General features: G+C 56.1%; 55 protein-coding genes, 1 tRNA gene, 3 pseudogenes and 1 riboswitch (1 of these 60 running past the window's edge). Of the genes and pseudogenes, 34 read left to right on the forward strand and 25 right to left on the reverse strand.

Translation table 11 applies throughout. The annotated features are described in order from the left end of the window. Positions 1-18: 18 nt before the first annotated feature. Positions 19-420 carry a YgiW/YdeI family stress tolerance OB fold protein gene (locus A4308_RS03540; RefSeq protein WP_014885244.1) on the reverse strand — a complete coding sequence of 134 codons (402 nt, stop codon included), beginning with the start codon at positions 418-420 and terminating at the stop codon, positions 19-21. A 139-nt stretch (positions 421-559) separates the two neighbouring features. Here A4308_RS03540 and qseB point away from each other — a divergent pair, with 139 nt between their 5' ends. The 5 genes from qseB (at position 560) to lysM (ending at position 4178) form a co-directional block, all read left to right on the forward strand. Then, complete coding sequence (qseB, locus tag A4308_RS03545) at positions 560-1219, forward strand: quorum sensing response regulator transcription factor QseB (protein WP_014885245.1); 660 nt, start codon at positions 560-562, stop codon at positions 1217-1219. Next, positions 1216-2553: a quorum sensing histidine kinase QseC gene (gene qseC, locus A4308_RS03550; RefSeq protein WP_045281440.1), complete on the forward strand. Its 1338-nt coding sequence runs from the start codon at positions 1216-1218 to the stop codon at positions 2551-2553. The genes qseB and qseC overlap by 4 nt, the downstream gene beginning before the upstream one ends. Before the next feature lie 105 nt (positions 2554-2658). Next, positions 2659-3240 (forward strand): NAD(P)H-dependent oxidoreductase, encoded by a 582-nt coding sequence (locus A4308_RS03555; protein ID WP_014885247.1) that lies wholly within the window; start codon positions 2659-2661, stop codon positions 3238-3240. A 31-nt stretch (positions 3241-3271) separates the two neighbouring features. After that, positions 3272-3586: a putative quinol monooxygenase gene (locus tag A4308_RS03560; RefSeq protein ID WP_008502984.1), complete on the forward strand. Its 315-nt coding sequence runs from the start codon at positions 3272-3274 to the stop codon at positions 3584-3586. A 151-nt stretch (positions 3587-3737) separates the two neighbouring features. Continuing rightward, positions 3738-4178: a peptidoglycan-binding protein LysM gene (gene lysM, locus A4308_RS03565; RefSeq protein ID WP_014885249.1), complete on the forward strand. Its 441-nt coding sequence runs from the start codon at positions 3738-3740 to the stop codon at positions 4176-4178. A 30-nt stretch (positions 4179-4208) separates the two neighbouring features. On the opposite strand, the gene A4308_RS03570 is transcribed toward lysM, so the two are convergent. From A4308_RS03570 to A4308_RS03590, 5 genes are read right to left on the reverse strand one after another with little or no spacing between them, the layout of a single operon-like run. Then, positions 4209-5084, reverse strand: a complete 876-nt coding sequence (locus A4308_RS03570; protein WP_014885250.1) for a MurR/RpiR family transcriptional regulator — start codon at positions 5082-5084, stop codon at positions 4209-4211. Further along, complete coding sequence (locus A4308_RS03575) at positions 5081-6031, reverse strand: iron-siderophore ABC transporter substrate-binding protein (RefSeq protein ID WP_014885251.1); 951 nt, start codon at positions 6029-6031, stop codon at positions 5081-5083. The genes A4308_RS03570 and A4308_RS03575 overlap by 4 nt, the downstream gene beginning before the upstream one ends. Before the next feature lie 9 nt (positions 6032-6040). Next, positions 6041-7081 (reverse strand): FecCD family ABC transporter permease, encoded by a 1041-nt coding sequence (locus A4308_RS03580; RefSeq protein WP_045281439.1) that lies wholly within the window; start codon positions 7079-7081, stop codon positions 6041-6043. Further along, positions 7078-8061, reverse strand: a complete 984-nt coding sequence (locus tag A4308_RS03585) for a FecCD family ABC transporter permease (RefSeq protein ID WP_045281438.1) — start codon at positions 8059-8061, stop codon at positions 7078-7080. Before A4308_RS03585 ends, A4308_RS03580 begins: the two co-directional genes overlap by 4 nt. Next, positions 8058-8870, reverse strand: coding sequence for an ABC transporter ATP-binding protein (locus tag A4308_RS03590; protein ID WP_045281437.1), 813 nt, complete (start codon positions 8868-8870; stop codon positions 8058-8060). Before A4308_RS03590 ends, A4308_RS03585 begins: the two co-directional genes overlap by 4 nt. Positions 8871-9254: 384 nt before the next feature. Here A4308_RS03590 and A4308_RS03595 point away from each other — a divergent pair, with 384 nt between their 5' ends. Further along, on the forward strand, positions 9255-11396 hold the full coding sequence (locus tag A4308_RS03595) for a TonB-dependent siderophore receptor (protein ID WP_014885255.1): 2142 nt from the start codon (positions 9255-9257) through the stop codon (positions 11394-11396). 83 nt (positions 11397-11479) lie between these two features. Here A4308_RS03595 and parE read toward each other — a convergent pair whose 3' ends face one another. From parE to nudF, 5 genes are read right to left on the reverse strand one after another with little or no spacing between them, the layout of a single operon-like run. Beyond that, a complete protein-coding gene (gene parE, locus A4308_RS03600; RefSeq protein WP_014885256.1) occupies positions 11480-13372 on the reverse strand; it encodes a DNA topoisomerase IV subunit B in 1893 nt (630 codons plus the stop codon). Positions 13373-13400: 28 nt separating this feature from the next. Continuing rightward, on the reverse strand, positions 13401-13982 hold the full coding sequence (yqiA, locus tag A4308_RS03605) for an esterase YqiA (RefSeq protein WP_023331317.1): 582 nt from the start codon (positions 13980-13982) through the stop codon (positions 13401-13403). After that, a complete protein-coding gene (gene cpdA / locus A4308_RS03610) occupies positions 13982-14809 on the reverse strand; it encodes a 3',5'-cyclic-AMP phosphodiesterase (RefSeq protein ID WP_045134834.1) in 828 nt (275 codons plus the stop codon). Before cpdA ends, yqiA begins: the two co-directional genes overlap by 1 nt. 27 nt (positions 14810-14836) lie before the next feature. Then, entirely contained in the window at positions 14837-15259 is a 423-nt protein-coding gene (locus A4308_RS03615) for a DUF1249 family protein (protein ID WP_003862516.1), read from the reverse strand. Further along, positions 15256-15888, reverse strand: a complete 633-nt coding sequence (nudF, locus tag A4308_RS03620; RefSeq protein WP_008502974.1) for an ADP-ribose diphosphatase — start codon at positions 15886-15888, stop codon at positions 15256-15258. Before nudF ends, A4308_RS03615 begins: the two co-directional genes overlap by 4 nt. Before the next feature lie 198 nt (positions 15889-16086). Here nudF and tolC point away from each other — a divergent pair, with 198 nt between their 5' ends. The 3 genes from tolC to A4308_RS03635 all read left to right on the forward strand — a co-directional run bounded on the left by tolC (position 16087) and on the right by A4308_RS03635 (position 19594). Next, positions 16087-17571 carry an outer membrane channel protein TolC gene (gene tolC / locus A4308_RS03625; protein ID WP_086527700.1) on the forward strand — a complete coding sequence of 495 codons (1485 nt, stop codon included), beginning with the start codon at positions 16087-16089 and terminating at the stop codon, positions 17569-17571. A gap of 194 nt (positions 17572-17765) precedes the next feature. Then, complete coding sequence (locus A4308_RS03630; protein ID WP_014885260.1) at positions 17766-18431, forward strand: DUF1190 family protein; 666 nt, start codon at positions 17766-17768, stop codon at positions 18429-18431. Positions 18432-18433: 2 nt separating this feature from the next. Then, complete coding sequence (locus tag A4308_RS03635; protein WP_023337808.1) at positions 18434-19594, forward strand: glutathionylspermidine synthase family protein; 1161 nt, start codon at positions 18434-18436, stop codon at positions 19592-19594. Between the two features lie 79 nt (positions 19595-19673). Here the strand turns inward: A4308_RS03635 and ygiD are convergent, their stop codons facing one another. After that, entirely contained in the window at positions 19674-20462 is a 789-nt protein-coding gene (gene ygiD / locus A4308_RS03640) for a 4,5-DOPA dioxygenase extradiol (protein ID WP_014885262.1), read from the reverse strand. 523 nt (positions 20463-20985) lie between these two features. On the opposite strand from ygiD, the gene A4308_RS03645 reads away from it, so the two are divergent. The 4 genes from A4308_RS03645 to A4308_RS03660 all read left to right on the forward strand — a co-directional run bounded on the left by A4308_RS03645 (position 20986) and on the right by A4308_RS03660 (position 25873). Beyond that, positions 20986-21546 carry a fimbrial protein gene (locus tag A4308_RS03645; protein WP_014885263.1) on the forward strand — a complete coding sequence of 187 codons (561 nt, stop codon included), beginning with the start codon at positions 20986-20988 and terminating at the stop codon, positions 21544-21546. A gap of 75 nt (positions 21547-21621) precedes the next feature. Next, positions 21622-24060, forward strand: a complete 2439-nt coding sequence (locus A4308_RS03650; RefSeq protein ID WP_045281435.1) for a fimbria/pilus outer membrane usher protein — start codon at positions 21622-21624, stop codon at positions 24058-24060. A 6-nt stretch (positions 24061-24066) separates the two neighbouring features. Then, complete coding sequence (locus tag A4308_RS03655; protein WP_045281434.1) at positions 24067-24828, forward strand: fimbrial biogenesis chaperone; 762 nt, start codon at positions 24067-24069, stop codon at positions 24826-24828. Next, a complete protein-coding gene (locus A4308_RS03660) occupies positions 24812-25873 on the forward strand; it encodes a type 1 fimbrial protein (protein WP_014885266.1) in 1062 nt (353 codons plus the stop codon). The genes A4308_RS03655 and A4308_RS03660 overlap by 17 nt, the downstream gene beginning before the upstream one ends. A 44-nt stretch (positions 25874-25917) precedes the next feature. Here the strand turns inward: A4308_RS03660 and ribB are convergent, their stop codons facing one another. Further along, complete coding sequence (ribB, locus tag A4308_RS03665) at positions 25918-26571, reverse strand: 3,4-dihydroxy-2-butanone-4-phosphate synthase (RefSeq protein WP_014885267.1); 654 nt, start codon at positions 26569-26571, stop codon at positions 25918-25920. Positions 26572-26676: 105 nt separating this feature from the next. Continuing rightward, positions 26677-26827: riboswitch (FMN riboswitch) on the reverse strand. Positions 26828-26946: 119 nt separating this feature from the next. Between ribB and ubiK the strand changes: the two genes are divergently transcribed. Continuing rightward, positions 26947-27243 (forward strand): ubiquinone biosynthesis accessory factor UbiK, encoded by a 297-nt coding sequence (gene ubiK, locus A4308_RS03670; RefSeq protein ID WP_045281433.1) that lies wholly within the window; start codon positions 26947-26949, stop codon positions 27241-27243. Positions 27244-27345: 102 nt separating this feature from the next. Here ubiK and hldE read toward each other — a convergent pair whose 3' ends face one another. The 3 genes from hldE to A4308_RS03685 are packed head-to-tail and all read right to left on the reverse strand — an operon-like array spanning position 27346 to position 32995. Next, a complete protein-coding gene (gene hldE, locus A4308_RS03675) occupies positions 27346-28776 on the reverse strand; it encodes a bifunctional D-glycero-beta-D-manno-heptose-7-phosphate kinase/D-glycero-beta-D-manno-heptose 1-phosphate adenylyltransferase HldE (protein ID WP_014885269.1) in 1431 nt (476 codons plus the stop codon). 40 nt (positions 28777-28816) lie between these two features. Continuing rightward, positions 28817-31672, reverse strand: coding sequence for a bifunctional [glutamate--ammonia ligase]-adenylyl-L-tyrosine phosphorylase/[glutamate--ammonia-ligase] adenylyltransferase (gene glnE, locus A4308_RS03680; protein ID WP_045281432.1), 2856 nt, complete (start codon positions 31670-31672; stop codon positions 28817-28819). A 21-nt stretch (positions 31673-31693) separates the two neighbouring features. Next, positions 31694-32995 (reverse strand): CYTH domain-containing protein, encoded by a 1302-nt coding sequence (locus tag A4308_RS03685; RefSeq protein WP_014885271.1) that lies wholly within the window; start codon positions 32993-32995, stop codon positions 31694-31696. A gap of 229 nt (positions 32996-33224) precedes the next feature. Here A4308_RS03685 and A4308_RS03690 point away from each other — a divergent pair, with 229 nt between their 5' ends. After that, positions 33225-33845: a TIGR04211 family SH3 domain-containing protein gene (locus A4308_RS03690; RefSeq protein WP_014885272.1), complete on the forward strand. Its 621-nt coding sequence runs from the start codon at positions 33225-33227 to the stop codon at positions 33843-33845. Between the two features lie 60 nt (positions 33846-33905). Then, on the forward strand, positions 33906-35147 hold the full coding sequence (locus A4308_RS03695) for a multifunctional CCA addition/repair protein (RefSeq protein ID WP_045281452.1): 1242 nt from the start codon (positions 33906-33908) through the stop codon (positions 35145-35147). 13 nt (positions 35148-35160) lie between these two features. Here A4308_RS03695 and bacA read toward each other — a convergent pair whose 3' ends face one another. Then, entirely contained in the window at positions 35161-35982 is an 822-nt protein-coding gene (gene bacA / locus A4308_RS03700) for an undecaprenyl-diphosphate phosphatase (protein ID WP_014885274.1), read from the reverse strand. Between the two features lie 106 nt (positions 35983-36088). Further along, a complete protein-coding gene (gene folB, locus A4308_RS03705; RefSeq protein ID WP_014885275.1) occupies positions 36089-36457 on the reverse strand; it encodes a bifunctional dihydroneopterin aldolase/7,8-dihydroneopterin epimerase in 369 nt (122 codons plus the stop codon). Between the two features lie 107 nt (positions 36458-36564). On the opposite strand from folB, the gene plsY reads away from it, so the two are divergent. The 9 genes from plsY to ureG all read left to right on the forward strand — a co-directional run bounded on the left by plsY (position 36565) and on the right by ureG (position 42776). After that, on the forward strand, positions 36565-37179 hold the full coding sequence (gene plsY, locus A4308_RS03710; RefSeq protein WP_014833311.1) for a glycerol-3-phosphate 1-O-acyltransferase PlsY: 615 nt from the start codon (positions 36565-36567) through the stop codon (positions 37177-37179). 111 nt (positions 37180-37290) lie between these two features. Then, positions 37291-38118 carry an urease accessory protein UreD gene (locus A4308_RS03715; RefSeq protein ID WP_045281431.1) on the forward strand — a complete coding sequence of 276 codons (828 nt, stop codon included), beginning with the start codon at positions 37291-37293 and terminating at the stop codon, positions 38116-38118. A gap of 10 nt (positions 38119-38128) precedes the next feature. Further along, the gene (locus A4308_RS03720) at positions 38129-38431 is read left to right on the forward strand and encodes an urease subunit gamma (RefSeq protein WP_003862556.1); all 303 of its coding nucleotides are present in this window, start codon (positions 38129-38131) and stop codon (positions 38429-38431) included. Between the two features lie 10 nt (positions 38432-38441). Further along, complete coding sequence (locus A4308_RS03725) at positions 38442-38756, forward strand: urease subunit beta (RefSeq protein WP_014885277.1); 315 nt, start codon at positions 38442-38444, stop codon at positions 38754-38756. After that, positions 38749-40452: an urease subunit alpha gene (gene ureC / locus A4308_RS03730; RefSeq protein ID WP_045281430.1), complete on the forward strand. Its 1704-nt coding sequence runs from the start codon at positions 38749-38751 to the stop codon at positions 40450-40452. The genes A4308_RS03725 and ureC overlap by 8 nt, the downstream gene beginning before the upstream one ends. 9 nt (positions 40453-40461) lie before the next feature. Continuing rightward, entirely contained in the window at positions 40462-40926 is a 465-nt protein-coding gene (gene ureE, locus A4308_RS03735) for an urease accessory protein UreE (protein WP_045281429.1), read from the forward strand. 9 nt (positions 40927-40935) lie between these two features. Next, positions 40936-41475, forward strand: coding sequence for a HupE/UreJ family protein (locus A4308_RS03740; protein WP_023337819.1), 540 nt, complete (start codon positions 40936-40938; stop codon positions 41473-41475). Continuing rightward, complete coding sequence (locus tag A4308_RS03745; RefSeq protein ID WP_045281428.1) at positions 41475-42149, forward strand: urease accessory protein UreF; 675 nt, start codon at positions 41475-41477, stop codon at positions 42147-42149. The genes A4308_RS03740 and A4308_RS03745 overlap by 1 nt, the downstream gene beginning before the upstream one ends. Before the next feature lie 9 nt (positions 42150-42158). Then, positions 42159-42776 (forward strand): urease accessory protein UreG, encoded by a 618-nt coding sequence (ureG, locus tag A4308_RS03750; protein WP_045281427.1) that lies wholly within the window; start codon positions 42159-42161, stop codon positions 42774-42776. An 86-nt stretch (positions 42777-42862) separates the two neighbouring features. Here the strand turns inward: ureG and tsaD are convergent, their stop codons facing one another. Next, positions 42863-43876 (reverse strand): tRNA (adenosine(37)-N6)-threonylcarbamoyltransferase complex transferase subunit TsaD, encoded by a 1014-nt coding sequence (gene tsaD / locus A4308_RS03755; RefSeq protein WP_014885283.1) that lies wholly within the window; start codon positions 43874-43876, stop codon positions 42863-42865. Positions 43877-44112: 236 nt separating this feature from the next. On the opposite strand from tsaD, the gene rpsU reads away from it, so the two are divergent. The 3 genes from rpsU (at position 44113) to rpoD (ending at position 48199) form a co-directional block, all read left to right on the forward strand. Beyond that, positions 44113-44328, forward strand: coding sequence for a 30S ribosomal protein S21 (gene rpsU, locus A4308_RS03760; protein ID WP_001144069.1), 216 nt, complete (start codon positions 44113-44115; stop codon positions 44326-44328). A gap of 115 nt (positions 44329-44443) precedes the next feature. Beyond that, a complete protein-coding gene (gene dnaG, locus A4308_RS03765) occupies positions 44444-46189 on the forward strand; it encodes a DNA primase (protein ID WP_014885284.1) in 1746 nt (581 codons plus the stop codon). Between the two features lie 165 nt (positions 46190-46354). Next, entirely contained in the window at positions 46355-48199 is a 1845-nt protein-coding gene (gene rpoD, locus A4308_RS03770; RefSeq protein WP_014885285.1) for an RNA polymerase sigma factor RpoD, read from the forward strand. 101 nt (positions 48200-48300) lie between these two features. Here the strand turns inward: rpoD and mug are convergent, their stop codons facing one another. Continuing rightward, the gene (gene mug / locus A4308_RS03775; RefSeq protein ID WP_045281426.1) at positions 48301-48807 is read right to left on the reverse strand and encodes a G/U mismatch-specific DNA glycosylase; all 507 of its coding nucleotides are present in this window, start codon (positions 48805-48807) and stop codon (positions 48301-48303) included. A gap of 125 nt (positions 48808-48932) precedes the next feature. Between mug and A4308_RS03780 the strand changes: the two genes are divergently transcribed. Beyond that, positions 48933-49008, forward strand: a tRNA-Ile gene (locus A4308_RS03780). Between the two features lie 144 nt (positions 49009-49152). Here the strand turns inward: A4308_RS03780 and A4308_RS03785 are convergent. Beyond that, on the reverse strand, positions 49153-49761 hold the full coding sequence (locus tag A4308_RS03785; RefSeq protein ID WP_045134845.1) for a hypothetical protein: 609 nt from the start codon (positions 49759-49761) through the stop codon (positions 49153-49155). A 172-nt stretch (positions 49762-49933) separates the two neighbouring features. Between A4308_RS03785 and A4308_RS22880 the strand changes: the two genes are divergently transcribed. Then, a complete protein-coding gene (locus tag A4308_RS22880; RefSeq protein ID WP_256046264.1) occupies positions 49934-50068 on the forward strand; it encodes a hypothetical protein in 135 nt (44 codons plus the stop codon). A gap of 462 nt (positions 50069-50530) precedes the next feature. Here the strand turns inward: A4308_RS22880 and A4308_RS03790 are convergent. The 4 genes and pseudogenes from A4308_RS03790 to A4308_RS03805 form a co-directional block, all read right to left on the reverse strand. Continuing rightward, a pseudogene (locus A4308_RS03790) lies at positions 50531-51322 on the reverse strand (hypothetical protein); the annotation flags it as partial. Positions 51323-51406: 84 nt separating this feature from the next. Then, a complete protein-coding gene (locus A4308_RS03795) occupies positions 51407-51712 on the reverse strand; it encodes a M15 family metallopeptidase (protein WP_045134846.1) in 306 nt (101 codons plus the stop codon). Positions 51713-51723: 11 nt separating this feature from the next. Continuing rightward, a pseudogene (locus tag A4308_RS03800) lies at positions 51724-52227 on the reverse strand (phage regulatory CII family protein). Between the two features lie 30 nt (positions 52228-52257). Further along, positions 52258-52479: a hypothetical protein gene (locus tag A4308_RS03805; RefSeq protein ID WP_014885294.1), complete on the reverse strand. Its 222-nt coding sequence runs from the start codon at positions 52477-52479 to the stop codon at positions 52258-52260. A gap of 143 nt (positions 52480-52622) precedes the next feature. Here A4308_RS03805 and A4308_RS03810 point away from each other — a divergent pair, with 143 nt between their 5' ends. From A4308_RS03810 to A4308_RS03825, 4 genes and pseudogenes are all read left to right on the forward strand, one after another. Continuing rightward, positions 52623-53204 carry a phage repressor protein CI gene (locus A4308_RS03810; RefSeq protein ID WP_045281425.1) on the forward strand — a complete coding sequence of 194 codons (582 nt, stop codon included), beginning with the start codon at positions 52623-52625 and terminating at the stop codon, positions 53202-53204. A gap of 16 nt (positions 53205-53220) precedes the next feature. Then, positions 53221-53787, forward strand: coding sequence for a PH domain-containing protein (locus A4308_RS03815; protein ID WP_014885296.1), 567 nt, complete (start codon positions 53221-53223; stop codon positions 53785-53787). A gap of 3 nt (positions 53788-53790) precedes the next feature. After that, positions 53791-54423: pseudogene (locus A4308_RS03820) on the forward strand (phage integrase); the annotation flags it as partial. 265 nt (positions 54424-54688) lie between these two features. Continuing rightward, positions 54689-55259, forward strand: the start of a protein-coding gene (locus A4308_RS03825) for a molecular chaperone DnaJ (RefSeq protein ID WP_023331343.1). It continues 599 nt past the right edge of the window; only the first 571 of its 1170 coding nucleotides appear in the window; its start codon is at positions 54689-54691; its stop codon lies beyond the right edge, outside the window.

Here is a 55259-nt window from a genome sequence, read left to right on the forward strand (position 1 = left end):
TGAGCGGCCCTTTTCGGGTTATTTGTTCAGCTTGATAACCTGCTTCACATCGATTTCAAACTCGTTCCAGTCTTTATCGACTTTACCCTGCAGCTCCACTTTATCCTGCGGGGTCACGGTCACGCCGTTCCAGCGCTTGTGGTCAATTTCGACCACCACCGTACCGGACTCATCGCGGAAGGTGTAGCGGTCATCGGACAGGCGCTCGGTAATGTTCCCGCGCAGCTTCACCCAGGCATCGTCCTTCAGATCTTTCACTTTAGCCGCGGTGGTGAGGTTGGCGTTGTTATCGACAAAACCGCCCTGCTGAGTTTGCGTCTGGGCCGGCGTGGCGGATGGGCCACTAAAACCGCCCTGAGCAGCAAAGACCGGCGCGGTGGTCATCATCATGATGGCAGCAATTGCAGCGAATTTTTTCATCGTAATCTCTCCCTTTAATGTCGTTTCGCAGTCCATTAAACAGGGTAATCCTTAACAACTTCTTAAGGGGAAAATTTATTTATTTTTACTGTACACCAGCCGCTTAGAGAGGGTTTACTGGCGGCATCAAGGAGGGAACATGCGCATTTTACTGGTAGAAGATGACAAGCTCATCGGCGATGGCATCAAAGCGGGCTTAAGCAAACTGGGCTTTAGCGTGGACTGGTTTACCGAGGGGAAAACCGGGCAGGCCGCGCTCGCTTCCGCGCCCTATGATGCCGTGGTGCTGGACCTGACGCTGCCGGAAATTGACGGTCTGGACATTCTGCGCGCCTGGCGTGAAGGCGGACACAGCGAGCCGGTACTGATCCTGACGGCGCGGGATGCGCTGAACCAGCGTGTTGAAGGGCTGCGCCTCGGGGCGGACGATTATCTCTGTAAGCCTTTCGCCCTGATCGAAGTGGCTGCCCGCCTTGAAGCGCTGGTGCGCCGCAGCCACGGCCAGACGCGCAGCGAACTGCGCCACGGCAAGGTCACGCTCGATCCAGCGAGCCTTATCGCCACGCTGGATGGCGAAACGTTAACGCTTAAGCCTAAAGAGTTCGCGCTGCTGGAGCTGTTAATGCGTAACGCAGGCCGGGTACTGCCGCGCAAGCTGATCGAGGAAAAACTCTATACCTGGGACGATGACGTCTCCAGCAACGCCGTCGAAGTCCATGTTCATCATTTACGCCGCAAGCTTGGAAGCGACTTTATCCGCACCGTACACGGCATCGGTTATACCCTGGGTGACGCATGAAATTGAGCCTGAAGCTGCGCCTGACGCTGCTGTTTTTAGTCCTCTCTCTGACGGCATGGTTTGCCGCCAGCCTGGTGGCCTGGCAGCAGACCACCCACAAGCTGGATAAGCTGTTCGATACGCAGCAGATGCTGTTTGCCAAACGACTGCTGACGATGGAACTGGACGAGCTTCATGCGCCAGCGCGCATGCGAGAGGTGCCGAAAAAAGCCAAACACGGGCATCTTGACGACGACGCGCTGGCCTTTGCGATTTACGCTTCAGACGGCACGATGATCCTGAACGACGGCGAAAACGGCCGCGATATCCCGTATCACTATCGCCGTGACGGCTTTGACGACGGACGGCTTCAGGACGATAACGACGAATGGCGCTTTTTATGGCTGACCTCGCCAGACGGGAAATACCGCGTGGTGGTCGGCCAGGAGTGGGAGTACCGGCAGGATATGGCGCTCGACGTCGTCAGCTCACAGCTGACGCCTTGGCTGGTGGCGCTGCCGGTAATGCTGCTGTTGCTTATTGTCCTGCTGAGTCGGGAACTGAAACCGCTGAAAAAGCTGGCACAGACCCTGCGCGCGCGCTCGCCGGATGCCACCGATGCCCTGCCCATCCAGGGCGTACCGGCGGAAGTGCGCCCCCTGCTCGACTCGCTGAATCATCTCTTTGCGCGTACCCAGGAGATGATGACCCGCGAGCGCCGTTTTACCTCCGATGCCGCCCATGAATTACGCAGCCCGCTGGCGGCGCTGAAGGTGCAAACCGACGTGGCGCAGCTCTCTCAGGACGATCCGCAGGCGCAGGAAAAAGCGCTGACGCAACTGCACGCGGGCATCGATCGCGCGTCCCGCCTGGTGGATCAGCTCCTCACGCTGTCGCGTCTGGACTCGCTGGACAGCCTGGACGGTGTAGAACAGATAGCGATGGCCGATTTGCTGCAGTCCGCGGTAATGGATATCTACCCTCCGGCGCAGCAGGCGGGCATTGATATTCGTCTGAACATTAACGCGCCAGAGGTGACGCGCACGGGTCAGCAACTGCTCCTGAGCCTGCTGGTACGTAACCTGCTGGATAACGCCACCCGTTACAGTCCGCGCGGCAGCGTGGTGGATGTGACGCTGGATGCGCGTCGCTTTACCGTGCGCGACAACGGCCCGGGTATTTCCCTCGATGCGCTGACGCGTCTCGGCGAGCGGTTTTACCGTCCGCCAGGTCAGGATGCCACCGGAAGCGGGCTGGGGTTATCCATTGTGAAACGCATCGCCGCCCTGCACGGGATGCACGTCGCGCTGGGCAACGCCCCTGAAGGCGGCTTCGAAGTGAACGTCAGTTGGTAAAAGATTATTGCATTTAACGCAAAAGACTTTGCACATTTTGCTCATTTTTCCGCTCCGTCCTCGCGCGTAGAATACCCGGCATACTCTCAGTCACGAGGACAAATAATGAGCAACATTTTGATTATCAACGGCGCAAAAGAATTTGCGCACTCTAAAGGCCAACTGAATGACACCCTGACCGAGGTCGCGGATGGTTTCCTGCGCGACGCCGGGCATGATGTTAAGGTCGTGCGTGCGGACAGCGAGTATGACGTGAAGGCGGAAGTGCAGAACTTCCTGTGGGCCGACGTAGTGATTTGGCAGATGCCGGGCTGGTGGATGGGCGCACCGTGGACGGTGAAAAAGTACATGGACGACGTCTTCACCGAAGGTCACGGTTCACTTTATGCCAGCGACGGCCGCACCCGTTCAGACGCGTCGAAAAAATACGGTTCCGGCGGTCTGATTCAGGGCAAAAAATATATGCTTTCCCTGACCTGGAACGCTCCTCTGGAAGCCTTCACCGAAAAAGATCAGTTCTTTGAAGGCGTGGGCGTCGACGGTGCGTATCTGCCGTTCCACAAGGCGAACCAGTTCCTGGGGATGGATCCGCTGCCGACCTTTATCGTCAACGACGTGATTAAAATGCCGGACGTCCCGAGCTATATCGCAGAATATCGCAAGCATCTCGCGAAAATTTTTGCTTAACTGGTAGCCTGGAATTAAAGGAGTAGTAACCATGCTTACAGTAATCGCAGAAATCCGTACTCGTCCAGGTCAACATCACCGTCAGGCGGTGCTGGATCAGTTCGCGAAAATTATCCCAACCGTACTGAAAGAAGAAGGCTGCCACGGCTACGCGCCGATGGTTGACGCCGCTACTGACGCAAGCTTCCAGGCCACCGCGCCAGACTCCATTATCATGGTTGAGCAGTGGGAAACCGTCGCCCATCTTGAAGCGCATTTGCAGACCGCACATATGAAAGCGTGGAGCGATGCGGTGAAAGGTGACGTGCTGGAGACCCACATCCGTATTCTGGAGCAAGGGGTTTAAGTTCGTGGAATTTGCCGGGTGGCACTGCGTGTACCCGGCCTACAAAACCTGAACCGTAGGCCCGGTAAGCGTTAGCGCCACCGGGCTTTTTTAGCACCTTAAACCTCAACTGCTATGCTTATTCTGACTTCATGATTAACAGGAGGATGGAATGGGTCTTTTTAACTTCGTAAAAGAAGCAGGCGAAAAGCTGTGGGATAACCTGACCGATCATAAAGGCCAGGGCGACAAAATCACCGAGCACCTCAAGAAACTCAACATTCCCGGTTCAGACAAAGTCCAGGTTAACGTTACCGACGGCAAAGCCAGCGTAACGGGCGACGGGCTGACCCAGGAGCAGAAAGAGAAAATCCAGGTCGCCGTCGGGAACATCGCGGGCGTCAGCGAGGTGGAGAACAATATCACCGCGACCGATGCCAAAGATGAAGCTACCTACTACACGGTAAAATCCGGCGATACCCTGAGCGCTATCTCCAAAACCGTGTACGGCGATGCCAACCAGTACAACAAGATTTTCGAGGCCAATCGCCCTATGCTCTCCAGCCCGGATAAAATCTACCCGGGCCAGACGCTGCGTATTCCTAAAGCGTGATCAACGAGTCGGGGTTACCCCCGACTGTTTTTAACCGCTTTTCTTCCCCGGCTTTAACCCACGATGCAACTCATTGATACGCTTCATCGACTTAATAGTGCGCTGCGGCTCGGTGGAGGCAACGGATAAAACAATCATCTCCAGACACAGCAGCACCGTGCCATGAAGCGGGATTTTACCCTTCTCTCCGCCACGCGGGACGTGGATAACCACGCTGGCCTCTTTACTGAATTGTGAGTCGGTGGCATTGGTCAGCAAAACGGTGGGGATCCCCAGGCGTTTCGCCTCGCGCAGCGTGGTTTGTCCTTCCCGATGCGCAGATTTTTGCGCCATCATGATCAGCACATCGCCGCGCTGGAGCCCAATCAACTGTTCCGCAAGCCCTATCCCGGTACGGTTGAGCGGCATGGCGGGGAGTCCCATCCGGCTGAACAATCTGGCAGTGTATTCGGCCAGAATCCCGGACGCGCCAATACCAAATAGGGCAACCTGCCTCGCCTGAGCCAGCAGTGAGACCGCCTGCGCCATCGCGAGGCGGTTGTGGGGTTCAGACAAGACGTTACAGGTATGCTGGTGCCCCTCCAGCACGAAATCAATGCTCGCATTGACGTCGCTGGTAAGCGTATTCACCGTGGTGGAGATCTTTTCGCTGGAGGTCACCACCGGACCAAACCACTGCTCCAGCGTCTGCTTGAGATCGCGCAATCCACCAAAACCGAGTGCCTGGATGGCGCGGACGACGGTAGCATCCGACGTTTTAAGCAGCGTCGCAATCTCCATCGCCGTCTGTTCCATCACCGCTTCACGATTTTCATTGATATAGCGCGCCACCAGCAGCAGCCGCGGCGTAAGCTGGTGCGCCCGCGAGCGGAGGCGGTCGCCGAAAACATCGACTTTTCGGCTCATCGTGACGCCTCCGGCAAAGGACGTCCGGCAATCTGCGACTGCACCTGCGCGGCCATGAGCCCTAACGAGGCGAACGAGTTCGAGATGGCCTCTTCGCGCGAGATCAGTACGTAGTGGCCGGTTCGGCAGGCATTCAGGAACTGACACCAGCCGGGCATGACCGCATCCATCGCTGCCAGCTCATCCTGCGGTTTGCCGCCCGTATCCCCGCGCCAGGTAGCGAAAACGAAATCAGCATCCAGCTCCGGCAGCCGTTCAGCACTGACGTCAATCCGCCCGCCCTCCGGGATGGACTCAATCAGCGGCGGGAAGGTAAACCCGGCATCACGCAGGACGCGCCCCAGCGAATGGTAGCTGTGCATGGCGTTGATTTTCCCCTGATTAGCCTGAATCACCGACACGGTGATTTTGCGTGTGTCGATAGTCGCCTTCAGCGCCTTGATTTGTTCCTGATAGCGGCGTTCAAGAACCTTGAGCCGCGCCTGCGTGCCCGTCAGCTGCGCCAGTTTGCGGTAGATCTCCGGCGCGCCGCCGTCGAGATGATCGATACTCACCGTCGGGGCTATTTTTTCCAGCTGCTCCACCGGCGTGTTGCGGGTCGGCTCGGTAATGATCAGGTCCGGTTTTGCCGCGGCGATGGCCTCAATGTCGATATCGGCAGTGCCGATAAATTTGATGTCGGAATTATCGAAGTCGACGCCGGTCAACATGCCGCTGGACCGCAGAAAGTGGCTACCGTCCGGTCGCGTGCGGCCATGGCTCGCCACGGGCGGTACGCCAAGCTCAATCAGTGGAATGGTGATATCCAGATCGTGTAACGAGACGATCCGTTTCGGATGTACCGGTACCACCACTTTCCGGTTCAGATCGTCCGTAAACGTCTGGGTCGGCTCGGCCGCACCCACCGCAAAGCCCACCAGCAACAGCATCGCAAACAGTACGCGCATCATAGTCTCCTAAAATCTGTCCCGACGCTGCCAGAGCAGCAGCAGGAAAAAGGGTCCACCAATCAGTGAAATCACAATGCCCGCAGGCAGCTGCAGCGGGAGGAATGCCAGCCGACCGACGTTATCCGCCAGCAGCACCAGCAGCGCGCCCAGCACCGCGCTTCCCGTCAGGAGCGCGCTTTGCCCGCCGCGCAGCAGCAGGCGCGCCATATGTGGCGCAATAAGCCCGACAAAACCAATACTGCCCACGCAGGAGACGCAGGCCGCCGTCAGTACCACCGGGGCGAGAACGCGCAGCAGCGCCAGTCGGTTCGTGCGCACCCCCAGCCCCGCCGCCGAGTGGTTGCCGAGCAGCGCCACGTCGGCAGCGCGGGCGGTTAATAACAGCAGCGCAAATGCCGGAAGCGACCAGGCCGTCGCAATGCTGACCAGCGTCCAGTTTGCCGCGTGCAGGCTTCCCGCCAGCCATAGCATCGCCGTCTGCACGTCGCGCACGTCCGCCGTGGTCATAAAGACGCCCATTGCCGCGGCGAAGGCCCATGAAACGCCGATGCCGATCAGAATGAATCGTGGACGCGAAATATCACGCGCCAGGGCCACCACCAGCAGCGCAGTGAGTAGGCCTCCGGCTATGCCGACCAGCGGCCGCCAGCCTAGTCCCAGCGCCGGAAACTGAAAAATCAGCAGCAGTACCGCCGCGCTACAACCCTCTTTCACGCCGATAAGCCCCGGGTCCGCCAGGCCATTGCGGGTAATGGACTGCATTGCCGCGCCAGCCATGCCGAGCATCGCGCCGCACAGTACCGCCATCAGCAGGCGCGGCAGACGGATATCCATCACGATATAGTGCGTCTCTGGGGTCAGGCTTTCGGGATAAAACAGCGCCCGCCCAATGGCGGATGCGGGGACGGGAAGCGAGCCGTGCGTCAGGCCAAAAGCGGTTAGCAAGCAGGCCGCCAGCGTCAGGACGGCCAGGCACGCCAGCGCTTTTGGACGAACCAGCGCCGAGAAAGCCCCCACGCGTAACGCACGCAATCCAGCCCGGTTCATTTGAACATCCTTGCAGCCATGAAGATAAAGATGGGCGCGCCGACCAGGGCAGTCATGATGCCGGTTGCCAGCTCCCAGGGCGTAAACAGCGTGCGGGCAGCAATGTCCGCCAGCAGCAGAACCAGTGCCCCGCACAAGGCAGAGAGCGGCACCATCACGCGCAGATCGACCGACACCACACGGCGAATGAGCTGCGGCACCACAAGGCCGATAAAGCCAATCGGCCCGGCGAGGGAGACCGCCGCCCCGCAGAGCAGCGCGATAGAAAGCAGAGCGAGCAGGCGGGTTTTCAGCAGCGACACGCCCAGCCCCTGCGCCATCCTGTCGCCCATCGCCAGCATATTGAGCGAGGGCGATAACCCGAGCGCCAGCACAAACCCCATGGCCGCCACCCACAGGGCAGCGGCGATCGTTTCACCGCTAAGCCCTGCTAAATCTCCCGCCAGCCAGGTCCGCATGGCGAGCAGCGTCTGTTCATCCAGTATGAGCACCGTGGCGGTAATCGACGCGGCAAACGCCGACATCGCCACGCCGCACAGGGTCACCTTCATCGGCGTGAGTCCGGCGCGGCCGGACGAGGAGAACATCAGCACCAGCAGAAACAGCGCAGCGGCGCCAGCGGCGGCAATCAGCGGGCGTCCAAACGGCAGCGTTAGCCCAAGCGCGCTCGTCAGTACCACCGCCAGTGCCGCCCCGGCATTGAGCCCCAGAATATGCGGTTCGCCAAGCGGGTTGCGGATCACGGATTGCAGCAGCACGCCCGCGACGCCGAGGGCAGCACCTGTCACCATCGCGCCGCAGAGACGCAGCAGCCGCAGTTTGATAATGATGTTATGGTCGAAATTGCGCGGGTCGAAATGGAAGAAGGCCTCCACCACCGTCTTCGGGGCGATAAAGCGCGCACCGATACCCAGATGCGCAATCGCGCCCATCGCCAGCAGCAAGGTGAAAAGCAGGAAAGCCAGAGAGGTGCGCATCATGGCTGTTCCGTGACCTGGCGGAACGGCATAAAGAACGGTTTGCCGGTCAGCGGATTGATGGACATATGCACGTCGACATCAAATACCGCTTTAATCAACGCCGGCGTGCAGACGTCGCCCTCATGTAACACGCCCTCCACTTTTCCCTGGCGTAAAAAGACCAGTGAATCACCATAATTCACGGCGAAGTTAAGGTCGTGCAGCACCACAACCACGGTACGTCCATGCGCGCGCGTCAGCGTATGCAGCAGCTCCAGGATCTCCACCTGGTAACGGAGATCGAGGAAGGTTGTCGGTTCATCCAGCAGGATATACGGCGTCTGCTGCGCCAGCGCCATGGCGATCCAGCAGCGCTGGCGCTGGCCGCCGGACAGGCTTTCGACGGGCATATGGGCAAACTCCGCCGTGCCGGTCAGGCGCAGCGCCTCTTCCACCGCCCGCTCGTCTTCGTCGCTCCACTGGCGCATAAAATTCTGCCACGGGAAACGCCCGCGCGAGACCAGCTCGAAAACGGTTAACCCTTCCGGCAGCAGCGGCGACTGCGGCAGGATGCCAAGCTGGCGGGCGACCGCTTTCGTCGGCTGCGCGTGGATTGCCTTGCCGTCGAGAACGGCCGCGCCGCCCAGCGGCTGGAGTAAGCGCGCAATCGTACTCAGCAGCGTCGATTTTCCGCAGCCGTTCGCGCCCACCAGAACGGTTATTTTCTGCTGCGGGATCGTAAGGGAGATATCATCAACGATGATTTTTTTCTGGTAACCGGCAGAAAGATTCTCCAGAACCAGTCCCGGTTTTTGGGTGTTGTGAGCCACGTGAATGCCAACGTAATGAAAAACAGCAATAAATATAAATAAAAATCATTCTCTTTTGAGAGTTTGCCGCCGCGTCATGTAGTAGTCAAGTGAAGAAATACCCTTAAAAAACCAGGGGTAACGGGGCATTTACACGCGACACAAAACACAAATAAGTATCTATTTTTCAATCAATTAAATGGTTAACCTTTTGTATTTCCGTCACGTTTCGCCTGTGTAGCCAATTTTTACCTTTTTTCATTTACTACTACATGCCTGCATGATTGAATGATTCTCAATTACATGTTCGATGCCGGTTCTGGCTAACGAGCAGACCATTAAGGGCAATGACTCACACATTCTTCCGTGAAGGTGATTCACGGATATTTCGGGATAACAGATGTAATGGCTACGTTCACACCTTCACTCTCTGGGGTAAAAGGGCGCGCGCTCTTTTCTCTGCTGTTTATCGCACCGCTGGTACAGGCCGCAGACGCTAATACGGCTAAAGATGGCGAAACGCTTACCGTTATCGCCGATCCCACTGCCGTGGCGGAGGCCACCAACGGCTACCAGCCGCTGAACACCTCCACCGCGACGCTGACCACCATGCCCATGCTGGATATCCCGCAGGTGGTGAATACCGTCAGCGATAAAGTGCTTGCGGATCAGCACGCTACCACGCTCGATGAAGCGCTGTATAACGTCAGCAACGTGGTTCAGACCAACACCCTGGGCGGTACGCAGGATGCCTTTGTGCGCCGTGGATTTGGCGCGAACCGTGACGGCTCGATCATGACCAACGGTCTGCGTACCGTCCTGCCACGTAGCTTCAACGCCGCTACCGAACGCGTGGAGGTGCTGAAAGGCCCGGCCTCAACGCTTTATGGCATTCTCGATCCGGGCGGCCTGATTAATGTCGTCACTAAACGCCCGGAGAAAACCTTCGGCGGCGCAATTTCTGCCACCTCCTCCAGCTTTGGCGGCGGCACCGGACAGGTTGACGTGACCGGCCCGATTGACGGGACCCGTCTGGCGTACCGCCTGACGGGGGAGTACCAGGACGAGGACTACTGGCGCAATTTCGGTAACGAACGCAGCACCTTTATCGCCCCCTCCCTGACCTGGTTTGGCGATGATGCCACGGTGACCGTGCTCTATTCCCACCGCGACTATAAAACGCCGTTCGATCGCGGCACGATCTTCGACCTCAACACCAAACAGCCGGTGAACGTCGATCGCAATACCCGTTTTGACGAGCCGTTTAACATCACTGACGGGCAGTCCGATCTCGCTCAGCTTAACGCGGAATACCGCCTTAATAGCCAGTGGACCGCGAAGTTCGACTACAGCTACAGCCAGGATAAATACAGCGATAACCAGGCCCGCGTAATGGCCTACGATGCCAAAACCGGTAACCTGACCCGTCGCGTGGATGCGACCCAGGGCTCAACCCAGCGCATGCACAGCACCCGCGCGGATTTGCAGGGCAACGTGGATATCGCGGGCTTTTACAATGAGATCCTGACCGGCGTGTCGTATGAAAATTACGATCTGCTGCGTACGGACATGATGCGCTGTAAGAACGTCAAAGGTTTCAATATTTACCATCCGGTTTACGGCAAACTCGACAAGTGTACAACCGTCTCCGCCGCTGACAGCGACCAGACGCTGAAGCAGGAGAGTTACTCTGCCTACGCGCAGGATGCCCTGTACCTGACCGATAAATGGATCGCCGTCGCCGGGATGCGCTATCAGTATTACACCCAGTACGCCGGTAAAGGCCGTCCTTTCAACGTTAACACCGACAGTCGCGACGAACAGTGGACGCCAAAGCTGGGGCTGGTTTACAAACTCACGCCGTCCGTTTCGCTGTTTGCTAACTACTCCCAGACGTTTATGCCGCAGTCGTCCATTGCGAGCTATATTGGCGACCTGCCGCCGGAAACGTCGAATGCCTACGAAGTGGGCGCAAAGTTCGACCTGTTCGACGGGGTTACTGCCAACATCGCGCTGTTTGATATTCACAAACGCAACGTGCTGTATACCGAAAGCATCGGGGGCGAAACCATCGCCAAAACCGCGGGCCGCGTGCGTTCTCAGGGCGTAGAGGTGGATCTCGCCGGGTCGCTGACGGAGAACACCAACATTATCGCCAGCTACGGCTATACCGACGCGAAAGTGCTGGAAGACCCGGACTATGCGGGTAAACCGCTGCCAAACGTGCCGCGCCATACCGGTTCTCTGTTCCTGACCTACGATATTCATAATGCGTTTGCCGGGAATACGCTGACCCTCGGCGGCGGCGGGCATGGCGTGAGCCGTCGCTCAGCGACCAACGGTGCGGATTATTATCTGCCGGGCTATTTCGTGGCGGATGCGTTTGCGGCGTATAAGATGAAGCTGCAGTATCCGGTGACGCTGCAGGTCAACGTGAAGAACCTGTTTGATAAGACCTACTACACGTCATCTATCGCGACCAATAATCTGGGCAACCAAATCGGCGATCCGCGTGAAGTGCAGTTTACGGTGAAGATGGAGTTTTGATGTAAAAAAGCCCGGTGGCGCTCACGCTTACCGGGCCTACGATCCATTCCCTCTCCCTGTGGTAGAGGGTTAGGGTTAGGGCATCAGGCCTCAATATCCGCCATATCACCCTTCTCCTGCAGCCAGTTACGTCGGTCTTCCGAACGTTTCTTGGCAAGGAGCATATCCATCATGGCATTCGTTTGCTGTTCGTCTTCGTCGCTGATGGTCAGCTGCACCAGACGGCGCGTATTCGGATCCAGCGTCGTTTCACGCAGCTGCATTGGGTTCATCTCACCCAGCCCTTTAAAGCGCTGGACGTTAGGCTTGCCCTTCTTACGCTTCAGCTGTTCCAGCACGCCCGCCTTCTCTTCTTCCGTCAGTGCGTAATAAACCTCTTTGCCGAGGTCGATACGGTACAGCGGCGGCAGCGCCACGTGGACGTGACCGTTTTTCACCAGCGTGCGGAAGTGCTTCACGAACAGCGCGCACAGCAGCGTGGCAATGTGCAGACCATCGGAGTCCGCATCCGCGAGGATACAGATCTTGCCGTAACGCAGCTGGCTCAGATCGTCGCTGTCAGGATCGATACCGATCGCTACGGAAATATCATGCACTTCCTGCGAAGCCAGCACTTCATCTGAAGAGACTTCCCAGGTGTTCAGGATCTTACCCTTAAGCGGCATGATCGCCTGATATTCACGATCGCGCGCCTGTTTGGCCGACCCGCCCGCCGAGTCCCCTTCCACGAGGAACAGCTCGGTACGGTTGAGGTCCTGTGCGGTACAGTCCGCCAGCTTGCCCGGCAGCGCAGGGCCGCTGGTCAGCTTTTTACGTACCACTTTCTTCGCCGCACGCAGACGGCGCTGGGCGCTGGAAATCGCCATTTCAGCCAGCATCTCTGCCGCCTGAACGTTCTGGTTCAGCCACAGGGTAAAGGCATCTTTCACCACGCCGGAGACGAACGCCGCACACTGACGTGACGACAGACGCTCTTTGGTCTGGCCGGCAAACTGCGGATCCTGCATCTTCACGGAGAGCACGTAGGCACAGCGATCCCAGATATCTTCCGCCGACAGCTTCACGCCGCGCGGCAGAATGTTGCGGTATTCGCAGAACTCGCGCATCGCATCCAGCAGGCCCTGACGCAGGCCGTTGACGTGCGTACCGCCAAGCATGGTTGGAATCAGGTTGACGTAGCTTTCCGTCAGCAGCTCGCCGCCTTCCGGCAGCCACAGCAGCGCCCAGTCCACCGCTTCGGTGTCACCGCTAAAGTTACCGACGAACGGTTTTTCCGGCAGCGTCGGCAGGCCGTTTACCGCTTCGCACAGATAGTCATTAAGACCATCGGCGTAGCACCAGGTCTGCTCGGTGTTGTTGACGTGATCGGTAAAGGTGATTTCTACGCCCGGACACAGCACCGCTTTCGCTTTCAGCAGGTGCGTCAGGCGAGAAACGGAAAAACGCGGGCTGTCGAAGAAGCTTTCGTCTGGCCAGAAGTGGACGCTGGTACCGGTGTTGCGTTTGCCGCACGTGCCGACAACCTGCAAATCCTGCACCTTTTCGCCGTTTTCAAACGCGATGTTATAGACCTGACCGTCGCGACGGACGTTCACTTCCACCCGTTTGGACAGGGCGTTAACCACGGAGATCCCCACGCCGTGCAAACCGCCGGAGAACTGGTAGTTTTTGTTGGAGAACTTACCGCCCGCGTGCAGACGACACAGGATCAGCTCAACGGCAGGCACGCCCTCTTCCGGGTGGATGTCCACCGGCATGCCGCGCCCGTCGTCGATAACTTCCAGCGACTGATCGGCATGCAGGATGACGTCAACGCGTTTGGCATGGCCCGCCAGCGCTTCGTCCACACTGTTATCAATAACTTCCTGGCCCAGGTGGTTTGGGCGCGTTGTATCGGTGTACATCCCCGGGCGGCGGCGAACCGGCTCAAGCCCGGTGAGGACCTCAATGGCATCAGCGTTATAGGTTTGCGTCATGATTTAAACTAGCAATTCGCATTGATTGTCAGTGGCTGTGCAGTCCAAGAAAATCGACAATCTGGGTGAAATGATTCTCAAAGCCCGTGAAAGCATGGTTTCCGCCTTCTTCTATAGTCTGGCGGCAGGATGCGTAATACGCCACTGCCTGGCGGTAATCCAGCACTTCATCACCCGTCTGTTGCAGCAGCCAGATGAGATCAGGCGCTTCAAGCGGGTCGACCTGCATAACTTTGAGATCGTAAATATGGCGTGACTCTAGCACATATTGCTGCCCGGTGTAGGGGTTCTCGTTTTCACCAAGAAAGTCCCTCAGCAGCTCAAATGGCCGTACCGCCGGATTCACCACAACGGCCGGCAGCATAAAGCATTGCGAGAGCCAGGTGGCGTAGTACCCGCCCAGCGATGAGCCGACCACACCAAACGATTCACCGCCGTGTTCAAGCACGATGGATTCGAGCATTTCCGCCGCCTCCGCCGGATAAGGCGGCAGCTGCGGGATAATCATCTCAACATGGGGGTGATGCTCGCTCAGCCACTGGCGAAACTGTGTCGCTTTTGCGGAGCGCGGCGAGCTGTTGAATCCGTGCAGATAAAGGAGCGTAGACATCAATAGCCTTCTGAAGCGGTATCTGGTCGGAATTGTGCGCCTGCCAGACGGCAGACTTCCGTGGTCAGCGTGCCGTCGGTATGCAGTTCCAGCCAGCGCCAGCCTGGCGCGATAGTATCCAGCGTAAAGTTGGCACAGTGCGGTTTAAACTGCACGCAGGTCGACGGCGTCGCCAGCATGCGGCGCCCGTTCCAGTCGAGATCCTGTTCCTGATGAATGTGTCCGCACAGCAGATGTTTCACGCGGGGGAACTTCGTCAGCACGCGATCCAGCGCGGCGGAGTTACGCAGGCTGTGTTGATCGAGCCAGCTGCAGCCCGCCGGGAGCGGATGATGATGCAGCAACAGCAGGGTATGACGTTCAGGTTCGGCAGCCAGTTTGGTCTCCAGCCAGTCGAGTTGAAACTCGCTTAACTCACCGTGCGGGACGCCAAATACCTGGCTGTCCAGCAGCAGGATCTGCCACTTTTCACCCGCAAAAACACACTTCGCCGGAGAAATCCCCGCGTCCTGAAGGGAGCTGTACATCGCGGGCTGGAAATCGTGGTTTCCCGGCAGCCAGACGCAAGGCACGCTAAAGCTCGCGATGCCTTCAGCAAAATGCTGGTAGGCCGCGGAGGATTGGTCCTGCGCCAGATCGCCTGTTGCAACTATCAGATCGCAGTCGCGATGTTCAGCGTGAATGGCGCTAAGTACTGCCTGATAGCTCTCCCAGGTATTCACCCCGAGCAGCGTCTCATGCTTTTCGGCAAAAAGGTGGGTATCGGTGATTTGTAATATCCTGACTGGCGCCCCACCAGCAACAGTCAGGTTCAACAGGCTTTCCAAATGGTGTCCTTAGGTAGGTTTATGACGCTAACAAACCGGAATCGCCATTGCTCCATGTGCTAAACAATATCTTAGCCAGTCGGCTAAAAACTGGTTAATTTGATGCTTTTCGTCGCGTTGATGCAACTTTTTATTCGGGTAATCATACCGCGCCTTGAAGCGAAAGATCTGCTGACTCGAACACACTTCAGCGACCATCGCATCATGATAGAGGCGCACCGTCATTGACGGCAGGCTCCAGTAGCTAATGCTGGGCGCCGTTTGTTCAATTTCGACCAGCGTAGTGTAGCGCGTTGATTCTGTTATCGTTAACCGATACTGCGCATTGCTCACCTGATAGCTTACCGTTTCGCCGGGTGCGTCATTTCTCGGCAGCAGGCGGCGCAATTGTGCGAAATTGGTTTCGCACAGGCGCATCATTTCTGGGAAGTCAGGTGTATAGCGCTTCATTTTTTCCACTCGTTTCGTAATGTCTGATAATGCAGTTGCAGCCATTGCAGGGCAATGACAGACGCTGCGTTGTCGATTTTCCCCTCTTCTACCCACTGATAAGCCTGTTCCCGGCTCACCACATGAACCCGAATATCTTCGTTTTCATCAGCCAGACCGTGGATCCCTTCCGCCGTCGTGGCGTCCACTTCGCCCACCATGATGGACAAGCGCTCGCTGGTGCCCCCCGGGCTCGCCAGATAACTCAACACCGGTTTTGTACGACCAACCACCAGCCCGGCCTCTTCCAGCGCCTCGCGGCGGGCGACGTCTTCAACCGTCTCGCCCTCTTCGATCATCCCGGCCACCATCTCCAGCAGCCACGGGCTCTCACTGACGTCATACGCGGCGATGCGGATCTGCTCCACCAGCACAACTTCGTCACGCACTGGGTCAAAGGGTAGCAAGACAGCCGCATGCCCGCGCTCAAAAATTTCGCGTCTGATTTCGCCGCTCATTTCACCGTTAAACAGGCGATGCCTGAAACGGTAAAGATCCATTGAAAAAAAACCGCTATAAAGCGTTTCTCGTGCAATAATTTCTACATCGTTTTTGGCGAATGTCACGGGCAACTTTTCTGGTTTTTGCATGAGTCGAGTCCTGGTAGCAATGGTGATGAAATTGTGAATTTCAAGGCTGTTTGGCTGCCGTTTGTAAGGCTATATGGTAGATTGGTGCAAATTACCGCCAGATGGCACGTAACGCCAACCTTTTGGTGTGGATGATTCTGTTAGAATCGGCAATTATTTTTTAATTAGATCAGCGCTAATACTGCTTCACAACAAGGAATGCAAATGAAGAAATTGCTCCCCATCCTTATCGGCCTGAGCCTGACGGGCTTCAGTGCAATGAGCCAGGCGGAAAACCTGTTACAGGTCTACCAGCAGGCACGTCTGGGCAACCCTGATTTACGTAAATCAGCGGCCGATCGTGATGCTGCGTTTGAAAAGATTAACGAAGCGCGTAGCCCACTGCTGCCGCAGTTAGGTTTAGGTGCAGATTATACCTACAGCAACGGTTTCCGCGACGCTAACGGCGTTAACTCCAATGCTACCAGCGCCTCACTGCAATTAACACAGACGCTGTTTGATATGTCCAAATGGCGTGCCCTGACCCTGCAGGAAAAGAGCGCGGGTATTCAGGACGTCACCTATCAGACCGATCAGCAGACGCTGATCCTGAACACGGCCACCGCGTATTTCAACGTGCTGAGCGCCATCGACGCGCTCTCCTACACTGAAGCGCAGAAACAGGCGATTTACCGTCAGTTGGATCAAACCACCCAGCGCTTCAACGTGGGTCTGGTGGCGATCACCGACGTACAGAACGCCCGTTCACAGTACGACACCGTGCTGGCTAACGAAGTGACCGCGCGTAACAACCTCGACAACGCGCTGGAAGCGCTGCGTCAGGTCACCGGCAATTACTATCCTGAGCTGGCCTCTCTGAACGTGGACAGCTTTAAGACGGATAAACCGCAGGCGGTTAACGCGCTGCTGAAAGAGGCGGAAAACCGCAACCTGAGCTTGCTGCAGGCGCGTCTGAGCCAGGATCTGGCCCGCGAGCAAATTCGTCAGGCGCAGGACGGTCACCTGCCAACCCTGAGCCTGAGCGCGTCTACCGGCGTCTCTGATACCAGCTACAGCGGCTCTAAAACCAATACGTCACAGTATGACGACAGCAATATGGGCCAGAACAAAGTGGGCCTGAGCTTCTCCCTGCCGCTGTACCAGGGGGGTCAGGTTAACTCGCAGGTGAAACAGGCGCAGTACAACTTTGTTGGCGCGAGCGAGCAGCTGGAAAGCGCGCACCGCAACGTGGTGCAGACCGTTCGCTCTTCCTTCAACAACGTGAACGCCTCTATCAGCAGCATCAACGCCTATAAACAGGCCGTGGTGTCTGCACAGAGCTCCCTGGATGCGATGGAAGCCGGTTACTCCGTGGGTACACGTACGATTGTTGACGTGCTCGACGCGACCACCACGTTGTACAACGCGAAACAGCAGCTCTCCAGCGCACGTTACCAGTACCTGATTAACCAGCTGAACATCAAACAGGCTCTGGGTACGCTGAACGAGCAGGATCTGCAGATGCTGAACAGCACGTTGGGCAAACCGGTTTCAACGTCGCCAGAAAGCGTCGCGCCTGAGAACCCGGATCAGGTTGCCGCCGTTGATAACTTCAACGCTAACGGTAGCACCCCTGCGGCACAGCCAGCCGCCGCGCGTAGCACGGCCCCCGCAAGCAGCGGTTCTAACCCGTTCCGTCATTAAGCATTGCCCGATGGCGCTTCGCTTATCGGGCCTACTTAATCGTAGGCCGGGTAAGCGAAGCGCCACCCGGCGCAAAATCACACCCGAACGTAAGCCAACGTAAAGATCCCCCTGATTCCGCCTCTCTTCGCTTCATTTTCAACCACTCATCCTCTATCCTGAGCGTTATTACCACTGGGTCCTGGAAGACAAATATGAAACGGACAAAAACGATTAATCACGCGTCGTTCCGCAAAAGCTGGAATGCGCGCCACCTCACTCCCGTTGCGCTGGCGGTTACGGCTGTCTTTATGCTGGCAGGCTGTGAGAAAAACGACGAAACGGTTTCGCTGTATCAAAACGCAGATGACTGTTCCGCTGCAACCGGTCAGGCCGCAGAATGTAAGACGGCGTACACCAACGCGCTGAAAGAAGCGGAACGCACTGCGCCGAAGTATGCCTCACGTGAAGACTGTGTGGCGGAGTTTGGTGAAGGCCAGTGCCAGCAGACGCCAGCTCAGGCAGGTATGGCGCCGGAAAATCAGGCGCAGGCGCAGTCCAGCGGCAGCTTCTGGATGCCATTAATGGCAGGTTACATGATGGGCCGCCTGATGGGTGGCGGCGCGGGTTACCAGCAGCAGCCGCTGTTTAGCTCGAAAAACCCGGCCAGCCCGGCCTATGGTCAATATACCGATGCCAGCGGCAAAGGCTACGGCGCAGCAACCCCGGGCCGTACCGTGACCGTTCCGAAAACCGCAATGGCGCCGAAACCTGCGACCACCAACACCATCACTCGCGGTGGGTTTGGTGAGTCTGTGGCGAAACAGACCAGCATGCAGCGCAGTGCGTCAGGCACCTCTAGTCGCTCAATGGGCGGCTGATCATGGAACGAGTCAGTATTACCGAACGCCCGGACTGGCGCGAAAAAGCGACCGAGTACGGGTTTAACTTCCACACCATGTACGGGGAACCGTACTGGTGTGAAGATGCTTACTACAAGCTCACGCTCGCTCAGGTGGAAAAGCTTGAAGACGTGACCGCAGAACTGCACCAGATGTGCCTAAAGGTGGTGGAGAAAGTCATCGACAGCGACGAGCTGATGACCAAATTCCGCATTCCAAAGCACACCTGGAGCTTTGTTCGTCAGTCATGGAAAACGAATCAGCCTTCGCTCTACTCTCGCCTCGATCTGGCATGGGACGGCGTGGGTGAGCCTAAGCTTCTGGAAAACAACGCGGATACGCCAACCTCTCTGTACGAGGCGGCATTCTTCCAGTGGATTTGGCTGGAAGATCAGATGAACGCCGGAAACCTGCCGGCAGGCAGCGACCAGTTTAACAGCCTGCAGGAGAAGCTTATCGCGCGTTTCGCCGAGCTGCGCGAGCAGTTTGGCTTCAACCTGCTGCACCTCGCCTGCTGCCGCGATACGGAAGAAGACCGTGGAACGGTGCAGTATCTGCAGGACTGTGCCGCCGAAGCCGACGTGGCGACTGAATTCCTTTATATCGAAGATATCGGTTTGGGAGAAAAAGGTCAGTTTACGGATATGCAGGATCAGGTGATCAGCAACCTCTTCAAGCTCTATCCGTGGGAATACATGCTGCGCGAAATGTTCTCCACCAAGCTGGAAGATGCGGGCGTGCGCTGGCTGGAGCCGGCATGGAAAAGCATTATCTCTAACAAAGCTCTGCTGCCGATGCTGTGGGAAATGTTCCCGAACCACCCAAACCTGCTGCCAGCGTATTTTGCAGAAGATGATTTCCCGCCGATGGAGAAATACGTCGTTAAGCCGATTTTCTCCCGCGAAGGCGCGAACGTGTCGATTATCGAAAACGGCAAAACGGTGGAAGCGGTTGAAGGACCGTACGGCGAAGAAGGGATGATCGTCCAGGCATTCTATCAACTGCCGAAGTTTGGCGACAGCTATACGCTGATTGGCAGCTGGCTGATTAACGACCAGCCCGCCGGGATTGGCATTCGCGAAGATCGCGCGCTTATCACGCAGGATCTGTCACGGTTCTATCCGCATATTTTTGTAGAGTAAGATCTGCCGGGTGGCGGCTTCGCCTGACCCGGCCTACGGTTTTGTAGGCCCGGTAAGCGTAGCGCCACCGGGCATGTTTTCACCCTACCTGCACCGACAGCATACTCAAACTACCCATCTCAATACCATCGACCGGGAGTGTCACCGGCTCCTGACCATCCCACGCGCCAAGAACGTACAGCAGCGGCAGGAAGTGTTCCGGCGTCGGGTTAGAGAGCGAACCGCCTTCGTGATCCAGATAGTTCACTAACGGGTGCTCTTCACCCGGCCCCTGCCAGGTCAGATTGGCTTTCACGTAATCGTTGAAAGCAGTAGCCCACGGGTACGGCGTATTTTCACCGTGCCAGCGTGCCGTGCGCAGGTTATGCACCACGTTGCCGCTCGCCACCAGCATGATGCCTTCGTCACGCAGAGTCGCCAGCTTACGCCCCATTTCCAGATGCCAGGCTGCCGGTTTGGTGCTGTCGATGCTGAGCTGCACCATCGGAATATCCGCATCAGGATACATTTTAATCAGCACGCCCCACGAGCCGTGGTCAAAGCCCCAGGCCTCTTTATCCAGCGCTACAGGAACAGGCGCCAGCAGTTCGACCAGACGCTCTGCCAGTGCAGGCGAGCCCGGTGCCGGATAGTGCGTGTCATAAAGGGCCTGCGGGAAGCCGCCAAAATCATGTATGGTTTTTGGCGTTTCCATGGCGGTCACGCCCGTTCCCCGGGTGAACCAGTGTGCAGATACCACCACAATCGCTTTCGGCCGCGGCAACGTTTCCCCCAGCTGACGCCAGGCGCGGGTATAGACGTTGTCTTCGAGAACATTCATTGGGCTTCCGTGGCCTATAAACAGGGCGGGCATACGGGAAGAAGTCATGATGATATCCTTACAGAAGGTGTTAATTTAATGGTGCTACATTACGCGCAATCTGGCGCAGATGAACGCAGATAAGCATGAAGATCATCATCAGGAAATTTGAACATCCGGAACAACATAAGAAAAGATGAATATCAGCGATGGGATTGAGCCTGGTTCTGCGCCAGGCAGCAGGCATCGGCGGTGGCAAACATACTAAAAATTAATAAATTCAATGAAAAAATAGTACTCACTGATAGTCTCTTTTTTTTACACGTATTTTTACATTTATTTATTTCCTGAAAGTCAACTTTTAAATAAGACATTATTATCGCTAATATGACCATTGTTTCACGCGACTGAAAAATCCATTTTTCGCTGTTAATCCGATACTAAAGATCACTTCAGATTATATTTTAATGTTGACTACATTTATTTTTAAGAGCAATTAATCGCACTCACTCTTTTTTCACAGGTATAATCTCATGGTAATTTTCTGAAAATTAATATTCAGAGTATGAATTCATTGGAAAAGGATATTTTCATGCATGCAGGTAAAAAAGCACTGTTAGCCGTTGCGATGGCAACAATTGTCTCTGGTTCAGCATTTGCCGCCGATCAGGGCTCCGGGAAAATTAAATTTAAAGGCGTTGTTATTGACGCGCCTTGCAGCATTGCACCAGACAGCGTTGATAAAGAGGTGGATCTCGGCGAAGTGACCACCGCCGTCATCAATGCAAACAAGAAGTCCACCCCCGTAGCGGTAGATATTAACCTGCAGAACTGCGTTCTGTCAGATCCCGACGATGAGACGGCGACGCCAATAACCAAAGTGGAAGTGACGTTCAGCAGCACCGCCACCTACGCATCAGATACCAGCCTTCTGAGCAACACCTATGCAAGCGGTGCTGAAAACGTCGGTGTCCGTCTGCTGGACAACGACGAAGCAAACATCACCCTTGGCTCGGCAAAAACGGTGGATCTGCTGCCTAATTCAGACACCCAGACGCTGCACTTTAAAGCGCGCATGGAAGTGCCAACAGGTACCACTGCCACCGCGGGCCAGGTTGAAGCTAACGCCAACTATGTGCTGATGTATAAATAACGATTAAACATGATCCGTTATACCGACTGGTGATGTTTACCAGTCGGCTTTTTTATTTATTCGAGTAACAGAATGATGAAAAATAAATCACAATCGATAATCATCATTACTGCCATCTTGCTTGCGCACGCCGCCTCTGCCACTGAATTTAATATTAATGCTATCGATAAAGATTTAAGGTCGGGCATTGATCTTTCTCGCTTTAAAGAAGAGACGTCCGTTACGCCAGGACGTTATTTTGTCACCGTCGCGATCAACGATATTCCACTGGCAAACGGCTGGGAACTGACCTGGAAAGAGGTTGATAACAAAGCCGAAGTCTGTATTCCCGCAGAACTGGCAGACACCTTTGGCTTGCAGGACACTATTCGTCAGACCCTAACGCTTAAACAGGGCTGCGTGGATTTTACCCCGCAGGCGGATATTAAATTCCGCTTCGAGCAATCAACCCAAACGCTGCACGTCACCGTACCTCAGGCCATGATGCAATTTCGTCCGAACGACTGGATGCCCCCCTCCACCTGGGACAACGGCGTGGCCGGCGTGCTGCTGGACTACAACCTCTTTGCCAGCCATTATCAGCCGCAGGAAGGTAGCAGCACGGATAACGCGAACGCCTACGGTACCGCAGGTGCCAACCTGGGTGCATGGCGGCTACGTAGCGATTATCAGTACAATCAAACGCATGCCGAGGGAGGGTCAACCCATAACGGCCGCTTCTCACGCGTCTATATGTTCCGTCCTCTGCCGACGCTTGGCGCGAAACTGACGCTGGGTGAGACAGACTTTCAGTCCGCTATCTTTGATGCCTTTACCTATACCGGGGCGTCGCTGATCAGCGATGAGCGCATGCTGCCCTGGTCTCTTCGCGGCTATGCACCGCAAATCGCCGGGATTGCGCAAACTAATGCCACCGTCACGGTGAGTCTCGCCGACCGCGTGATTTATCAAACTAAGGTGCCACCCGGCCCGTTTGTCATTCAGGATTTGAACCAATCCGTCCAGGGCACGCTGGACGTTAAAATTACCGAAGACGATGGCCGCGTGAGCACGTTTCAGGTGTCCGCCGCCTCCGTGCCCTTCCTGACGCGCAAGGGCCAGGTTCGCTACAAGCTTGCCGTGGGCAAACCCCGCGAAGATGCATCGCATGCCCTTGAAGACAGTGCCTTTATGAGCGGCGAGTTCTCGTGGGGCCTGTTCTCCAATACCTCACTGTACGGCGGCACGCTCGCCGATGGCGATAATTATCGCTCCATCGCAGCGGGCATCGGGCAAAACCTCGCGCTGATCGGGGCCCTCTCCTTCGATGTGACTCAGGCGACCAGCCAGCTCCCGAACAAGCCCTCTCAGACGGGTTACAGCTATCGCTTCAACTACAGCAAACGCTTTGATACCACGGGAAGCCAGCTTACCCTGGCCAGCTACCGCTACTCCGACCCGCAGTTCCTCAGCTACGCACGCTTCCTGGACAGCGAAAATAATGACAGCCAGTCGGAAAAACAGACGTTTAGCATCACGGCCAGCCAGTACATTCCCGCGCTGTCACTCAATCTCTACCTTAGCCTGCTCCGGCAAACCTGGTGGGACGAAGCGCCATCCAATACGGGCAGCCTGACCGCGGGGTATAACTTCGATCTGGGCCGCTGGAAAAACCTTGGCGTTTCGGCATCGTTCAGCAAAACCCACTATGAAGATCGCGAGGACGACAATCAGTTCTACCTGTCTCTCAGCGTGCCGCTGGATCCTGACCATCGCCTCAGCTATGACTTGCGCAACAGCGACAACCTGAGCCAGACCCTCTCTTGGTACGACACCTCTGACAAGAACAACACCTGGGGCGTTTCTGCCGGTACCGAAAGTCAGCAGACCGATGCAGGCGCGCAGTTCAGCGGAAACTACCAGCACTACTCCCCGCTCGGCGATCTCAACGTTTCCGGAAGTTATAAGGCGAATGACTACAGCTCCCTCAGCGCCAGCTGGAATGGGTCCTTCACCGGTACGGCAAAAGGCATGGCCCTGCACCGCCGCAGCTACGGCAACGAACCGCGTGTCATGGTGAGCACGGACGGCATCAGCAATATTCCGCTAAACATGTCGCGGGACCAGACCAACGCCTTCGGGATTGGGGTGCTTCCTTCGTTCTCCAGCTACTCACCGTCGAGCGTGCAGGTCAACCTGAACGATCTCCCCGAAGGCGTAGACGTGGATAACCGCGTCATGACCTCGACCTGGACAGAAGGGGCCATCGGCTACCGCCAGATCGCCACCCGGGCGGGAAATGATGTTCTGGGCATCCTGCGAACCGCATCAGGCATGCCGCCGCTGGGCGCGCGCGTCCAGATGGCGGATAGCGGTAAAGACGTGGGTATCGTCGCCGACGAGGGCCATGTCTGGCTGGGTGCCGTACAGCCCGAGCAGCAATTCCTGGTAACCTGGGGCGACGCCAGCCAGTGTCGCTTCACGCTACCTTCACACCTCACTAACCTTTCGCAGCTTATGCTGCCGTGTCAGTAAATTATGATGAAACTCACTCCACTGAAAAGCCTGTGCCTGATGTTGATCGGTACAGCATTCTCCAGCCAGGCGGCCATTAATCTGGATCGTACCCGCATCGTCTTTCCCGAAACCGACAAGGCCAGCAGCCTGAAGGTCGATAACCAGAGCAAAACGCTCCCCTATCTTGCGCTCTCGTGGATCGAAGACGAAAACGGTCGTAAGGAAGACAGCCACTTTATGGCGCTTCCTCCGATCCAGCGCATTGAACCCGGATCGTCATCCCAGGTCAGGATCGTGAAGCAGGCGGCCAACAACGCGCTGCCAAAAGATCGGGAATCGCTCTTCTACTTCAACCTGCGCGAAGTGCCACCAAAAAGCGCCAGCCTCGACGATGATCGCAGCGTCATGCAGGTCGCCATGCAGAGCCGTATCAAGCTGTTCTGGCGCCCGAAGGCTATCGTGAAAAAAGCAGGCGATCGTTCTGAAATGCGCATGGAGGTGACGGCAACGGCAAAAGGGCTGACAATTCATAACCCTACACCTTATTACCTGACCCTCGCCTGGCTAAGCAAAAATGGTAAAACCATGCTGCCCGGCTTTGACAGCCTGATGCTGGCACCCTTTGCCAGCGCCTCTGTCACCACCGGTGGCTATCACGGCAGCTATTACAGCATTGGTTATATCGACGATTACGGCGCACTGCGAAAGCTTGACGCGACCTGTCAGGGGACGTCGACCTGCCAACTTAAGGATGCGAAGGCCACAAGCGATGCGAAAGCTCACTAATGTTTTGATCGCGATGCTGCTGGCGCTGCTGCCCTTAAAAGCCGCGCTGGCGCTCGATTGCTATCTGGGCGCTCAGGGCGGCCCGGTGGAAGAGACAAAAACGATCAGTCCGTTTGCTATCCCCAGCAATGCACAGGTGGGGCAAAAGATCTGGGAATCTGACGACATTAAAATCCCGGTCACCTGTAACCACGATGTGGCCGGCAGCTTCGAAAAAGAGGACGTCTATGCCTGGGTCAACCCCTATCCAGCCGCTTCCGACCCTTACTACGAGCTGGGGGTCACCTATGAAGGCATGGATTATGACGCGACGGGGCAGCCAAACGGCGTAGATACCCGCCAGTGCCTTGATAATAACAACATCACCATGTACACCCCGGAACAAATCAAGCAAATGGGGTGGGAGAACCGACTATGCTCAGGCAATGCCAATGATATTCACACCACGCGCACGTTCATTGCCCGACTGCGCCTTTACGTTCGTATTAAGGCCGTTCCGCCGCATGGCTACAAAAGTTCGCTGGGGGACTACGTCGTGGTGCAGTTTGACGGAAAAGGCGGGGTTAACCAGATGGCCGATGCAAAAAACCTCAAGTACCACATTAACGGGTTAGAAAATATTACCGTCCTCGACTGCGGCGCAACCTTCAGTATTTATCCTGAGAACCAGGAGATAGATTTCGGTACCTTCAGTGCTCGCGACATCGTGAATCAGCAAACGCGCAACCGCACCTTTACGGTTAAAACCACGAAAGTGCAGGACGCCCAGTGTTCAGATGGCTTTAAAATGGACTCATCGTTTTACACGACGGAGTCGCTCTCCGAAAACGATACTGCCCTGTTGATTGGAAATGGCTTAAAGCTACGTATCCTCAATGGAACCCAGCCTTATACCTTCAACCACTACGAAGAGTATGCGGATTTCACCGGGAGTACATTGAACTATGAACAAACCTATACCGCGGAGCTCTCCCCCGACGCGGGAAAAGCCATTCAGTCAGGTCCGTTCGAAACGGTGGTGCTGTTTAAAATTAACTACCACTAGCCACAAAAAAGCCGGGTTTCCCCGGCTTTTTCACATCAGCGGTTTCAGCTGGCTTTGCGCTCGTGCGCCTGGCGGTACTCCACCAGATCTTCAATCGTGACTACCGGCATGTTGTGCAGACGCGCAAAGGTAATGCACTCCGGCGCGCGCGCCATGGTGCCATCATCGTTGGTCAATTCACACAGCACGCCAGCAGGTTTAAAGCCTGCCAGGGTCACCAGATCGATAGTCGCTTCGGTATGACCACCACGGGTCAGCACGCCGCCCGGCTGCGCACGCAGCGGGAAGACGTGGCCAGGACGGTGCAGATCGGAGGGTTTCGCCCCATCCGCAATGGCTGCACGCACGGTGGTCAAACGGTCAGCCGCCGACACACCAGTGGTCACGCCATGCGCGGCTTCAATGGTCACGGTAAAACCGGTCCCGAAGGCGCTGGTGTTGTTTTCAACCATCATTGGCAGATCAAGCTGCTGGCGGCGTTCTTCGTTGATACACAGGCATACGATGCCGCTACCGTGACGGATGGTCAGCGCCATCTGCTCAACGGTCATGTTTTCGGCAGCGAAAATCATGTCGCCTTCGTTTTCACGGTTTTCATCGTCAAGCACCATCACACCGCGGCCTTCGCGCAGCGCATCCAGTGCATGTTCAACACGTTGAATTGAAGTGCCAAAAGAGGAAAGTAGCGTCTGATTCATGGTAAAAAAACCTCATTAACATTATGGTTACCAGAATCAGGGCAGTCTTAGGAGCGCCAACAAGCGGCAAAAAGATAACGTGAGCGGGCCCATGCCCGACTGGATCGTTACTCTCTCCCATCCGGACTCTAACCGTCGGCCCCGGAATTACACCGGATCTGCTGACCTTTGAGTAGTCACCCAAAGCGCTCGCGGGCTTTCAGCGTGAAGCTGATTTACCGCCGGTGGGGAATTTCGCCCCGCCCTGAGAATAAGCGAGATAACTATAACGCTATTGATTATGCTGGGCAATGCATAAGCATCAAACAATTTTGTTTACCCCGGGCATGACGCGCTACAATGGACACTGACACCTTTCCATCAAGGGAAACGACAATGATTGACCCAAAGAAAATTGAGCAAATTGCGCGTCAGGTTCATGAATCCATGCCAAAAGGCATTCGTGAATTTGGTGATGACGTTGAGAAGAAAATCCGCCAGACGCTTCAGGCGCAGTTGGTTCGCCTTGATTTAGTTAGCCGCGAAGAGTTCGACGTGCAGACGCAGGTTCTGCTGCGCACCCGCGAGAAGCTGGCGCTGCTGGAACAGCGTCTGAGCGAGCTGGAAAACCGCAACGCGCCGGATGAAGTGAAGCCGGCACCGGCGATTCCACCGGTGGATGATCAGGCATAAGTGCGGCCTGTTGTGCCCGGTGGCGCTTCGCTTACCGGGCCTACATGATCGCGGCGCAGCCGCCACGCGACATGAAAAAAACGGGCCAACTGGCCCGTTTTTTTACTGACTGTCTTTCTGGATCTTCCTGATGATGTTGGTGGTTGAACATCCGTCCTCAAAGTTGAGCACCATCACTTCACCACCGTTGGCCCAGACCTCTTCGCTACCTGCGATTTGCTCCGGCTTGTAATCACCGCCTTTGACCAGCAGGTCCGGCAGAATGCCAGCAATCAGGCGCTGCGGGGTATCTTCTTCAAACGACACCACCCAGTCCACCGCTTCCAGCGCGCCGAGCACAATCATGCGCTGCTCCAGCGGGTTCACCGGACGTGTTTCGCCTTTCAGACGTTTGGTCGACGCATCGCTGTTGACCGCCACAATCAGACGATCGCCCAGCTTGCGCGCATTCGCCAGATAAGAGACGTGACCCGCATGAAGAATGTCGAACACGCCGTTGGTCATCACCACTTTCTCGCCGCGTTTACGCGCAGCGGCAACAGCCACTTTCAGCTCGTCTTCGGTCATGACGCCAAAACCGGTGTCGGCACGCCCGCGCACCGCGTTTTCCAGCTCGATAGGGGAAACGGTTGAGGTCCCGAGTTTGCCGACGACCACACCCGCCGCAGCGTTCGCGAAGTAGCAGGCCTCTTCCAGGGAGTTACCCGCTGCCAGCGTCGCCGCCAGCACGCCGATCACCGTATCACCGGCACCGGTCACGTCGTACACTTCCTGCGCCTGGGTTGGCATATGCAGCGGCGCTTTGCCCGGCTGCAGCAGCGTCATCCCCTGCTCGGAGCGGGTCACCAGCAGCGCAGACAGCTCGAAGTCAGCAATGATCTTCATGCCGCGTTCAACCAGTTCTTCTTCGGTTTTGCACTTGCCCGCCACCGCTTCGAACTCAGAGAGGTTTGGCGTCAGCAGCGTCGCGCCGCGATAGCGCTCAAAATCGGTGCCTTTCGGGTCAATCAGCACCGGCACGTTAGCGTTACGCGCCAGCTGAATCATCGTCTGCACGCTCGCCAGCGCACCTTTAGCGTAGTCGGACAGCACCAGCGCACCGATATTACCCAGCGCCTGGTTAATGCGCTCGTGCAGCGGCTCAGGATCAACGCCTTCAAACCCTTCTTCAAAGTCGAGGCGGATCAGCTGCTGGTTGCGCGACAGCACGCGCAGCTTGGTAATCGTTGGGTGGGTCGGAACAGAAACGAAGTCGCACTTCACGTTCACGTCCGCCAGCGACTTGCTCAGCGCACGCGCCGCATCGTCGATGCCGGTCAGGCCAACCAGACGCGACTGCGCGCCCAGGGAGGCAATGTTCATCGCCACGTTTGCCGCGCCGCCGGGACGCTCTTCAATGGTGTCGACCTTAACCACCGGTACCGGCGCTTCCGGAGAGATACGGCTGGTTGGCCCATACCAGTAGCGATCCAGCATCACATCCCCGACAACCATTACTCCAGCACGTTCAAACTCTGGCAGTGTTACTTTCATTCCTGACTCCAGAAAGATTCACAATTTGCGCGCGATAATATCACACTTGATTTGTTACGCACGGCTCCACCAGCCATTTCTGCCAGCTTGCCGTCACCTGGGCGCGCTCTGGGGCAAAACAGTCCAGCGCGACATGTCCCGGCTGCTCCTGCAACGCCAGGTGATGAAGTTCATCGCGCAGCGTGGTGTAGGCGCGGGTTAAGGCCTGCGCCTCTTGCTCGTCCATAATATCGTTTTGCGCCAGCAGTTCCAGAATGCGCACGTTATCCGACCAGCGCGTCAGCTTCGGCTTGTTGTGCGCGTGCAGCAGCACCAGATACTGAGTGATAAATTCAATATCGGTAATACCGCCCTCGTCGGCTTTTATATCAAAGCGATCGCGATGCTTATTGCCCAGATGCGCGCGCATTTTCTCGCGCATCTCGCGCACCTCGGTCTGCAAGGTACTGCCCTCGCGCGGGGTGGTCATGACCGCCTTGCGAATCGCATCGAACTGCGCGTGCAGCTGCGGATCGCCATAGACCACGCGGGCGCGCACCAGCGCCTGATGCTCCCACGTCCAGGCTTCGTTTTTCTGATAATCGGCGAAGGATTCCGTTGAGGTCACCAGCATGCCCGCCGCGCCGGACGGGCGCAGGCGCGCATCCACTTCATACAGAATGCCGGACGAAGTGCGGGTGCTGAACAGGTGCATAATGCGCTGGGCCAGGCGCAGATAGAACTGACGCCCGTCGATTTCGCGCTCGCCGTCGGTCATCACGTCCGCCGGGCAATCATGCAGGAAGATCAAATCCAGATCGGAGCTGTATCCCAGCTCCCAGCCGCCGAGCTTGCCGTAACCCACCACCGCGAAGCCGCGCCCTTCTCGATCGGCCAGATGTTTTGGCTGACCGTAGCGGGCCACCATCTGCACCCACGCCTGATGAACAACCGCGTCAATAATCGCTTCCGCAAGCCAGGTTAAGTGATCGCTCACTTTCATCACCGGCAGCGTTCCGGCAATATCGGCCGCCGCCACGCGCAGCATCTGTGCCTGTTTAAACTGGCGCAGCGCCTCCAGCTGTTGCTCTTCGTCCTCTTCAGGCACGCGCAGCAAATACTGGCGCAGCTCGTCACGATACGCATCCGTCGCCGTCGGCTGATAGAGCGTGTTCGGGTCGAGCAGTTCGTCCAGCAGCAGCGGGTAACGCGCCAGCTTGTTCGCCACCATCGGCGACGCGGCGCAGAGCGTTATCAGGTGCTTCAGCGCGCCCGGAAACTCGCTCAATAGCTCAAGATAGGTGGTACGCGTGATAATCCCGCTCAGCAGCGGCATCATGCGCGACAGCGGCACCGGCGCGTCTTCTCGCGAGCAGACCTCGCTCAGCAGGTGCGGCATCAGATGATCCAGCACCTGACGACCGCGCGGCCCGATGGCGCGTTTGTTCAGTTCGAGACGGAAATCGGCAATTAAGGCCACCACACGATGGCGGGCATCATCGCTTAAGTGCGTCAGCACCGGCGTGGTGTCATCTTCCTGGAGCGCATCCTGCCACAGCTCGCGCCAGTGCTCGGAGAGCGCATCATCCGGGGATTCACTTTCATCGTCGCCAATCAGATCGTTAAAGATGCGGCGCACGCCTGCCATGTGTGCGTCCAGCGTTTCGGTCAGTGCCGCCCAGTCGTCCGCACCCATGCCCCAGGCCAGACGCGCCCGGTTCAGCTCATCGCCCGGCAAAGTCTGCGTCTGCTCGTCATTGATGCTTTGCAGCAAATTTTCCAGACGGCGCAGGAAAAGATAGGCTTCGCGCAGGGTTTGCGCGTCGCCGTCCGGCAGCAGGTGCAGTTGCTCAATGGCGCTCAGCGTCGGCAGAAGCGAGCGCGACTGCAGCGACGGCTCTCGCCCGCCGCGAATGAGCTGGAAGACCTGAACGATAAATTCAATTTCACGAATGCCGCCCGCGCCGAGCTTAATATTGTCCTTCAGCCCACGGCGGCGGACCTCGCGGGCAATCATCCCTTTCATATTACGCAGGGACTGGATCACGCTAAAATCAATGTAGCGGCGGAAAACGAACGGGCGCAGCATGGCGCGAAGTTCGTTAGCATAAGCGTCGTCGCTGTCGCCCATGATCCGCGCTTTGACCATTGCGTAACGCTCCCAGTCGCGCCCCTGTTCCTGGTAATAATCCTCCAGCGCGGCAAAGCTCAGCACCAGTGGACCGCTGTCGCCAAACGGGCGCAGGCGCATGTCCACGCGGTAGACAAAGCCGTCCTGCGTCGGCTGGTCCAGTGCCTTGATCAGACGCTGGCCGAGGCGGGTAAAGAACTGGGCGTTGTCCAGCTCGCGGCGCCCGCCGCGCGTCGAGCCGTTTTCCGGCCAGGCAAAAATCAGGTCGATATCTGAGGAGAAGTTCAGCTCGCAACCGCCCAGCTTCCCCATCCCCAGAATCAACAGCGGCTGCGGAACCCCTTCTTCACTGCACGGCGTGCCCCACTCTTTACAGCAGGCGGCGTAGAGCCAGTCTCGCGCGGCGATGATCAGCGTTTGCGCCAGCTCGCTCAACTGCTGCAACGTACTCTCTTCGCTCACCAGCGCCAGCGACTGCGCCCAGGCAATGCGTACCATCACCCGGCGGCGGAACTGACGCAGAACGCGCATCAGCGTCGCTTCATCAGCCACATCTGCCAGCGCGGCTTGCAGCAAGCTGGCATACTGCCGCCACTCGTTCGCCTGCGGCGGTGCGCTCTCCAGCTCTGCCAGCCAGTCCGGGTTGGCACTCACACTTTCCTGAACAAAATCACTGAACGTGAGCACGCTTTTGGCCTGCTCACTTAACGATGACGCCGGTAAAGACTCGGGCAGACGCTCGCAAACGGTCTGCCAGTGCTGCTGTAACTGCGAAGAAAGCGGCATATCAGGGGTTCCTTGCCAGAATTAACGTTTTCCGCTGTGCAGCCAGTACGGATCCTGCGAAATGGCCTCGTTGCGGAAATGCTCGATCTCAATCTGCTGACGGGTTTCAATGGCATGCTTGAGCCCCTGCCAGTTTTCCAGCCAGGCCTGCGCCTTCACGCCCTCATACGCCCCCGACAGCAGCAACATGCTGTCGATATTACGCGCCAGACGGGGAAGCTGATCGCCGTACTGGTCACCCAGCGGATGTGCGAAGGTCGTTCTCAGTTCGGCAGCGTGACGGGAAAGATGGATATCCGCGAAGCGTTTAAAATTATCCGCGATTTTGGTCTGCGCTTTTGCATCCAGGAAGCTGCGCCAGCCGCGCGTCACCAGAAACTCGGTCAGCGCCAGTTTTGCCGCGGCGTTTTGCGGGCTGTAGATCACCGTTTGCGCGGAGACATCGGAATGCATCAGCGTTTCAGTTTGGGTCAGCAGGTCACGTAAGTGAGCACTTGCTTTACGCGGTACGATACCGCCAAACAGTGCTAGGGCATGACGCACCAGCCCAATGGCGGCCAGCACCTGTTTGCTGGCATTTTTCACGTTACGCGCCCAGAGTTCCTCATGGTACTGCCATTGAGAGAGGGCCAGCTCCAGCGCCGCTTCCATGCCCTGTTCAATGCTGGCCTTCGGAACAACACGCAGAATCGGGGTCTCTCTCAGCAGGCGTGGCGCATTCCCGGCCGCCAAATGGTAACCGCGCGCCGCTTTACTCAGGCTGCCCTGACGTAAACCCGGCTGGCTCACCAGCTTGCGCGCCAGTTTCAGCACGTCGCTGGCATCCCCTTCCAGCAGTTCCAGCTCCAGCTCGCAAATAGGCTCCTGGAACTCACCCGCCTTCACTTCGCCTAAATCCAGCGCGATTTCAATGCGGCTCTTACCTTCCGTCACCAGCCATTTCTCACGGCAAAAATCGGTGCTGAACAGCGGCTGTACCTGCTCTGCCAGCGTGGCAGGCCGTTCACCTTCCGGCCAGACCTCCGCCGGGAAACGATCCAGCTCAAGTTCTGGCTTACTGATGTCGATATTGTATTCCGGGCGCTGGTGCAAACCGCCGACCACGCGGCCGGCGATTTTCATCGTCATCTCGTAGCGCCCGTTTGCGCCGCGGATGCGCAGCCCCATATCGTGGCTACGCAGCCAGTTGTCCGGCGTTTCGTAGTAGATGTTGAGCAACTGTACGGGTTCATGGTGCTCGCCGGAGAGCGTATGCAGATGCTGGCGGAGCGCGTCAACGCTGTCTTTTTCGACGATAAATTTTAATTCGATTTCCTGAGCCATAGCCTTGTACTTTTGCGGGCGTCACAGACGCGTCAATGAGGGCGAACTTCCTCGCCATTTGTTTGTCAGTACATAGTATTTTGCGCCAAATTGCCATGCAATGAGCAATTTGACGGGCGTAAATGTGTAGAGTCGTGACACAGATGATTCTGATTGCTGACGAATGCTTTGCGTAGAGACACTGTTGCCACTACTATCGTTCCACTATTTATGAAAATAACGACTAATGATGCTTAAATTACGCCTGATTGGACTTACTTTACTCGCTTTTAGCGCCGCAACCGCAGTGCACGCTGAAGAGAAGCGTTACGTTTCTGACGAACTGAACACCTGGGTACGCAGTGGCCCCGGAGATAATTATCGCCTCGTGGGCACGGTGAATGCCGGCGAGGAAGTCACCCTGTTACAGACCAACGCGGACACCAACTATGGTCAGGTTCGCGACAGTACCGGTCGTACTTCCTGGATCCCGCTGAAAGAGCTGAGCACCGTACCAAGCCTGCGCACGCGCGTTCCGGATCTGGAAAACCAGGTGAAGACCCTGACCGACAAGCTGAACAACATCGACGGTACCTGGAACCAACGCACCGCAGAGATGCAGCAGAAAGTGGCACAGAGCGACAGCGTGATTAACGGTCTGAAAGAAGAGAATCAAAAACTCAAAAACGAGCTGATCGTCGCGCAGAAAAAGGTAAACGCCGCGAATCTGCAGCTTGATGACAAGCAGCGCACCATCATCATGCAGTGGTTTATGTATGGCGGCGGCGTGCTGGGCGTGGGTCTGGTGCTGGGTCTGGTCCTGCCGCATCTTATCCCAAGCCGCAAGCGTAAAGACCGCTGGATGAACTAATTCGTCTTCTCTGCCAGACTTACGTATCATTCTGGAAAAGAGAAAACGGGAGAGTTGGGCGTGAAGAGTTATCTGGTCGGTGGTGCGGTACGTGATGCGTTGTTAGGTCTGCCGGTCAAAGATAAAGACTGGGTCGTCGTTGGCGCCACCCCGGAAGAGATGCTCGACGCGGGCTACCAGCAGGTAGGCCGCGATTTTCCCGTGTTTCTTCATCCGCAAAGCCGCGAAGAGTACGCTCTGGCGCGTACCGAACGGAAATCCGGCTCCGGCTATACGGGTTTCACCTGCTACGCCGCGCCGGACGTGACGCTGGAGCAGGATTTGCTGCGCCGCGATCTCACCATTAACGCCCTGGCACAGGACGAAAACGGCCAAATCATCGATGCCTACGGCGGGCGGGATGACCTGCGCAACCGTCTTTTACGTCACGTCTCCCCGGCATTTTCTGAAGATCCGCTCCGCGTTCTGCGCGTGGCGCGCTTTGCCGCGCGTTACGCCCATCTGAGCTTCCGCATTGCGGATGAGACGATGGCGCTGATGACGGCCATGACCGAGGCGGGCGAATTAGAACACCTGACGCCGGAGCGCGTCTGGAAAGAGACGGAAAATGCCCTGACCACCCGCAACCCACAGGTCTTTTTCCAGGTCCTGCGTGACTGCGGCGCACTAAAGGTGCTGTTCCCTGAAATCGACGCGCTGTTTGGCGTACCCGCGCCGGCAAAATGGCATCCGGAAATTGATACCGGTGTGCACACGCTGATGACGCTGAGCATGGCGGCCATGCTCAGTCCTGAAGTAGACGTGCGTTTTTCCACCCTCTGCCACGATCTCGGCAAAGGCTTAACGCCGAAAGAATTCTGGCCACGGCATCATGGTCACGGCCCGGCAGGCGTAAAGCTGGTAGAAGGGCTTTGTCAGCGCCTGCGCGTGCCGAATGAGATCCGTGACCTGGCAAAACTGGTCGCTGAATTCCACGACCTGATCCACACCTTCCCGATCCTGAAACCCGCCACTATCGTGAAGCTGTTCGATAATATCGACGCCTGGCGCAAGCCGCAGCGCGTGGAGCAGATCGCACTCACCAGCGAAGCCGACGTTCGCGGCCGCACCGGGTTTGAAGCATCCGATTACCCTCAGGGGCGACTGCTGCGCGAAGCGTGGATTGTGGCAAAAGCGATGCCGACGAAAGACGTTGTCGAGGCAGGATTTAAAGGCCCGGAAATTCGTGAAGAGCTGACGAAACGGCGAATTGAGGCCGTAACGGCGTGGAAGGAAAAACGTTGCCCTCAGCCGAAAGACTGAGGGCAGTGGGTCATCAGAAGAAGACCACGTAAACGGCAGCCGCGACAATAAAGCGGTAGATCGCGAACGGAATGAACGAGATACGCTTAATCAGCTGCAGGAAGGTTTTGATGGCAATCAGCGCCACGATAAAGGCGGTGACAAAGCCCACGGCAAACATCGGAATGTCACCCGTGGTCAGGAAGCCAATGCTTTTGTAGAGATCCAGCGCGGTGGCGCCCATCATCATTGGCACCGCCAGCAGGAACGAGAACTCCGACGCCGCGTAACGGCTCACGCCCATCAACATCCCGCCGGAAATCGTTGCCCCAGAACGGGAGAAGCCCGGCCACAGCGCCAGACACTGGAAGCAGCCAATGATAAATGCCTGACGATACGTCATATCGTCCAGCCCTTCCGCACGCGGGGTTTTAGGCTTCAGCACTTCGGCAGCAATCAGCAGGAAGCCACCGACCACCAGCGCGTACATCACGTTAATAGGGTTAAACAGCGATTTGATGGCATCGTGGAAAACCAGGCCCAGCACCACTGCGGGGATCATCCCGAGCAGAATATGAATGAGCGTCAGGCGCCCCGAGCCTTCGCCTTCACGCTGCGGCAGACGGCCAAAGTGGATGCCGATCAGGCCAAACAGGCGACGCCAGAACATCACGACCACCGCCAGAATAGAACCGAGCTGAATGACGACTTCAAACGTCTTTGCGGTATCGCCTTCAAAGCCCAGCAGATGGCCAACGATAATCATATGGCCCGTACTGGAAACTGGCAAAAACTCCGTCAATCCTTCGACCACACCCAGTATTGCCGCCACCAGCAGCGAGTGCATATCGCTCATCTATAAACCCCTAAAAAGATATAAAAAAAACGGTCACCCCAACGGCTCCCGTGAAAGATACAGCTATAAGACCGATATAACCTAAAATGGTTTAGCAATTATGACGTTAAATCTTGCCTTTCAGATTTGTGCCACGCTCGATAATCACGCCCACATTGGCCGCACGCGCTACCGCTCCCGGCTTGCTCAGCTTGATGCGCACCCACGGTGAGTTGAATTTGGTCAGCAGCAGTTCCGCCACCTCTTCCGCCACACGTTCCACCAGCGCAAAACGCTGTCCTTCCACATGGCCGATGACCGTTTCACTGATGTCGGCGTAGCTCAGACAGTCATTCACATCATCGCTTTTTGCTGACTTGCGGTTATCCCAGCCCATTTCGATATCGAACACTAACTTCTGCTCGATGGTCTGTTCCCAGTCGTAAACACCAATTGTGGTGATTACCGAAAGTTGCTCTATAAATACAATATCCATCACGACCTGCCTGCTTTTTGGCTAAACCGGATACCACTTCCGGCGAATTATGCGTATTATCCACAGATGCTGAGAATACAGATACATTTTCAAAACGGAACAGCGTTATGAGTGCAATCGCGCCTGGAATGATCCTCCTCGCCTATCTTTGCGGCTCAATCTCCAGCGCCATTCTGGTCTGCCGCATTGCCGGGTTACCTGACCCGCGTGAAAGTGGTTCCGGGAATCCGGGAGCGACCAACGTACTTAGAATTGGCGGCAAGGGAGCAGCCGTAGCGGTTTTGATTTTTGATGTTCTGAAAGGGATGCTACCCGTCTGGGGCGCTTATGCGCTGGGCGTCACGCCGTTCTGGCTGGGGCTCATTGCGATTGCGGCCTGCGTCGGCCACATCTGGCCCGTTTTCTTCGGTTTTAAAGGTGGTAAAGGCGTTGCAACCGCCTTTGGCGCTATCGCCCCTATCGGCTGGGATCTTACCGGCGTAATGGCGGGCACCTGGCTGCTCACCATCTTGCTGAGCGGTTATTCCTCGCTCGGCGCCATCGTCAGCGCGCTCATTGCCCCGTTTTACGTCTGGTGGTTCAAACCCCAGTTCACCTTCCCGGTGTCAATGCTCTCCTGCCTGATCCTGCTGCGTCATCACGATAATATTCAGCGTCTGTGGCGTCGTCAGGAGACCAAAATCTGGACGAAGCTCAAGCGAAAGAAAAAAGATCCGGAGTAAAACGCGCAACGCCGGCAGCAGAAAACGTATCCATAAGCGACTCATATGACAGCCTTCATTTCCGCCAGGGCATACTGAAACGTATCCCGATGGTGTGGAAATGGATGCAGCATGTTAGCAGCTCAGGTCACTGATAATACGTATAAAGGCTGGCAGGCATCGCTTGCCCTGCTGTTTTGTCACACCCCTGAGAAAACCCTCCTGCACGCCGCCCACCACGTCGGGCCGCTCACCGTTCAACGCCCGTTTTATCCCGAAGGGGAAACCTGTCACCTCTATTTACTGCATCCGCCCGGCGGCATTGTGGGCGGCGATACGCTGGACATTTCCGTTCGGCTGGACGCCAAAAGCCACGCGCTTATCACCATGCCCGGCGCCAGTAAGTTCTATCGCAGCAGCGGCCCGCAGGCCTGTCTGAATCAACACTTTTATCTCGATGATGGATCCACGCTGGAGTGGCTGCCGCAGGATACCATCCTCTTTCCCGGTGCCAATGCCGCACTGCGCTCCGTCTTCCACCTGAAGGGCTCCAGCACGCTGCTGGCGTGGGAGTTGTATTGCCTGGGTCGCCCGGTAATCGGTGAAACCTTCAGCCACGGCACGCTGGAGAGCCGCCTTGAGGTCTGGGTGGACGATGAACCGCGCCTGATTGAGCGCCAGCACCTGAGCGACGGCGATCTTGCGCCCGTTGCCGGACATCCGTGGCTCGGCACGCTGCTGTTCTATCCGGCCGGGGAAACGCATCTTGATACGGTCCGCGAGCGCCTCGCACCGCTGGGAAATTATGCAGGTGCAACGCTTACCGACGATCTGCTGTCGGTGCGTTTCCTCTCCCACGATAACCTGATTTGCCAGCGGGTGATGCGCGACATCTGGCAGTCGCTTCGCCCGCTTCTCACCCCTAAAAATGCCTGTTCGCCGCGTATCTGGCAGACATAAGAGAAACGTTATGGAACTGACCCCCAGAGAAAAAGACAAGCTGTTGCTGTTCACCGCCGCGCTGGTTGCCGAACGCCGCCTTGCGCGCGGGGTTAAGCTCAATTATCCAGAATCGGTCGCGCTGATCAGCGCCTTTATTATGGAAGGCGCGCGCGATGGCGAAACCGTCGCCTCGCTGATGGAAGCGGGTCGTCACGTTCTGACGCGCGACCAGGTAATGGAGGGCGTACCGGAGATGATCCCGGATATTCAGGTGGAGGCCACCTTCCCGGACGGCTCCAAGCTCGTCACCGTCCACAATCCGATCGTCTAAGGAGCACGTCATGATCCCTGGCGAATACCAGATCCAGCCCGGCACGGTTGCCCTCAACGTCGGGCGTGAAACCCAACAAGTGATTGTTGAAAACCACGGCGACAGGCCGATACAGGTCGGATCGCACTATCACTTTTACGAGGTCAACCCGGCGCTGAAGTTCGACCGGGAAGCCACCAGAGGCTACCGGCTGAATATTCCGGCAGGCACCGCCGTGCGTTTCGAGCCAGGCCAGAAGCGGGAAGTCACGCTGGTACAGGTGACGGGCGCGCAGCGTATTTTCGGGTTTCGCGGCGAGGTGATGGGGGAGGTGAAAAATGGCTGACATTTCACGCCGGGCGTATGCCGATATGTTCGGCCCCACCACCGGCGATAAAGTGCGGCTGGCCGACAGCGAGCTATGGATCGAAGTGGAAGACGATCTCACGGTCTACGGTGAAGAGGTCAAATTCGGCGGCGGAAAGGTGATCCGCGACGGTATGGGCCAGGGGCAGATGACCGCCGACGACTGCGTAGATCTGGTGCTCACCAACGCGTTGATCGTCGATCACTGGGGGATCGTGAAAGCCGATATCGGCGTCAAGAACGGGCGGATCTTTGCCGTCGGTAAAGCCGGTAACCCGGATATTCAGCCCGGCGTGACGATCCCAATCGGCGCCGCAACGGAAGTGATTGCCGCCGAAGGGAAGATCGTGACCGCGGGCGGGATCGACACCCATATTCACTGGATCTGCCCGCAGCAGGCGGAAGAGGCGCTGGTTTCCGGCGTGACCACCATGATCGGCGGCGGCACCGGCCCTGCGGCGGGCACCAACGCCACCACCTGCACGCCAGGGCCGTGGTACATCGCGCGTATGCTGCAGGCAGCCGATACGCTACCAGTGAATATCGGCCTCCTCGGCAAAGGTAATGGCTCTAACCCGGACGCCCTGCGCGAGCAGGTCGCGGCTGGCGCCATTGGGCTGAAGATCCACGAAGACTGGGGCGCAACGCCCGCGGCGATCAACTGCTCGCTGGAGGTTGCCGAAGAGATGGATATTCAGGTGGCGCTGCACAGCGACACGCTGAACGAGTCCGGGTTTGTCGAGGACACGCTGACCGCGATTGGTGGGCGCACCATCCACACCTTCCATACCGAAGGCGCGGGCGGCGGCCATGCGCCGGATATTATCACCGCCTGCGCGCATCCGAATATTCTGCCCTCCTCCACCAACCCGACGCTGCCCTACACGGTGAACACCATCGACGAGCATCTCGACATGCTGATGGTCTGCCACCACCTCGACCCGGATATTGCCGAGGACGTGGCGTTTGCCGAGTCGCGCATTCGCCGGGAGACCATCGCCGCTGAAGACGTGCTGCACGATATCGGCGCGTTCTCGCTCACTTCGTCAGATTCACAGGCCATGGGCCGCGTGGGAGAAGTGATTATCCGTACCTGGCAGGTTGCGCACCGCATGAAGGTCCAGCGCGGCGCCCTGCCGGAAGAGACCGGCGATAACGACAACTTCCGCGTGAAGCGCTATGTCGCCAAGTACACCATCAACCCGGCGCTGACCCACGGCATCGCCCATGAGGTCGGTTCCATTGAGGCGGGCAAGCTGGCGGATCTGGTGGTCTGGTCACCGGCGTTCTTCGGCGTCAAACCTGCCACCATCGTCAAAGGTGGAATGATCGCCTGCGCGCCGATGGGCGATATTAACGCCTCGATCCCCACGCCGCAGCCGGTGCATTACCGCCCGATGTTTGGCGCGCTGGGTGCCGCGCGCCACGCCACCCGGCTGACGTTTATCTCCCAGGCCGCCAGCGCGAACGGCGTCCCGCAGCAGCTCAATCTGCAAAGCGCCACGGCGGTGGTGAAAGGCTGCCGGACGGTGAAGAAGACCGACATGATCCACAACGGTTTACTGCCCAATATTACCGTCGATTCGCAAACCTACGAGGTGCGCGTCGACGGTGAACTGATAACCAGCGAACCGGCCGACGTTCTGCCGATGGCGCAACGCTATTTCCTGTTCTGAGGAGTGATGATGATCTATTTAACCCAACGCCTGGACCACGCGCACCCGATTACCGCCAGCGTGACGCTGCCGATTGACGTGCGGGTGAAAAGCCGCGCCCGTGTGGCGCTGAACGACGGCCGCGACGCCGGGCTGATGTTGCCGCGCGGCCTGCTGCTGCGCGGGGGCGACCTGCTGACGACAGACGACGGTAGTGAGGTCATCGAAGTGATCGCAGCGGCAGAGTCGGTCTCCGTGGTGCGCTGCGCCGACCCGTTCCTGCTCGCCCGCGCCTGCTACCACCTGGGCAACCGCCACGTGCCGCTGCAGATCATGCCCGGCGAACTGCGCTATCACCACGATCACGTTCTCGACGACATGCTGCGCCCGTTCGGGCTGGAGGTGACCTTCGCCAGCCTGCCGTTTGAACCGGAAGCGGGCGCCTATGCCAGCGATGCCCACAGCCATAGCCACTCTCACGCTCATTCACATTAAGGATTAATTATGCGCAAGTTCCTCCCCCTGTTACTGCTGGCCTTTTCCGTTCCGGCGCTCGCCCATCCAGGCCACGGTGCCGACAGCTTCCAGGCCGGTTTTTTCCATCCCCTGACCGGGCTCGATCACCTGCTGATGCTCACCGGCGCGGGCGTGCTCTCGGCGCTGAGTGGCCGCAAACTCCTGCTGCCGTTTGCCACTCTCGGGATGATGCTCGTTGGCGCTGTTGCGGGCAGTCTGCTCGGCGGATTTAGCGGCATGGAGATGCTGATTATCGCCTCGCTGGCGGTCTGCGGCGTGATGATGTTTAAAACTGAAAACCGTCTGCTGCTGGCGGTACCTGCTCTGGCGATGTTCCACGGCTGGGCACACGGTGTGGAGATGTCCGGCCACAGCTTCTGGCTTTTCACCAGCGGGTTTATGTTCGCCAGCGCCACGGTGCTGTGCGCCAGCTTCGCGGCAGGTTTACTGCTGCGCCGTCATGACGGCCTGCGTAAAACGTTCGGCGGTGGGTTGATTGTCTCTGCCCTGCTGGCGTTGATGAGCTGATGGAGCACGCCCGCCAGTGGCTGCGCCTGATGCAGCTCTCCAGCAGTAGCCTGCCGGTTGGGTCGTTTACCTGGTCGCAGGGGCTGGAGTGGGCGGTAGAGGCAGGCTGGGTCAAGAATGTCGACGCCTTTAAACGCTGGCAAATCCAGCAGATGGAGCAGAGCTTTTACTGCGTCGATCTGCCGCTCTTTACTCGCCTGTATCTCGCCTGCGAACAACAGGATTGGGTGGCGGCAAAACGCTGGACGGCATACCTGATCGCCTGCCGGGAAACGCGCGAGCTGCGCGATGAGGAGCGCAACCGTGGCGCGGCCTTTACGCGCCTGATTAAAAGCTGGGAGCCTGACTGCCCGACTGAATGGCTGACACTGTGTATGCAGAGCCAGCTCTGCGGCATGGCGTGGCTCGGCGTGCGCTGGGGCATTGGCGCGCGCGAACTGGCGCTCAGTCTCGGCTACAGCTGGATTGAGAGCGCGGTGATGGCGGGCGTTAAGCTGGTGCCGTTTGGGCAGCAGGCGGCGCAGCAGTTGATTATCGACCTGAGCGACCACTTCGCCGCCGGGTTCGAAGAGGCATTTTTACGTGACGACGACGCACTGGGCGCAGCCACGCCGCTGTCTGCCATCGCCTCCGCGCGGCACGAAACACAATATTCACGACTATTCCGTTCCTGAGGAGTCAACATGGCTGATTACAAACATCCCCTGCGCGTCGGCGTCGGCGGCCCGGTAGGGTCGGGTAAAACCGCCCTGCTGGAAGCGCTCTGCAAGGCAATGCGCGATACATATCATCTTGCGGTAGTCACTAACGATATCTACACCAAAGAGGATCAGCGCATCCTGACCGAGGCGGGCGCACTGGAGCCGGAGCGCATTGTTGGCGTGGAGACCGGCGGCTGCCCGCATACCGCCATCCGCGAAGATGCCTCGATGAACCTGGCGGCGGTGGAAGCGTTAAGCGAGAAATTCGGCAATCTGGACCTGATCTTCGTCGAAAGCGGCGGGGATAACCTGAGCGCGACGTTCAGCCCGGAACTGGCGGATCTCACTATCTACGTGATCGACGTGGCTGAAGGGGAAAAAATCCCGCGTAAGGGCGGGCCGGGGATCACCAAATCTGACTTTCTGGTGATCAACAAAACCGATCTCGCACCCTACGTGGGTGCGTCGCTCGACGTGATGGCGCGCGATACCAATCGCATGCGTGGCGAACGTCCGTGGACGTTTACCAATCTGAAAGTGGGTGATGGTCTGGCGACGATTATTGCGTTTCTGGAAGAAAAAGGAATGTTGCGGGTGTAATGCGGTTTATCGCCGGGTGGCGGCTTCGCCTGACCCGGCCTACGGTTTTGTAGGCCCGGTAAGCGCAGCGCCACCGGGCAAAAAACTCACGCCTCAGGCAGTTCCGCCAGCGGCCAGCGCGGACGCACGGACACGCTCAGGTCAGACGTTGCCCCCGCGTTCAGACGCACCATCCCGGCGTAAGCGATCATCGCGCCGTTATCGGTACAGAACTCTGGACGGGCATAAAACACTTCCCCGCGACGCTTTTGCATCATCTCAGCCAGCTTCGCGCGCAGCGTGCGGTTGGCGCTGACGCCGCCCGCCATCACCAGACGCTTAAAGCCGGTCTGATCCAGCGCGCGCTTGCACTTGATCATCAGCGTATCGACCACCGCATCTTCGAACGCGCGGGCGATATCGGCACGGGTCTGTTCGCTGTCGTCGTTATTACGAATCGTATTCGCCGCGAAAGTTTTCAGCCCGGAGAAGCTGAAGTCCAGCCCTGGACGGTCGGTCATCGGACGCGGGAAGACAAAGCGCCCTTCCGTTCCCTGCGACGCCATTTTCGAGAGCATCGGGCCGCCAGGATAATCCAGCCCCAGCAGCTTGGCGGTTTTGTCGAACGCTTCACCGGCGGCGTCGTCGATCGACTCGCCCAACAGCGCGTATTTGCCAATGCCCGTTACGCTAATCAGCTGCGTATGACCGCCGGAAACCAGCAGCGCAACAAATGGGAACTCAGGCGGATTCTCTTCCAGCATCGGCGCCAGAAGGTGACCTTCCATATGGTGAACCGGAATGGCCGGCACGTCCCACGCGAACGCCAGCGAACGGCCTACCGTCGCGCCAACCAGCAGCGCGCCCACCAGACCCGGACCCGCGGTATAGGCCACGGCATCAATATCAGTTGAACGTAACCCGGCCTCTTTCAGCGCCGCCTGAATCAGGGGAACCGTTTTACGCACGTGGTCACGAGAGGCCAGTTCCGGCACGACGCCGCCGTAGTCAGCGTGCAATTTCACCTGACTATACAGTTGGTTGGCCAGAAGGCCTTTTTCGTCGTCGTAAATGGCGATGCCGGTTTCATCGCAGGATGTTTCAATACCCAGTACACGCATGACTTGTTTTACCTCGTTTCACTACCGCGCAGTGTAGAGCCTGGGCGGGGTGATGTAAAACTTTGTTCGCCCCAGGAAGAAGGCTCGTGTATACTCCTCACCCTTATTAAAGTCCCTTTCAAAATCGCATCGGTGCTTTACAAAGCAGCAGCATTTGCAGTAAAATTCCGCACCATTTTGAAATAAGCTGGCGTTGATGCCAGCGGCAAACCGAATTTATTAAAGGTGAGAGTTACATGCCGGTAATTAAAGTACGTGAAAACGAGCCGTTCGACGTAGCACTGCGTCGCTTCAAACGTTCATGCGAGAAAGCAGGTGTTCTGGCTGAAGTTCGTCGTCGTGAGTTTTATGAAAAACCAACGACCGAACGTAAGCGCGCTAAAGCTTCCGCTGTGAAACGTCACGCGAAGAAACTGGCTCGCGAAAACGCACGCCGTACTCGTCTGTACTAATCGCTTGAGGGCCTCAGCCCTCAATTGACAGACAGAGTAGTAGTCGTAAGGCCGTGCTTCCGGAAGGAATGCGCGGCTTGTTTTCGTTTATAAGTCGCTTAAATTTTTGGGGCATATGGCCGGAAGAATCCCACGCGTTTTCATCAACGATCTGCTTGCCAGAACCGACATCGTCGATCTCATCGACGCGCGGGTAAAGCTGAAAAAGCAGGGCAAGAACTACCATGCGTGCTGTCCGTTCCATAACGAAAAAACCCCCTCTTTCACCGTTAACGGTGAAAAGCAGTTCTACCATTGCTTTGGCTGTGGCGCACACGGTAATGCCGTCGATTTTTTGATGAACTACGACAAGCTCGAGTTCGTTGAAACCGTCGAAGAGCTGGCGGCGATGCATAACCTTGAAGTGCCGTATGAAGCAGGCAGTGGGCCAAGTCAGATCGAGCGCCATCAACGGCAAACGCTGTATCAACTGATGGATGGCCTGAATTCGTTTTACCAACAGTCTCTTAAGCACTCTGCGGCTGAGCCTGCGCGTCAATACCTGACAAAGCGCGGACTGAGCGACGATGTGATTGCGCGTTTCGCTATTGGTTACGCCCCGCCCGGCTGGGACAACGTGTTAAAACGTTTTGGCGGCAATAGCGAAGATCGTAAGTCTCTCATCGACGCAGGCATGCTGGTCACCAACGACCAGGGACGAAGCTACGACCGCTTCCGTGAACGGGTGATGTTCCCGATCCGCGATAAGCGTGGCCGGGTGATTGGTTTTGGTGGTCGCGTGCTGGGTGATGCCCTGCCGAAATACCTCAACTCCCCGGAAACCGATATTTTCCATAAGGGCCGCCAGCTTTACGGTCTTTATGAGGCGCAGCAGGATAACGCGGAACCTCCGCGTCTTCTGGTCGTCGAAGGCTATATGGACGTTGTCGCGCTGGCGCAGTACGACATTAACTACGCGGTGGCGTCATTAGGAACGTCCACGACGGCAGACCATATCCAGCTGCTGTTTCGCGTCACCAACAACGTGATTTGCTGTTACGACGGTGACCGCGCAGGACGCGATGCCGCCTGGCGTGCGCTGGAAACGGCGCTACCGTATATGACCGACGGGCGTCAGCTACGCTTTATGTTCCTGCCGGATGGCGAAGATCCGGATACGCTGGTGCGTAAAGAGGGCAAGGCGGCGTTTGAAGCGCGGATGGATCAGGCTCAGCCGCTCTCCACGTTTCTGTTTAACAGCCTGATGCCGCAGGTGGATTTAAGTACCCCTGACGGGCGCGCGCAGCTCAGTACGCTGGCGCTGCCGTTAATCAGCCAGGTGCCCGGCGAAACGCTGCGTATCTATCTGCGTCAGGAGTTAGGCAACAAGCTCGGCATTCTGGATGACAGCCAGCTTGAACGTTTAATGCCTAAACAGGCTGAAAACGGCACGGTTCGCCCCGCGCCTCAGCTAAAACGCACAACCATGCGTATACTGATAGGGTTACTGGTACAAAACCCCGAACTTGCGCCGCAAGTGCCATCGCTGGCGGGTTTGAACCACGAAAAATTGCCCGGACTTGGCTTATTTTCAGAACTGGTCAACACGTGTTTGTCTCAGCCAGGTCTGACCACCGGACAACTTTTAGAACATTATCGCGGCACAAAAGAGGCCGCTACCCTTGAAAAATTGTCGATGTGGGACGATATAGCAGATAAGGACATTGCAGAAAAAACGTTCACCGACTCGCTCAACCATATGTTTGATTCGATGCTTGAGTTGCGCCAGGAAGAGTTGATAGCTCGCGAGCGCACGCACGGCTTAAGCAGCGAAGAACGCCGGGAACTCTGGATGATTAACCAGGAACTGGCGAAGAAATAAGTGAAAGACAAAAGTATTTAACGGCTTAAGTGCCGAATATCGATCGGGGAGCCCCCGGCAGCCGCACTGAGAGGCAGCGGCAAAAATATAAGTACGCCCTCGCTTTAAAGGTTGGCAGCCCCATCGCCGACACCAATCAAACGAATTAAGTGTGGATACCGTCTTATGGAGCAAAACCCGCAGTCACAGCTGAAACTTCTTGTCCAACGCGGTAAGGAGCAAGGCTATCTGACCTATGCCGAGGTCAATGACCATCTGCCGGAAGATATCGTCGATTCAGATCAGATCGAAGACATCATCCAAATGATCAATGACATGGGCATTCAGGTGATGGAAGAAGCACCGGATGCCGATGATCTGTTGCTGGCTGAAACCTCCAACAATACCGACGAAGATGCGGAAGAAGCTGCCGCACAGGTACTGTCCAGCGTTGAATCTGAAATCGGGCGTACCACTGACCCGGTCCGCATGTACATGCGTGAAATGGGTACCGTTGAACTGTTGACCCGCGAAGGCGAAATTGACATCGCAAAACGCATCGAAGACGGGATCAACCAGGTTCAGTGTTCTGTTGCCGAATACCCTGAAGCGATCACCTATCTGCTGGAGCAGTACGATCGCGTTGAAGCGGAAGAAGCGCGCCTGTCTGACCTGATCACCGGTTTTGTTGACCCGAACGCGGAAGAAGATCTGGCGCCTACCGCGACTCACGTTGGTTCCGAACTGTCTCAGGAAGAGATGGATGACGACGAAGACGAAGATGAGGAAGAAGACGACGACAGCGCGGACGATGACAACAGCATCGACCCGGAACTGGCGCGTGAGAAGTTTGCCGAGCTGCGTACCCAGTACGAAGTCACGCGTGACACCATCAAAGCGAAAGGCCGCAGCCATGCCGCCGCGCAGGAAGAGATCCTGAAACTGTCTGAAGTATTCAAACAGTTCCGCCTGGTGCCAAAACAGTTCGACTACCTGGTAAACAGCATGCGCGTGATGATGGATCGCGTACGCACCCAGGAACGCATCATCATGAAGCTGTGCGTTGAGCAGTGCAAAATGCCGAAGAAGAACTTCATCACCCTCTTCACCGGCAACGAAACCAGCGAAACTTGGTTCAACGCCGCTATCGCGATGAACAAGCCATGGTCTGAAAAACTGCACGACGTGAAGGACGATGTCTATCGTGGTCTGCAGAAGCTGCATCAGATTGAAGAAGAGACCGGCCTGACCATCGAGCAGGTCAAGGACATCAACCGTCGTATGTCTATCGGTGAAGCGAAAGCCCGCCGTGCGAAGAAAGAGATGGTTGAGGCGAACTTGCGTCTGGTTATCTCTATCGCCAAGAAATACACCAACCGTGGCCTGCAGTTCCTGGATCTGATCCAGGAAGGCAACATCGGTCTGATGAAAGCGGTAGATAAGTTCGAATACCGTCGTGGTTACAAGTTCTCCACCTACGCTACCTGGTGGATCCGTCAGGCTATCACCCGCTCTATCGCGGATCAGGCGCGCACCATCCGTATTCCGGTGCATATGATTGAGACCATCAACAAGCTCAACCGTATCTCCCGCCAGATGCTGCAGGAGATGGGCCGTGAGCCAACGCCGGAAGAGCTGGCTGAGCGCATGCTGATGCCGGAAGACAAGATCCGTAAAGTGCTGAAGATCGCCAAAGAGCCAATCTCCATGGAAACACCAATTGGTGATGATGAAGATTCGCATCTGGGTGATTTCATCGAGGATACCACCCTCGAGCTGCCGCTGGACTCTGCCACCACCGAGAGCCTGCGCGCTGCGACGCACGACGTTCTGGCCGGCCTGACCGCCCGTGAAGCAAAAGTGCTGCGTATGCGTTTCGGTATTGATATGAACACCGACCACACGCTGGAAGAAGTGGGTAAACAGTTCGACGTGACCCGCGAACGTATCCGTCAGATCGAAGCGAAGGCGCTGCGTAAGCTGCGTCATCCAAGCCGCTCTGAAGTGCTGCGTAGCTTCCTGGACGACTAACCTGTCCTGACTGTGAAAAAGCTCCCTTCGGGGAGCTTTTTTTTGTTTATTCCCTCTCCCTGTGGGAGAGGGTCAGGGTGAGGGCATCAGGCCGCAGAGGATTACAGCCCCCGCACCATCAGCGCCTCATCCAGCTCCCGATACGCCTCTACCAGCTTATCCAGCGTTGCCCTGTTAAGCCCGCTTGGATTCGGCAGCACCCACACCTGCGTCACGCCGATGGTAATGCTCTGCTTACCCCATTTAGCGCCGCGCTGGCTGAACGCCTGCTCGTAGACCTGCTTGCCGAGGATCGCCAGCGCTGCGGGCTGATAGTCCTCTATCTTTTTGACCAACTCCCGTCCGCCGCTGCGGAGCTCATGCAGATTGACCTCGCTCGCCTGCACCGTCGGGCGCTCGACAAGCATAGTAATGCCGCAGCGCGTATCCAGCAGGTGCTGTTCCTCTTCGGGCCTGAGTAATCTGTCGGTAAACCCGGCCTGGTGGATCACTTTCCAGAAGCGATTGCCCGGATGGGCGAAGTGAAAGCCGGTGTGCGCCGAGGACTTACCCGGGTTGATTCCGCAGAACACCACCCGCAGGCCAGGGGCCAGAATATCGTTGATCATTTTTACTCCCGATCAATCCATCGTAAGGTAAGTATAAAGGATTGATTATGCATTGTTTATAAAAACAGCAGGCAGGTGTGAATGGCTGGATTGCTGTAGAGAGTTACTTTATAATTCACCGCCACGGCCCCTTAGCTCAGTGGTTAGAGCAGGCGACTCATAATCGCTTGGTCGCTGGTTCAAGTCCAGCAGGGGCCACCAAATTTTAGCTTTAGAATCATATAATTAAGCCACTCTCGCGAGTGGCTTTTTTGTTTATAAGTGTTTGAGTGTCGCAAAAGTGTCGCAGTAGTTGCTACTAGAAACTCATTTATCAGCGCCTCTATCACCATTCCTCTGCTTTTCCTACTGAAGCTTTTTAATCATCGGAATGAGCTTTTTCGCCTTTTCTTTTACATAGTCGTCAAGATGAAGTTGCAAGCGCTCGTCAAATGATGTTTCTGACCGCTTTAGGAGTGTAGTTTCTGGGGGCACAAATTTACTCTTTCCGGGACTTTGATCAGTCATCAAAAGCCGCCCATCTTCCAGGGTAAAACTTAATTCCGCAAAAATATATTTGTGGCCGCCAATGTATTCAAAGGCTCTTGCTTCAGACGAGTGGCTGAACATTGTTCGATGGCCTTCAAGCATAAAATAATCTACCATTTGAGGGGTATTATCGATGAACTCTCTAATCTGAGGCGTTGATATGATTCCGGAAACATCACGTCCGTTTATAGAAACTTCAACAACTGTTTGCTCTGGCGATTCAATCCACTTATTTTCAGACAAGCCTTCAAAATCTTCTCCTGGATAAGAGGAGGACCATGAGCCTTCAAGTGTCGGACTAGACATAACCCATTTTTCAGCAAGATGGTAATTATCAATGAGTTGTTTGGAGTCCATAGTTGCCACCATGAACAAAGAAGATCCCACTACAGCAAGTACTGCCCACCATTTTTTAATAATTTGCATTTACCGTAACCCAAATCCCCAAAGATTGTATTAATTTACAACGCGAAGGCACTAATTAGAAATAGTATATTCTCAATCTGGTTGTAATCTAGATACGATTTCATAAAGATGTGGCTTACTATCGTGTAATGAAAATTAGCATTGAATCTTGATTACCATCGGGCATTGCTCAATGAATTACACACAATTTGGTTCAAACAATACTAAAAATTTTTTCAGCCTTTTTAAAATGCTGATCTCGATTCAAACCCGCACCAGCCACGGCTTTGCTGGTTTTTCTTTGTCTGCCGCCTATCGCGCCACTTGATCTTTCCGCCTCACACAAAATAAAAAATTTCCTTACTTATCTGTTGGTTACGATTTTCGTTAGATCCTACGCAGATCCCTAAAACTGAAAAACACTGAAATTCTTTTCAATCTTTTCAGTTCCGGTATTCCTTAAAGCCGCCAGCACTGGCGCGGCCTGTCGGTCTGGTTTGTAGAAAAATAAAACTGAAAAATTTTTATGATCCAAAAACCACAGGCGGGTGCGGTGTAGTGCGATTTTGGTCTGCGAAAGATTTTTTTGGCCGTGCTGTGAAGCACCAGCGCCCCGCTGTGCGCACGATCTGTTTTAAGGGTGGCTCTGAGTGTGCGAAAAGGCTGAACGCGCCATAGCGCCGCTGACAGCACGTAGCGATAACCGCTTAAGAGGTAAGAAAAGAGATATCCCGCCAGGGGATGAAGGGCATAAAAAAACCCGCTTTCGCGGGTTATGTTCTGGACAGGTTTACTTGCCAATCAACGGGGAGTATTTGCCGTTCAGCGTGTCCGCTTTCGTTCCGGTGTTCCGTATGGCTCCCGCGTTGGTCGGTGCTCCCGTATTGCTGTGCGTGTGGCTTGCCGTTTGCTCTGCCAGCTCTTTCACCACCTCGAGCGTGTCGAGCATCAGCTGCGCCACATTGATTGTGCCAGAGTCAATCCACACTACCGGGGCAATAATCTGCTGTTGCACGACCGCCACGCTTTTGCGTATCTGCCCAATTTTCTCGATCGGGTCTTTACCCGTTGTGACTGTCTGGCTCCCGGCTATGTCTGTTTCATCATTGCCGCCGATACTCGCCACGCGGTTCTTCACTGCCTGGCTATAATCCCCCGTGCATACCTGCTGAATGGCTCCGGCCATCAGTGTGGACGTGCCCAGCACGGTAATTTTATCCGTGGCTTTAATCATGGTTTCCCGGCTGACCAGCTCCCGCTGTTCCGAAGCGGCCTTAACAACCCGCGCCATTGAGGTTTCACTGATCGTCTGGTCTGTCTGCCTCACCCAGTCACCCGCCAGGGTGACGCGCTGAGACACTTCCGCACGCTGCTGTTGCAGCTGCTCGCCAGGCTGGATATCCGGTAAGCTGGTTCCCTCCGGTACGGTCTGCCGCACAAAGGGTTTACCCGGCCTTCCGCCAGTAAAAGCAATTTCAACCAGCGTCCCTTCAGGTGGAAACTGGTACATCCCGGAATCGTTACCCGCCATAGGAACCGGCAGAGGCACAGCTGAGTAAGCAGGCGTGTCTTTATCCGGGTTCCAGACTGTCACGCCGCCAGTCAGCGGTCGACCAGCCCAAGACAAACACCAGCGAAACCAATACCTGCCACAGGCCGTTTGTCATCAGCGCATCCCGTTATGTTCCAGGCTGAAGTGATTACCAGCCGGACGGGATTTGAAACGCCCGCCCCACGTTCCGCCCAGCGATTCCCAGTATTCACCCAGCGGCAGATAATCAGCCGTGTCCGTTTTGTACTGGCCATTCACGTACAGGTTAAAATCCACGGCCAGACGCTGTGTGTGCAGACTGTTGGTGGTACCGCTGCCTTTTTTAGCGTTCAGCGCCGCCTGTTCCGGCGTACGGTACGCCTCGCCAAAAGTCAGGCGATAGCCATGCTCTTCAGCCCAGTGGATCAGAATGGCCACCATCACGGTAACCCTCACATCATGCTACTGGCGCTGTTAGTCACGATATCGACGGCAGCAGCAAGAACCGGCGCAGACTGGAGGCGGCTTTCAACGGTGTAAGCCAGAACGGAAAGGGAATGGATGGCATCACGGGCACGATCAAGAATTTGTGTGCAGCGTGCGGCGGTCATGTGCTCAGTTGAAACGGCTTCCCCAGCGATTGCCCCCACATTGGCGGCGGCACTTAACGCGCAAAACTGCATGTTGGCTTCAATGGCGTTATTGACAGGAACGGACGGGAGGCTGTTAATCTGCCCCAGCATTCTATCCAATAGCCGCGAATCTTCGGTGTAATCGGTGATAGCCAAAAGCTCATCGCAGGTCAGGCGGTGCGGTTGAACCGGATTTAACTTATTGCGGAGGATCTGCGGACGCATACCAACGGCAGCAGCTACATCTTCCAGATTGTGCGCTAGCGCAAACGCTCAGCAAGCAGCATCAAAATGAGCATGTTTAGAAGTCTGATAATCAAACATTGTTAGCTCCTCCCTAATCCGTAGGATGAATTACGCGTTAAGCGAAACATCGCATTCGCTTAACGCCATTACGGTTAAGGTGACCATGTTCACTTCAACCAGCCCTTTTTTCTGTGCACCTTTAGGCTTGATAGGGAGTTTTCCGTAGGAAATCAAATTCTCAGCAGTACTTCGCGACATGCCAGTACGGCGGCAATATGCATCAAGTGGAATGTATGGATCGGGGATCACGATTGTAATGTTGGGACGCATAATGCAAACTCCTCTTGCTGTGGATACGCCAATATCCACTGTTATTAACCTATACTCGTAAAAAGTTACAACAAGGAGAGTCCAGATCGCATTAAGCGACAAATAAATCGATTTATCGCATTTTGCGAAAACCTGACTAAATTATGGGCAAATTCTCTTACGGACAAATCAGCCACAGCAATGAAGTACTCGACAGAGTGATTAATGCTTATGGCTTTACGTCTAAGCTGATGCTTGCCGATCACTTTGGAATGGCATCGAGTAGCCTGGCTGGACGCTACAAACGAGGCGGCTTTCCCGCTGACATGGTAGTTAGGTGTGTAGCTGAAACTGGCGCATCGTTAGAATGGCTTGCTACTGGTCAAGACAGGAAATTTGACGACGATGAACTCGACATTATAAAAATGCCTCGTCGAAAAATCGTTGATGGCCTTCTTTACGATGCTGGCAGGTACATGTTGGATAAGGTCTCATTCCTCCCGGGAGTCCCTTTACCTAAGTCCCCAATCTGCGTCCAGGAAGGTAATAGCCAATTTATCGTGGATACCTTATTTACTGAGGTTTATAACGATCAGTGGTTGGTTGAAATTGAAGGTAAAATAAGCATTCGCACTCTTACCCGCATCCCAATTAAGAAAGTCAGAGTAAGTGGCGTCGGCATGGCCTTTGATTGCGCAATAGAAGATATAAAAATTCTTGGTAGGGTTGTATTAACAATAAGATAAGCATAAGGATTTGAAGATGATTGACTACAAAACAGCATCAAAAGACCAACTCAAAGCGGAGATGAAACGCTTAGCAGGCGTTGTATCTGACACGCCCTTTGGTACAAAAAAAGAATTCTTTCACCTCCCTGAAATTTTGAACTCGGGCGAACGTCCGGTGGCCATTGCCAGTGGCATGATGGACGGCAACACCTGGCTCATCACACTGACAAATAAACGCGTAATTTTCCTTGATAAGGGCATGATTTTTGGTGTTAAGCAGGTTGACATCAACCTCAACAACATTGTGAGCGTAGGCGGCAAGACGGGGCTTATGTTTGGTGAAATTATGATTTCTACTAGCGGCCAAAACTACACAATCAAAAATGTCATGAAAGGCTCAGTTATACCCTTCACAAATTTAGTGAACGAAACAAAAAACTCTCTGAATGCCCCTGCCTCGCAACAACAAGAACCGACCAAAGACACTCAATCATTCGATGATCAAATGGCGAAAATTGAACGTCTTGCAAAAATGAAAGAAGAAGGGATTCTTACAGAAGAAGAATTCCAGCAGCAGAAAAAATTCATTTTGAATGGTTAATTTATGTCTGTAAGAAAGTTAGCTAACGGCCAACGGGTTGCTGATTTTTACACTGTAGACAGAACTGATGGTAAAGACGGCATGCGGGTTCGTAGGAAGTTTGTCACAAAAGGCGAAGCGCTGGCGTTTGAAAATTACACACTGCAAAAATTTGAGGACACGCCCTGGTTAGGCCAGGGCAAAGACAAACGTCGTCTTTCGGATATAGTCCATCTATGGTTTGAGCGCCATGGAATAACTTTGCGTGACGGCGAGAAACGTAAAAGCACCATGCTCTGGGCAGATCTGTGCATAGGGTCGCCCCTGGCTACTGAATTCTTAGCCCAGCTTTTCACCGCGTACCGGGCAAAAAGGCTCGATGGCCATTTTGCCCGTACTAAGCGCGTTACTCAGGTTTCGCCTCGCACCATGAACTTAGAGCACGCGTATTTCCTCGCTGTGTTCAATGAATTGAAACGACTTGGCGAATGGGAAGCGCCAAACCCGCTAGATAACATTCGACAGTTCAGAACAGAAGAAAGTGAGATGGCCTTTCTTACTGGAGAGCAGATTGACAGTCTCTTAGAAGAAAGCCACCACAGCTCTGCTAAAGATTTGGAGATGATTGTCAGAATTTGCCTGGCTACTAGTGCTCGCTGAATGACGGGTGCCCCCTTGTTGTCCCCTGAGTTTTCCTCCTGGCATTCGCCAGGCTATATTCCTCCTCTGATTTTTTGCTGCACCCTGTGCAAGCACACATGGAATCAATCAAATGTAGTCCGTCCTGCCGCTCACCCTCACAAACCCTAAAAACTAAAGAAATCCCCCATCGCGCCGATCATCATCCGTGTGTATTATTTCCTGTAGCGTTGCCCACAACTACCCTTAACTCAAATACTTAAGCGCCAAAGCGAAAGGCATCATGAGCACACCGATCAAACGGCTAGAAATCATTAAAAATGCCATTGAACTGGAAGATGACGACATCATCCAGAGCCAGCTGACACGGCTGAAGAATGAAGCGTTTGACGATGAGCTACAGGCAATCGTCGTGGCGCTTGAGCAGAAGAATTACACCGCCGCCATCAGGGCCATTACCGCCTGGCTGCAGGGCCAGCGCGCCATCACCCCGTGGCGCGACCCGCAAGTGGCAGCCAGCAAGCTGGAGCTGAAGGCGCTGGAAGAGCGTCTGCGCGATCTCATCGATCGCCGCAACGCGCGGGTGCAGCAGCTTGATGAGTTCAACGATCTCTATTTCTCCCGTCTCGGCCCGCTGATGCAGCAGATCCTCGCTCTGCGTAAAACCCTGGCGGAGCTGAACCTGCGCCGTCAGCAGGCGGAGGCGCGTCGTCGCGAGGAAGATTACCGTCGCTGCCAGCGCTATATGGCGCAGGCGGTAGAGGTGCTGGCGACGCTCACCCAGCGCTGGCGCGATCTGCCAGCCGACTCCGTGCAGGCGGCTGAAGCGCGCAAGCATCTGGAGCAGCAAAGTA

The organism is Enterobacter sp. ODB01, from assembly GCF_001623605.1.
GTDB classification, from domain to species: domain Bacteria; phylum Pseudomonadota; class Gammaproteobacteria; order Enterobacterales; family Enterobacteriaceae; genus Enterobacter; species Enterobacter kobei.

What these genes read in the sequence shown, in the direction of transcription:
- A4308_RS03540 (WP_014885244.1), bottom strand. Translation starts at nt 420, where the DNA reads ATGAAAAAATTCGCTGCAATTGCTGCCATCATGATGATGACCACCGCG.
- qseB (WP_014885245.1), top strand. Translation starts at nt 560, where the DNA reads ATGCGCATTTTACTGGTAGAAGATGACAAGCTCATCGGCGATGGCATC.
- qseC (WP_045281440.1), top strand. Translation starts at nt 1,216, where the DNA reads ATGAAATTGAGCCTGAAGCTGCGCCTGACGCTGCTGTTTTTAGTCCTC.
- A4308_RS03555 (WP_014885247.1), top strand. Translation starts at nt 2,659, where the DNA reads ATGAGCAACATTTTGATTATCAACGGCGCAAAAGAATTTGCGCACTCT.
- A4308_RS03560 (WP_008502984.1), top strand. Translation starts at nt 3,272, where the DNA reads ATGCTTACAGTAATCGCAGAAATCCGTACTCGTCCAGGTCAACATCAC.
- lysM (WP_014885249.1), top strand. Translation starts at nt 3,738, where the DNA reads ATGGGTCTTTTTAACTTCGTAAAAGAAGCAGGCGAAAAGCTGTGGGAT.
- A4308_RS03570 (WP_014885250.1), bottom strand. Translation starts at nt 5,084, where the DNA reads ATGAGCCGAAAAGTCGATGTTTTCGGCGACCGCCTCCGCTCGCGGGCG.
- A4308_RS03575 (WP_014885251.1), bottom strand. Translation starts at nt 6,031, where the DNA reads ATGCGCGTACTGTTTGCGATGCTGTTGCTGGTGGGCTTTGCGGTGGGT.
- A4308_RS03580 (WP_045281439.1), bottom strand. Translation starts at nt 7,081, where the DNA reads ATGAACCGGGCTGGATTGCGTGCGTTACGCGTGGGGGCTTTCTCGGCG.
- A4308_RS03585 (WP_045281438.1), bottom strand. Translation starts at nt 8,061, where the DNA reads ATGATGCGCACCTCTCTGGCTTTCCTGCTTTTCACCTTGCTGCTGGCG.
- A4308_RS03595 (WP_014885255.1), top strand. Translation starts at nt 9,255, where the DNA reads ATGGCTACGTTCACACCTTCACTCTCTGGGGTAAAAGGGCGCGCGCTC.
- parE (WP_014885256.1), bottom strand. Translation starts at nt 13,372, where the DNA reads ATGACGCAAACCTATAACGCTGATGCCATTGAGGTCCTCACCGGGCTT.
- yqiA (WP_023331317.1), bottom strand. Translation starts at nt 13,982, where the DNA reads ATGTCTACGCTCCTTTATCTGCACGGATTCAACAGCTCGCCGCGCTCC.
- A4308_RS03615 (WP_003862516.1), bottom strand. Translation starts at nt 15,259, where the DNA reads ATGAAGCGCTATACACCTGACTTCCCAGAAATGATGCGCCTGTGCGAA.
- nudF (WP_008502974.1), bottom strand. Translation starts at nt 15,888, where the DNA reads ATGCAAAAACCAGAAAAGTTGCCCGTGACATTCGCCAAAAACGATGTA.
- tolC (WP_086527700.1), top strand. Translation starts at nt 16,087, where the DNA reads ATGCAAATGAAGAAATTGCTCCCCATCCTTATCGGCCTGAGCCTGACG.
- A4308_RS03630 (WP_014885260.1), top strand. Translation starts at nt 17,766, where the DNA reads ATGAAACGGACAAAAACGATTAATCACGCGTCGTTCCGCAAAAGCTGG.
- A4308_RS03635 (WP_023337808.1), top strand. Translation starts at nt 18,434, where the DNA reads ATGGAACGAGTCAGTATTACCGAACGCCCGGACTGGCGCGAAAAAGCG.
- ygiD (WP_014885262.1), bottom strand. Translation starts at nt 20,462, where the DNA reads ATGACTTCTTCCCGTATGCCCGCCCTGTTTATAGGCCACGGAAGCCCA.
- A4308_RS03645 (WP_014885263.1), top strand. Translation starts at nt 20,986, where the DNA reads ATGCATGCAGGTAAAAAAGCACTGTTAGCCGTTGCGATGGCAACAATT.
- A4308_RS03650 (WP_045281435.1), top strand. Translation starts at nt 21,622, where the DNA reads ATGAAAAATAAATCACAATCGATAATCATCATTACTGCCATCTTGCTT.
- A4308_RS03655 (WP_045281434.1), top strand. Translation starts at nt 24,067, where the DNA reads ATGAAACTCACTCCACTGAAAAGCCTGTGCCTGATGTTGATCGGTACA.
- A4308_RS03660 (WP_014885266.1), top strand. Translation starts at nt 24,812, where the DNA reads ATGCGAAAGCTCACTAATGTTTTGATCGCGATGCTGCTGGCGCTGCTG.
- ribB (WP_014885267.1), bottom strand. Translation starts at nt 26,571, where the DNA reads ATGAATCAGACGCTACTTTCCTCTTTTGGCACTTCAATTCAACGTGTT.
- ubiK (WP_045281433.1), top strand. Translation starts at nt 26,947, where the DNA reads ATGATTGACCCAAAGAAAATTGAGCAAATTGCGCGTCAGGTTCATGAA.
- hldE (WP_014885269.1), bottom strand. Translation starts at nt 28,776, where the DNA reads ATGAAAGTAACACTGCCAGAGTTTGAACGTGCTGGAGTAATGGTTGTC.
- glnE (WP_045281432.1), bottom strand. Translation starts at nt 31,672, where the DNA reads ATGCCGCTTTCTTCGCAGTTACAGCAGCACTGGCAGACCGTTTGCGAG.
- A4308_RS03685 (WP_014885271.1), bottom strand. Translation starts at nt 32,995, where the DNA reads ATGGCTCAGGAAATCGAATTAAAATTTATCGTCGAAAAAGACAGCGTT.
- A4308_RS03690 (WP_014885272.1), top strand. Translation starts at nt 33,225, where the DNA reads ATGCTTAAATTACGCCTGATTGGACTTACTTTACTCGCTTTTAGCGCC.
- bacA (WP_014885274.1), bottom strand. Translation starts at nt 35,982, where the DNA reads ATGAGCGATATGCACTCGCTGCTGGTGGCGGCAATACTGGGTGTGGTC.
- folB (WP_014885275.1), bottom strand. Translation starts at nt 36,457, where the DNA reads ATGGATATTGTATTTATAGAGCAACTTTCGGTAATCACCACAATTGGT.
- plsY (WP_014833311.1), top strand. Translation starts at nt 36,565, where the DNA reads ATGAGTGCAATCGCGCCTGGAATGATCCTCCTCGCCTATCTTTGCGGC.
- A4308_RS03715 (WP_045281431.1), top strand. Translation starts at nt 37,291, where the DNA reads ATGTTAGCAGCTCAGGTCACTGATAATACGTATAAAGGCTGGCAGGCA.
- A4308_RS03720 (WP_003862556.1), top strand. Translation starts at nt 38,129, where the DNA reads ATGGAACTGACCCCCAGAGAAAAAGACAAGCTGTTGCTGTTCACCGCC.
- A4308_RS03725 (WP_014885277.1), top strand. Translation starts at nt 38,442, where the DNA reads ATGATCCCTGGCGAATACCAGATCCAGCCCGGCACGGTTGCCCTCAAC.
- ureC (WP_045281430.1), top strand. Translation starts at nt 38,749, where the DNA reads ATGGCTGACATTTCACGCCGGGCGTATGCCGATATGTTCGGCCCCACC.
- ureE (WP_045281429.1), top strand. Translation starts at nt 40,462, where the DNA reads ATGATCTATTTAACCCAACGCCTGGACCACGCGCACCCGATTACCGCC.
- A4308_RS03740 (WP_023337819.1), top strand. Translation starts at nt 40,936, where the DNA reads ATGCGCAAGTTCCTCCCCCTGTTACTGCTGGCCTTTTCCGTTCCGGCG.
- A4308_RS03745 (WP_045281428.1), top strand. Translation starts at nt 41,475, where the DNA reads ATGGAGCACGCCCGCCAGTGGCTGCGCCTGATGCAGCTCTCCAGCAGT.
- ureG (WP_045281427.1), top strand. Translation starts at nt 42,159, where the DNA reads ATGGCTGATTACAAACATCCCCTGCGCGTCGGCGTCGGCGGCCCGGTA.
- tsaD (WP_014885283.1), bottom strand. Translation starts at nt 43,876, where the DNA reads ATGCGTGTACTGGGTATTGAAACATCCTGCGATGAAACCGGCATCGCC.
- rpsU (WP_001144069.1), top strand. Translation starts at nt 44,113, where the DNA reads ATGCCGGTAATTAAAGTACGTGAAAACGAGCCGTTCGACGTAGCACTG.
- dnaG (WP_014885284.1), top strand. Translation starts at nt 44,444, where the DNA reads ATGGCCGGAAGAATCCCACGCGTTTTCATCAACGATCTGCTTGCCAGA.
- rpoD (WP_014885285.1), top strand. Translation starts at nt 46,355, where the DNA reads ATGGAGCAAAACCCGCAGTCACAGCTGAAACTTCTTGTCCAACGCGGT.
- mug (WP_045281426.1), bottom strand. Translation starts at nt 48,807, where the DNA reads ATGATCAACGATATTCTGGCCCCTGGCCTGCGGGTGGTGTTCTGCGGA.
- A4308_RS03785 (WP_045134845.1), bottom strand. Translation starts at nt 49,761, where the DNA reads ATGCAAATTATTAAAAAATGGTGGGCAGTACTTGCTGTAGTGGGATCT.
- A4308_RS22880 (WP_256046264.1), top strand. Translation starts at nt 49,934, where the DNA reads ATGAATTACACACAATTTGGTTCAAACAATACTAAAAATTTTTTCAGC.
- A4308_RS03795 (WP_045134846.1), bottom strand. Translation starts at nt 51,712, where the DNA reads ATGGTGGCCATTCTGATCCACTGGGCTGAAGAGCATGGCTATCGCCTG.
- A4308_RS03805 (WP_014885294.1), bottom strand. Translation starts at nt 52,479, where the DNA reads ATGCGTCCCAACATTACAATCGTGATCCCCGATCCATACATTCCACTT.
- A4308_RS03810 (WP_045281425.1), top strand. Translation starts at nt 52,623, where the DNA reads ATGGGCAAATTCTCTTACGGACAAATCAGCCACAGCAATGAAGTACTC.
- A4308_RS03815 (WP_014885296.1), top strand. Translation starts at nt 53,221, where the DNA reads ATGATTGACTACAAAACAGCATCAAAAGACCAACTCAAAGCGGAGATG.